51 protein-coding genes, 2 tRNA genes and 1 pseudogene are annotated in these 57322 nt (G+C 73.2%); 27 read left to right on the top strand and 27 right to left on the bottom strand.

The window, feature by feature from the left end:
• Positions 1-203: 203 nt before the first annotated feature.
• Both AC1C2V_RS10230 and def read right to left on the bottom strand, forming a co-directional pair.
• Positions 204-704 carry a DUF3145 domain-containing protein gene (locus AC1C2V_RS10230; protein ID WP_495389507.1) on the bottom strand — a complete coding sequence of 167 codons (501 nt, stop codon included), beginning with the start codon at positions 702-704 and terminating at the stop codon, positions 204-206.
• Between the two features lie 158 nt (positions 705-862).
• Positions 863-1348 carry a peptide deformylase gene (def, locus tag AC1C2V_RS10235; RefSeq protein WP_495389508.1) on the bottom strand — a complete coding sequence of 162 codons (486 nt, stop codon included), beginning with the start codon at positions 1346-1348 and terminating at the stop codon, positions 863-865.
• An 81-nt stretch (positions 1349-1429) separates the two neighbouring features.
• On the opposite strand from def, the gene AC1C2V_RS10240 reads away from it, so the two are divergent.
• Positions 1430-2611 carry an acyltransferase family protein gene (locus AC1C2V_RS10240; RefSeq protein ID WP_495389509.1) on the top strand — a complete coding sequence of 394 codons (1182 nt, stop codon included), beginning with the start codon at positions 1430-1432 and terminating at the stop codon, positions 2609-2611.
• On the opposite strand, the gene AC1C2V_RS10245 is transcribed toward AC1C2V_RS10240, so the two are convergent.
• Entirely contained in the window at positions 2575-2952 is a 378-nt protein-coding gene (locus tag AC1C2V_RS10245; protein WP_495389510.1) for a DUF488 domain-containing protein, read from the bottom strand. The two genes, AC1C2V_RS10240 and AC1C2V_RS10245, sit on opposite strands and share 37 nt — an antisense overlap.
• Positions 2953-3026: 74 nt before the next feature.
• Between AC1C2V_RS10245 and AC1C2V_RS10250 the strand changes: the two genes are divergently transcribed.
• The 4 genes from AC1C2V_RS10250 (at position 3027) to AC1C2V_RS10265 (ending at position 4554) form a co-directional block, all read left to right on the top strand.
• A tRNA-Ile gene (locus tag AC1C2V_RS10250) sits at positions 3027-3100 on the top strand.
• Between the two features lie 49 nt (positions 3101-3149).
• A complete protein-coding gene (locus AC1C2V_RS10255; RefSeq protein ID WP_495389511.1) occupies positions 3150-3572 on the top strand; it encodes a PLD nuclease N-terminal domain-containing protein in 423 nt (140 codons plus the stop codon).
• A gap of 271 nt (positions 3573-3843) precedes the next feature.
• A complete protein-coding gene (locus tag AC1C2V_RS10260; protein WP_495389512.1) occupies positions 3844-4428 on the top strand; it encodes a hypothetical protein in 585 nt (194 codons plus the stop codon).
• A 53-nt stretch (positions 4429-4481) separates the two neighbouring features.
• Positions 4482-4554: transfer RNA gene (locus tag AC1C2V_RS10265), tRNA-Asn, on the top strand.
• Positions 4555-4746: 192 nt separating this feature from the next.
• Here the strand turns inward: AC1C2V_RS10265 and AC1C2V_RS10270 are convergent.
• A complete protein-coding gene (locus AC1C2V_RS10270) occupies positions 4747-5211 on the bottom strand; it encodes an Ltp family lipoprotein (protein WP_495389513.1) in 465 nt (154 codons plus the stop codon).
• A gap of 382 nt (positions 5212-5593) precedes the next feature.
• On the opposite strand from AC1C2V_RS10270, the gene AC1C2V_RS10275 reads away from it, so the two are divergent.
• Complete coding sequence (locus AC1C2V_RS10275; protein ID WP_495389514.1) at positions 5594-6766, top strand: Fic family protein; 1173 nt, start codon at positions 5594-5596, stop codon at positions 6764-6766.
• 83 nt (positions 6767-6849) lie between these two features.
• On the opposite strand, the gene AC1C2V_RS10280 is transcribed toward AC1C2V_RS10275, so the two are convergent.
• Positions 6850-7827 (bottom strand): nucleoside hydrolase, encoded by a 978-nt coding sequence (locus AC1C2V_RS10280; protein ID WP_495389515.1) that lies wholly within the window; start codon positions 7825-7827, stop codon positions 6850-6852.
• Positions 7828-7910: 83 nt separating this feature from the next.
• Here AC1C2V_RS10280 and AC1C2V_RS10285 point away from each other — a divergent pair, with 83 nt between their 5' ends.
• Entirely contained in the window at positions 7911-9365 is a 1455-nt protein-coding gene (locus AC1C2V_RS10285) for an MDR family MFS transporter (RefSeq protein ID WP_495389516.1), read from the top strand.
• 11 nt (positions 9366-9376) lie between these two features.
• On the opposite strand, the gene AC1C2V_RS10290 is transcribed toward AC1C2V_RS10285, so the two are convergent.
• Positions 9377-10567, bottom strand: a complete 1191-nt coding sequence (locus AC1C2V_RS10290) for an FAD-dependent monooxygenase (RefSeq protein ID WP_495389517.1) — start codon at positions 10565-10567, stop codon at positions 9377-9379.
• A 76-nt stretch (positions 10568-10643) separates the two neighbouring features.
• Here AC1C2V_RS10290 and AC1C2V_RS10295 point away from each other — a divergent pair, with 76 nt between their 5' ends.
• A complete protein-coding gene (locus AC1C2V_RS10295) occupies positions 10644-11276 on the top strand; it encodes a TetR/AcrR family transcriptional regulator (RefSeq protein ID WP_495389518.1) in 633 nt (210 codons plus the stop codon).
• Between the two features lie 37 nt (positions 11277-11313).
• On the opposite strand, the gene dnaG is transcribed toward AC1C2V_RS10295, so the two are convergent.
• Both dnaG and AC1C2V_RS10305 read right to left on the bottom strand, forming a co-directional pair.
• Entirely contained in the window at positions 11314-13272 is a 1959-nt protein-coding gene (gene dnaG, locus AC1C2V_RS10300; protein ID WP_495389519.1) for a DNA primase, read from the bottom strand.
• 9 nt (positions 13273-13281) lie between these two features.
• Positions 13282-14241: an AraC family transcriptional regulator gene (locus tag AC1C2V_RS10305; protein ID WP_495389520.1), complete on the bottom strand. Its 960-nt coding sequence runs from the start codon at positions 14239-14241 to the stop codon at positions 13282-13284.
• 86 nt (positions 14242-14327) lie between these two features.
• Here AC1C2V_RS10305 and AC1C2V_RS10310 point away from each other — a divergent pair, with 86 nt between their 5' ends.
• A complete protein-coding gene (locus AC1C2V_RS10310; protein WP_495389521.1) occupies positions 14328-14792 on the top strand; it encodes a VOC family protein in 465 nt (154 codons plus the stop codon).
• A 1-nt stretch (position 14793) separates the two neighbouring features.
• On the opposite strand, the gene AC1C2V_RS10315 is transcribed toward AC1C2V_RS10310, so the two are convergent.
• The 6 genes from AC1C2V_RS10315 to AC1C2V_RS10340 form a co-directional block, all read right to left on the bottom strand.
• Positions 14794-16089, bottom strand: coding sequence for a deoxyguanosinetriphosphate triphosphohydrolase (locus tag AC1C2V_RS10315; RefSeq protein ID WP_495389824.1), 1296 nt, complete (start codon positions 16087-16089; stop codon positions 14794-14796).
• 120 nt (positions 16090-16209) lie between these two features.
• Entirely contained in the window at positions 16210-16968 is a 759-nt protein-coding gene (locus tag AC1C2V_RS10320; RefSeq protein ID WP_495389522.1) for a metallophosphoesterase family protein, read from the bottom strand.
• Positions 16969-17016: 48 nt separating this feature from the next.
• The gene (locus AC1C2V_RS10325; RefSeq protein WP_495389523.1) at positions 17017-17616 is read right to left on the bottom strand and encodes a hypothetical protein; all 600 of its coding nucleotides are present in this window, start codon (positions 17614-17616) and stop codon (positions 17017-17019) included.
• Between the two features lie 95 nt (positions 17617-17711).
• The gene (locus AC1C2V_RS10330) at positions 17712-18650 is read right to left on the bottom strand and encodes a sugar ABC transporter permease (protein ID WP_495389524.1); all 939 of its coding nucleotides are present in this window, start codon (positions 18648-18650) and stop codon (positions 17712-17714) included.
• On the bottom strand, positions 18650-20227 hold the full coding sequence (locus AC1C2V_RS10335; RefSeq protein WP_495389525.1) for an ABC transporter permease subunit: 1578 nt from the start codon (positions 20225-20227) through the stop codon (positions 18650-18652). Before AC1C2V_RS10335 ends, AC1C2V_RS10330 begins: the two co-directional genes overlap by 1 nt.
• On the bottom strand, positions 20227-21465 hold the full coding sequence (locus tag AC1C2V_RS10340; RefSeq protein WP_495389526.1) for a sugar ABC transporter substrate-binding protein: 1239 nt from the start codon (positions 21463-21465) through the stop codon (positions 20227-20229). The genes AC1C2V_RS10335 and AC1C2V_RS10340 overlap by 1 nt, the downstream gene beginning before the upstream one ends.
• Before the next feature lie 222 nt (positions 21466-21687).
• Here AC1C2V_RS10340 and AC1C2V_RS10345 point away from each other — a divergent pair, with 222 nt between their 5' ends.
• Positions 21688-22710, top strand: coding sequence for a LacI family DNA-binding transcriptional regulator (locus tag AC1C2V_RS10345; RefSeq protein WP_495389527.1), 1023 nt, complete (start codon positions 21688-21690; stop codon positions 22708-22710).
• A gap of 142 nt (positions 22711-22852) precedes the next feature.
• Positions 22853-24709, top strand: coding sequence for a glycoside hydrolase family 13 protein (locus AC1C2V_RS10350; RefSeq protein ID WP_495389528.1), 1857 nt, complete (start codon positions 22853-22855; stop codon positions 24707-24709).
• A 229-nt stretch (positions 24710-24938) separates the two neighbouring features.
• Here AC1C2V_RS10350 and dusB read toward each other — a convergent pair whose 3' ends face one another.
• From dusB to AC1C2V_RS10390, 8 genes and pseudogenes are all read right to left on the bottom strand, one after another.
• Positions 24939-26186, bottom strand: a complete 1248-nt coding sequence (gene dusB, locus AC1C2V_RS10355) for a tRNA dihydrouridine synthase DusB (protein ID WP_495389529.1) — start codon at positions 26184-26186, stop codon at positions 24939-24941.
• Between the two features lie 21 nt (positions 26187-26207).
• The gene (locus tag AC1C2V_RS10360; protein ID WP_495389530.1) at positions 26208-26813 is read right to left on the bottom strand and encodes a response regulator transcription factor; all 606 of its coding nucleotides are present in this window, start codon (positions 26811-26813) and stop codon (positions 26208-26210) included.
• Complete coding sequence (locus AC1C2V_RS10365; protein ID WP_495389531.1) at positions 26810-27976, bottom strand: sensor histidine kinase; 1167 nt, start codon at positions 27974-27976, stop codon at positions 26810-26812. Before AC1C2V_RS10365 ends, AC1C2V_RS10360 begins: the two co-directional genes overlap by 4 nt.
• 47 nt (positions 27977-28023) lie before the next feature.
• Positions 28024-28821 (bottom strand): ABC transporter permease, encoded by a 798-nt coding sequence (locus AC1C2V_RS10370; protein WP_495389532.1) that lies wholly within the window; start codon positions 28819-28821, stop codon positions 28024-28026.
• Positions 28818-29769: pseudogene (locus AC1C2V_RS10375) on the bottom strand (ABC transporter ATP-binding protein). The gene AC1C2V_RS10370 and the pseudogene AC1C2V_RS10375 overlap by 4 nt, the downstream one beginning before the upstream one ends.
• A gap of 163 nt (positions 29770-29932) precedes the next feature.
• Positions 29933-31585, bottom strand: a complete 1653-nt coding sequence (gene amaB, locus AC1C2V_RS10380; protein WP_495389533.1) for an L-piperidine-6-carboxylate dehydrogenase — start codon at positions 31583-31585, stop codon at positions 29933-29935.
• Entirely contained in the window at positions 31582-32964 is a 1383-nt protein-coding gene (hglS, locus tag AC1C2V_RS10385) for a 2-oxoadipate dioxygenase/decarboxylase (RefSeq protein ID WP_495389534.1), read from the bottom strand. The genes amaB and hglS overlap by 4 nt, the downstream gene beginning before the upstream one ends.
• Before the next feature lie 29 nt (positions 32965-32993).
• A complete protein-coding gene (locus AC1C2V_RS10390) occupies positions 32994-34214 on the bottom strand; it encodes an NAD(P)/FAD-dependent oxidoreductase (RefSeq protein WP_495389535.1) in 1221 nt (406 codons plus the stop codon).
• A 203-nt stretch (positions 34215-34417) separates the two neighbouring features.
• Between AC1C2V_RS10390 and AC1C2V_RS10395 the strand changes: the two genes are divergently transcribed.
• Entirely contained in the window at positions 34418-35368 is a 951-nt protein-coding gene (locus tag AC1C2V_RS10395) for a LysR family transcriptional regulator (protein WP_495389536.1), read from the top strand.
• 65 nt (positions 35369-35433) lie between these two features.
• Here the strand turns inward: AC1C2V_RS10395 and AC1C2V_RS10400 are convergent, their stop codons facing one another.
• The gene (locus tag AC1C2V_RS10400; protein ID WP_495389537.1) at positions 35434-36825 is read right to left on the bottom strand and encodes a glycine--tRNA ligase; all 1392 of its coding nucleotides are present in this window, start codon (positions 36823-36825) and stop codon (positions 35434-35436) included.
• A gap of 209 nt (positions 36826-37034) precedes the next feature.
• On the opposite strand from AC1C2V_RS10400, the gene AC1C2V_RS10405 reads away from it, so the two are divergent.
• From AC1C2V_RS10405 to AC1C2V_RS10475, 15 genes are all read left to right on the top strand, one after another.
• The gene (locus tag AC1C2V_RS10405) at positions 37035-37421 is read left to right on the top strand and encodes a YciI family protein (protein WP_495389538.1); all 387 of its coding nucleotides are present in this window, start codon (positions 37035-37037) and stop codon (positions 37419-37421) included.
• A 47-nt stretch (positions 37422-37468) separates the two neighbouring features.
• Entirely contained in the window at positions 37469-38725 is a 1257-nt protein-coding gene (locus tag AC1C2V_RS10410; protein ID WP_495389539.1) for an RNA polymerase sigma factor, read from the top strand.
• Positions 38726-39134: 409 nt separating this feature from the next.
• Positions 39135-40043, top strand: coding sequence for an ABC transporter ATP-binding protein (locus tag AC1C2V_RS10415; protein ID WP_495389540.1), 909 nt, complete (start codon positions 39135-39137; stop codon positions 40041-40043).
• 22 nt (positions 40044-40065) lie between these two features.
• Positions 40066-40806 carry an ABC transporter permease gene (locus AC1C2V_RS10420; RefSeq protein WP_495389541.1) on the top strand — a complete coding sequence of 247 codons (741 nt, stop codon included), beginning with the start codon at positions 40066-40068 and terminating at the stop codon, positions 40804-40806.
• A gap of 3 nt (positions 40807-40809) precedes the next feature.
• On the top strand, positions 40810-42093 hold the full coding sequence (locus AC1C2V_RS10425) for a sensor histidine kinase (protein ID WP_495389542.1): 1284 nt from the start codon (positions 40810-40812) through the stop codon (positions 42091-42093).
• Complete coding sequence (locus tag AC1C2V_RS10430) at positions 42090-42713, top strand: response regulator (RefSeq protein WP_495389543.1); 624 nt, start codon at positions 42090-42092, stop codon at positions 42711-42713. Before AC1C2V_RS10425 ends, AC1C2V_RS10430 begins: the two co-directional genes overlap by 4 nt.
• 79 nt (positions 42714-42792) lie before the next feature.
• The gene (locus tag AC1C2V_RS10435; protein ID WP_495389544.1) at positions 42793-43731 is read left to right on the top strand and encodes a metal ABC transporter substrate-binding protein; all 939 of its coding nucleotides are present in this window, start codon (positions 42793-42795) and stop codon (positions 43729-43731) included.
• On the top strand, positions 43728-44627 hold the full coding sequence (locus AC1C2V_RS10440; protein ID WP_495389545.1) for a metal ABC transporter ATP-binding protein: 900 nt from the start codon (positions 43728-43730) through the stop codon (positions 44625-44627). Before AC1C2V_RS10435 ends, AC1C2V_RS10440 begins: the two co-directional genes overlap by 4 nt.
• Positions 44628-44641: 14 nt before the next feature.
• On the top strand, positions 44642-45565 hold the full coding sequence (locus AC1C2V_RS10445) for a metal ABC transporter permease (protein ID WP_495389825.1): 924 nt from the start codon (positions 44642-44644) through the stop codon (positions 45563-45565).
• A gap of 47 nt (positions 45566-45612) precedes the next feature.
• Positions 45613-46017 (top strand): Fur family transcriptional regulator, encoded by a 405-nt coding sequence (locus AC1C2V_RS10450; protein ID WP_495389826.1) that lies wholly within the window; start codon positions 45613-45615, stop codon positions 46015-46017.
• 39 nt (positions 46018-46056) lie between these two features.
• Positions 46057-46608, top strand: a complete 552-nt coding sequence (locus AC1C2V_RS10455) for a DedA family protein (protein ID WP_495389827.1) — start codon at positions 46057-46059, stop codon at positions 46606-46608.
• 112 nt (positions 46609-46720) lie between these two features.
• Positions 46721-47764: a FecCD family ABC transporter permease gene (locus AC1C2V_RS10460; RefSeq protein ID WP_495389546.1), complete on the top strand. Its 1044-nt coding sequence runs from the start codon at positions 46721-46723 to the stop codon at positions 47762-47764.
• Position 47765: 1 nt separating this feature from the next.
• Positions 47766-48827, top strand: a complete 1062-nt coding sequence (locus AC1C2V_RS10465) for a FecCD family ABC transporter permease (RefSeq protein ID WP_495389547.1) — start codon at positions 47766-47768, stop codon at positions 48825-48827.
• Complete coding sequence (locus tag AC1C2V_RS10470) at positions 48824-49708, top strand: ABC transporter ATP-binding protein (RefSeq protein ID WP_495389548.1); 885 nt, start codon at positions 48824-48826, stop codon at positions 49706-49708. The genes AC1C2V_RS10465 and AC1C2V_RS10470 overlap by 4 nt, the downstream gene beginning before the upstream one ends.
• Positions 49709-49769: 61 nt before the next feature.
• Complete coding sequence (locus AC1C2V_RS10475; RefSeq protein WP_495389549.1) at positions 49770-50816, top strand: iron-siderophore ABC transporter substrate-binding protein; 1047 nt, start codon at positions 49770-49772, stop codon at positions 50814-50816.
• 225 nt (positions 50817-51041) lie between these two features.
• On the opposite strand, the gene AC1C2V_RS10480 is transcribed toward AC1C2V_RS10475, so the two are convergent.
• From AC1C2V_RS10480 to AC1C2V_RS10495, 4 genes are all read right to left on the bottom strand, one after another.
• Positions 51042-51851 (bottom strand): isoprenyl transferase, encoded by an 810-nt coding sequence (locus tag AC1C2V_RS10480; RefSeq protein WP_495389550.1) that lies wholly within the window; start codon positions 51849-51851, stop codon positions 51042-51044.
• On the bottom strand, positions 51851-52585 hold the full coding sequence (recO, locus tag AC1C2V_RS10485) for a DNA repair protein RecO (protein ID WP_495389551.1): 735 nt from the start codon (positions 52583-52585) through the stop codon (positions 51851-51853). Before recO ends, AC1C2V_RS10480 begins: the two co-directional genes overlap by 1 nt.
• A gap of 921 nt (positions 52586-53506) precedes the next feature.
• The gene (leuA, locus tag AC1C2V_RS10490) at positions 53507-55279 is read right to left on the bottom strand and encodes a 2-isopropylmalate synthase (protein ID WP_495389552.1); all 1773 of its coding nucleotides are present in this window, start codon (positions 55277-55279) and stop codon (positions 53507-53509) included.
• 235 nt (positions 55280-55514) lie between these two features.
• On the bottom strand, positions 55515-57278 hold the full coding sequence (locus AC1C2V_RS10495; RefSeq protein ID WP_495389553.1) for a DUF7937 domain-containing protein: 1764 nt from the start codon (positions 57276-57278) through the stop codon (positions 55515-55517).
• Between the last annotated feature and the right edge of the window lie 44 nt (positions 57279-57322).

The following is a 57322-nucleotide window of genomic DNA, read 5'->3' on the forward strand; positions in this document are numbered from 1 at the left end:
GGGTTTCGACAGGCTCAACCGGCGTGCTGGGTTTCGACAGGCTCAACCGGCGTGCTGGGTTTCGACAGGCTCAACCGGCGTGCTGGGTTTCGACAGGCTCAACCGGCGTGCTGGGTTTCGACAGGCTCAACCGGCGTGCTGGGTTTCGACAGGCTCAACCGGCGTGCTGGGTTTCGACAGGCTCAACCGGCATTGTCGTCGGGTCAGCCGACCCGGTGCAGCCAGCGCACGGGGGCGCCGGCCCCGGCGTACCGGAACGGTTCGAGCTCGTCGTCCCAGGCCGTGCCGAGGGCGAGATCGAGCGCGTCGCGGACGGCGCGCGGGTCGTGCGCGGACTCCAGCGCGGCGCGCACGCGGTCCTCGGGCACGACGACGTTCCCGTGCACGTCGGTCATGGCGTGGAAGATGCCGAGGTCAGGTGTGTGCGACCAGCGGGCGCCGTCGGCGCCGTGGCTCGCGTCCTCCGTCACCTCGAAGCGCAGGTGGTCCCAGCCCCGCAGGGCAGAAGCCAGCCGGGCACCCGTCCCCTGGGCGCCCTGCCACGAGTACTCCGCGCGGTAAAGACCGCGCGACGCCGGCTGGGGTGTCCAGTCCAGCGACACGCGGCTGTCGAGCACGTTGCCCGCCGCCCACTCGAGGTGAGGGCACAGTGCTCGGGGTGCCGAGTGCACGAACAGCACACCGCAGGTGATCGCGCCAGCCATGTTGTCCTCCCTGGTTCCGAGGTCCGTCTTCCCCTACGTCCTCGAACCGGTAGGCCTGCTGGTCGCTGCACTCCGACGGTGTGTCGTCTTGACACATCCTGCCCGATGACGGGCTGCCGTGCGAGAGGAAGCGCGGACTTGAGCAGCCCTTGAGGGACTCAGAGCCGCTCGCGCAGCTCGCGCATCGCCTTCTTGCGCGCGCCGCGCTCGAGGCGATCGAGATAGAGCTTGCCGTCCAGGTGGTCGCACTCGTGCTGGAGGCAGCGCGCCAGGAGCCCGGTGCCCTCCACGACCACCTCGGCGCCGTCGAGGTCCGTGCCGACCACGCGGGCGTACCAGGCGCGCGTCGTCGGGTACCACAACCCCGGGACGGAGAGGCAGCCCTCGTCGTCGTCCTGCGTCTCCTCGGAGAGCTCCACGATCCGCGGGTTGAGCACGTAGCCGATCTCGTCCTCGACGTTCCAGGAGAACGCGCGCAGGCTGACACCGATCTGGTTGGCCGCTAGCCCCGCCCGGCCGTCGGCGTCGACCGTCTCGACGAGGTCCTCCACGAGGGACCGGACGCGGTCGTCGACAGCAGTGATCTCGTCGCACGGTGTGCGCAGCACAGGGTCGGGCAGCACCCGGATCTCTCGCATCGCCATGCGGCGCATTCTCCCACGTCGCGGACGCCTGACAGCGCCGATTATCACGGTTTGATAACGTGCGGGGCGATGCTTCAACGGATGACTGAGTCAATCACACCACTCGCCCCCGGCACCGGGACGACGCCCGCACCCACGACGCCGCGGCCCCGGCTGGCCGCGCTCGACGGGCTCCGCTTCCTGGCCGCGATGGCGGTGCTCGCCTACCACTACGTCGCCGTCAACCACCACGCCTGGGGTCCGCGGACGGACGTGTCGTTCCCGAACCTGCAGCCGCTGGTGGCGTACGGGTCTTTCGGCGTGCAGCTGTTCTTCGTGATCAGCGGGTTCGTCATCCTGATGTCCGCCTGGGGGCGCGACGTGCGCTCGTTCACGGCGTCCCGCGTGGGAAGGCTGTTCCCCGCCTACTGGTTCTCCGTGGCCGCCGTCGTCGCGCTGCTCGTGCTGGTGAACCCCGGACGCAAGACCGTCGGGCTCGCCGAGACGGCCGCGAACCTCACGATGGTGCAGCGCGCCTTCGGGGTGCAGGACATCGAGCCCGTGTACTGGACCCTCTGGACCGAGCTCCGGTTCTACGTGCTCATGGCCGTGCTGCTCGCGGTCGGCATGACCCGCAATCGGCTCATCGCGTTCGCCGCGGTCTGGCCGGTCCTGGCGGCGATCGCCGTGCGGAGCGACAGCGACCTATGGTCCACCGTGCTGGTGGGCAGCGACGCCCCGCTGTTCGCCGGCGGGATGATGCTCTTCCTGCTCACCAAGGAGCGACGCTCCCTCGTCCTGTGGCTGGTGCTCGGGCTCAACGTCGCCCTTGCCGGCGTCGTCTCCGGCCGCTCCCAGTCGCTGCGGATCGCGAACAGCACCGACATCACCGTGGGGCCGGAGACGTACTGGGTCGCGATCGTCGTCTGCTTCGCCCTCGTCGCCGCCGTCGCACTCACCCGGCTCGACCGACTGTCGTGGAAGTGGCTGACCGTGGTCGGTGCGCTCACCTATCCCCTGTACCTGCTGCACTCGTCGTGGGGAGAGTGGCTCATCGGTGCGGCCAGCCCGCACCTGCCCGTCGCCGTGACGTTCGTGCTCGTCACCGCCGCGATGCTTGCCGTCGCCTACCTTGTGCACCGCTTCGTGGAGCGGCCGCTGGGGCCACGACTACGCCGGGCGGTGGCACGCGACCTGGAGCGCACGGGTCGCGTGCTCGGCCGTTCGAGTCGGGACGCCCTGCCGGCTCAGGCGCGCGAGCCCGAGTCCGTCTCCTCGAGGTAGTCCCGCAGGACGTCGCGCAGCACGAGCGCCTGGTTGTGCTCCGTGTCTCGCGCGGAGTACAGGAGGGTCAGCCGGGAGTCGCCCGCGCCCAGGGCGGCGACCTCCGCCACGGCCGGGTTGCCGTCCAGCTCCGCCCGGTACCGGCGCTCGAACTCGGCGAAGCGCTCCGGCTCGTGGTGGAACCAGGTCCGCAGGTCGGACGACGGCGCGAGGTCCTTGCGCCACGCGTCCAGGTGCGCGTCCTCCTTCGACACCCCCCGCGGCCACAGCCGATCCACGAGCACCCGCGCGCCGTCGTCGGGCCCGGGTGGTTCGTACACGCGCTTGACGTCGACGGTCACCACCCCATGACACCGCGCCGCCGGCCGGGATGCACGCGCTGCGCGGGGGCGTCGGGCCGATATGCTCGCCGCGCGCCCCGTTAGCTCAGCTGGTCAGAGCAGGAGACTCATAATCTCTCGGTCGTGGGTTCAAGTCCCACACGGGGCACCCGTGACGGCTGCGGCACGCGAGGCGGCCGAGCCGCTACGCTCCCGCCATGCTCCGCGTGCTGCCGATGCTGGCCTACCTCGCGCTCGTCGTCTACGCGCTCGTCGACGTCGTCCAGTCCGACGAGGAGGACGGCGGCGGCATCCAGAAGGGCTTCTGGATCCTGCTCATCGTGTTCCTGCCGTTCGCGGGCTCGATCGCGTGGCTCGTCGTGAGCCGGCGCGCCCGCGCGGGTCGCCGCGCATCGCCCCGGACCGGCTTCCCCGCCCAGTATCCCGGGCGCCGTCGCACGTGGGAGCAAGACGACGTCCCTGACCACCCGGACGACGATCCCGAGATGCGCTGGCTGCTGGAGCAGGCCCGACGCCAGCGCGAGAAGCAGAGCGGGTCGGGTTCGTCGACGGGCAGCGAAGCACCTCAGCCTCAGCCTCGGTCGACGACGGACAAGGACCAGGACCCGGCCACGTCCTGAACCCGGGCCTCACTGCTCGATGCCTGGCCGGAATCCCCGAACGTCAGCCACGCCAGCACCCCGAGACCGGTGAGGAGCAGAGCGCCGACCGGGCCACGACCAGGGCAGCACCAGGGCAGCGACGGCGGTGGCCGCCAGCCCCGCGCACAGGCCGGTCAGCACCGGGGACGCGGTCGTGCCCACGTCCGGGCTGAGCGCGGCGCCCCACGCCGCGGTGGCGAGGACCGGACCGATCGCGCCCCCTGTGCGCCACCTCGGGTGTCATGGACACATGATGACCGACACCGCCGCGTCCCGGCGCGCCGCGTCGATGTTGTGGGCATCTCGGTACGGTGACGCCATGTTGTTTCGCCGCTCTCCCCTGCCCGACGACGTGCGCCGCGCGCTTCCCCTCGCCCGCGGGGAGCGCGTGCTCGCGCCCGCCGAGCTCGCCGACGGCCGGTGGGCCGTGGCCACGACCGCCCGGCTCGTCGTCGTCGGGCCTGACCCGCAGGACGTCGTCGTGCGGCGCCCGTGGTGCGACGTGGACCGCGGCGTGTTCGACCCCGAGCGGTCCGAGCTCGTCGTCACGTGGGTGGACGCCGTGCCCGACACGGTGCTGCGCCTCGTGGACGCCGAGCGCACCCCGTTCCCCCTGACCCTGCGGGAGCGCGTGGAGTGGTCGGTGGTGCTCGCCGAGACGGTGAGCGTCCCCGGCGGCGGCGACGTCAAGGTCGCCGTGCGGCGCTCCGCCGACGGCGGCCTGTTCTCCCAGGCCCTGGCCGGACCGGGCGTCGACCTCGCCCGGCCGGACGTCGCCCGAGTGGTGGACGCCACGGAGTCCAGGGTGCGGGGAGCGTCCGGCCTACCCCTGTGAGCCTGGTAATGTTCCTTCCGATCCGAAAGCCGCACGGCCGGGTGATCATGCGATCCCGCGTAGCTCAGCTGGCAGAGCATCCGACTGTTAATCGGACGGTCGTTGGTTCAAGTCCAACCGCGGGAGCAGGTACAAGAAATGGCCCGCCACCTAGAAATCTAGGGGCGGGCCGTTTCTCTTTCCATAGGTCGATTCAGGGACCCCCGTAACCATTCGAGCAGCGACCGCTCAACGTGTTCGGCCTGGGGCAGACAGGCCCCGCCCCGAACGACGAGGACCCGCCTCCGCCGGGCCGGCTGACATGAGGACAGCGCCTAGTCAGAGACCGACCGAGTCGGCGCCGTGCTCGGCCTGCTTGGTCGTGAACCCGTCGAACTCGAGCTGCTCGATCAGCCCCGAACGGGAGAACGCCTGGGTGTCCATGTAGTTCTTCGCGCTGATCTCGGCCTGCTCGTTCCAGTCGGCGTCGACATGCCTGACGGCGTACTTCGCGTCCGCCTCGTCGAAGCCCTCACCCTGGACCAGCTGGTCGACGAGACCCTTCTTCGAGAACCCACCCATCTCAAGGTAGGTCTGTGCGCTCGCTACCGCGTTCGCCTGCGCGACGGTCCCGCCGTCCTCGCCTGGCGGCGACTCCTCCGCCGCAGGTTCCTCGGAGGTCGTCGCCTCGGCCGCCGGCGGCGCCTCCCCGCCGTCATCCGCCGCACCGCAGCCTGCGAACAGCACCGCTGCCGCGGAGAACGTGACCGCCGCCGTGCGCGGCCGCACCCGTGCCCGAACCATCACTCCACCCCCGTAGTCGCTGGATCAGTCCTTCGGATCGTGGCATTGACCCCGCGGCGCCGCCTCCTGGCGAACGTCGCAGGACCTCGCGTCAGCCACGCGCCGGGACGTACACCCGCAGCGCGGGACGGCGTAGACACCGAGGGCGCCGGGCACCAGCGCGGCGTTTCGCACGACGTTCTGCACCTGCTTGGACAGGACCGGCGCGAGCTGAAGATCAGCGGCTTGAACACCAGCTGTGTGGAGAGGGTGGCCCTCTCGCTCCGGAGCACAGTGAGACCCCCGCCTCACATGTGATCCCACTGGAAGCTTCCCCGTTCGAGCGCACAGTTAAGGCTAGGTTGCTAGTCTTCACTGTAGGAACCTCAGAGGAAGGCCTGACGTGGCTCGCTACTTCCCCGGTCAAGTCCCCGTCGGGCTGGACGAGCGGATGGCACCCCTCCTCGATGCCGACGCGATGGAGTCCATCACCGACATCTCGGTCGCCGTCGCCCGCATCGCCCAGAGACTGCGAGACCGACCGCAGCCGATCCTCTACTCCACGCTGGTGCGCTCAGAGTCGATCTCATCCTCCTGGGTCGAGGGCCTGCGCGAGACCCCACGCAACATCATGGTTGCCCAGTTGAAGGACCGTGATCCCGGACTGGAGGGCTACCAGTTCGAGCATATGGACACAGCCCAAGCCATCCTCGGCAACCTCGACTCCATTCGTCACGGCGTCGAGTCGCTGCGCGCACCGTGGGACGACCAGCCCATCCACGACATCCACCGCACCATCGCTCCGAACGTCCATGACGGCGGGTACCGCGACGTCGACGTGCAGATCGGCGGCTCATCAAAACTGACGGCCGCGTACGTCGCTCCCCCTGCCCACAAGGTGCCCGCGCTGATGGCCAACCTGGTGGACTACGCGAACCGCAGCCCCGACAGCCCGCTCATCAAGGCGGCGCTGATCCACGCCCAGTTCGAGACCATCCACCCGTACGAGGACGGTAACGGTCGCACCGGCCGCGTCCTGGTACACGGCTACCTCGCCCGCGCTGGAGCTCTCGACCAGGGCGTCCTGCCGCTGTCCGTGGTCCTGCGACGCGACACCGACGAGTACGTGCGGCGACTGACGGAGTTCCGGCACGGCGACCCTGCCACCAGGCCTGAGGCCGTCAGTCAGTTCGTCGCCTACTTCGCCGACGTCCTGGCCGGCTCCTGCGAGGAGACCGAGCGCGTGATGCAAGAGTCGGCCGAGGTGCAGGACGACTGGAACGAGCGCGTGTCCCGCTTCCGCTCCGACTCGAAGGTGCACGACGCCCTCCGCGTCCTGGCGGAACAGCCCGTCGTCACGGCCCGTTACCTTCAGCAGGCATTGGGCGTCTCCCGAGTCACGGCGCGGAAGGTCATCGACAATCTCGTCGAGGTCCAGGTGCTGGAGCCGTCGGGCGGACGGTTCCGGCGCTCCGAGGTGTATCAGGCCCCGCTACTGCTGCGAATGATGGACCGCCTGGTGCCGGGCATCCAGCCGACGACGCTGCCGAAGCCTCGACCCGCACGTCGGCCATGAGGTCCGGCGAGCGGCCCGCGCAGCGGACCGCAGCGACCTGACCGTGGTGCGTGCGCCCGCGGGGCAGGAGCCTCGTCGTCCGGTCAGAGCGTGAGCAGCCGCTCGACCAGGTGCGGAGCTAGCGGTGCGTCGGTCGCGAGGACGACGCGCGTGCGGGCGCCGGGCTGGTCGGGGTAGCCCGAGTACATGCCGCGCAGGTCGCAGAGCGTCTGCCCGCGGCCGGGGCCGCGCGAGTCGTCGACGGACACGTGCACGCGCGGCGCGAGCGTTGGCGCCACGCCGCCGACCGCGATCGCGGCGGCGAGCGGGTCGTGGAGCGCGGAGCAGCGGCGGCCGAAGGTCGGGACGTGGAAGTCGAAGTACAGGTCCAGGACCTCGCCGAGCCACGGCGCCACCGCGGTGCCCGCCTCGAGCAGCGTCTTGCGGTCGGTCTCCTCGAGCAGGTTCGCCATCGTCACGTCGAGCGGCACGAGGGTGACGTCCCAGTCGGCGGCGAGCACGAGGGCCGCCGCTTCGGGGTCGTTCGCGATGTTCGCCTCGGCGACGGGCGAGACGTTGCCGGGGTGCAGGGCGGCGCCGCCCATGATGGTCAGGTCGCGCACCCGGCCTGGCAGCGTCGGGTCCTCGCGGAGCGCGAGGGCCAGGTTGGTGAGCGGGCCGACGGCCACGACCCGCAGCGCCCCGGCGTGCTCGTGGGACAGCCGGAGCAGCAGCTCCACCGCCGGCTCCCCCACGGGCGCACGACCCGACGGCGGGAGCACGACGTCGCCGACGCCGTTGCGGCCGTGGACGCCCGGCGCCCCGCCGGCAAAGGCGCCCGCCAGCGGGTCGTGCGCGCCGACGGCGACCGGCACGTCGCCGCGGCCCGCGAGCGCCAGCAGGTCGAGGGTGTTGACGGCGCCCTGCCGGGCGTCGATGTTGCCGCTGACGCTGCCCGCGCCGACGAGGTCGACCTCCGGCGAGGCGAGCAGGTAGGCGAGGGCGAGCGAGTCGTCGACCCCGGTGTCGCAGTCGAGGTAGAGCGGGGCGGCGAACGGTACAGACGGAGCAGGCAGGGTCACGGAAAGTCCTTCGATGTCGTGGGAGCGAGGACAAGTCTCCCCCACCGGGAATACCTGCCTTGGGCGCCCGACTTGTTCCTCACGTGCCCACGACCGCTCGTGTCTCCGTCGGGCTGCGCTCCGAGCGCGGCCCGATCCTCCTGTCCCTCATGCTCGCGACGGCGCTCGTCGCGCTCGACGCGACGATCATCGCCACGGCGTCGGCGACCATCGCCAGCGAGCTCGGCGGCTTCGAGCAGCTGCCCTGGCTCTTCTCCACGTACCTGCTGGCCCAGGCGGTGAGCACCCCCGTCTTCGGGCGCCTGGCGGACGTGCTGGGCCGCAAGCGGCTGATGCTCGCCGGCGTGGGCCTGTTCTTCCTCGGTTCGATGCTCTGCGGCGTCGCCCCGACCATGGAGATCCTCATCGTGGGGCGCGTGCTGCAGGGCCTCGGCGCCGGCGCCGTGATGCCCGTGTCCATGACGATCGCCGCGGACATCTACACGCTCGAGGAGCGCGCGAAGACCCAGGGCTACCTGGCGTCCGTGTGGGCCATCTCGGCCGTCGTCGGCCCCACCCTGGGCGGCGTGTTCTCCGAGTTCACGAGCTGGCGGTGGATCTTCCTCGTGAACATCCCCCTGTGCGCAATCGCGGCCTGGATGCTGGCGCGCCGCTACCACGAGCCGGCGCGCAACGGCGCCCGCGAGCCGATCGACTACGTCGGGGCCGCGCTCCTCGCGGCGGGCAGCACCATGCTGCTGCTGGGCCTGCTCGAGGGCGGCACCCGGTGGGCGTGGGGGTCGCTCGCCTCCGTCGCGATCTTCGCGGTCGCGGTGCTCCTGCTCGTGGCCTTCGCCGTCCACGGGCGGCGCACGCGGCACCCCATCGTCGACCTCGCCATCCTGCGGCGCCGCGTCGTCGGGGTCTCCACCGCGGTCTCCCTGCTCGTGGGCGTGGTCGTGCTCAGCCTGTCCACCTACGTGCCGATCTACGCCCAGGGCGTGCTCGGCACGGGCCCGCTCGTGGCGGGCTTCGCCCTCGCCGCGATGACCGTGGGCTGGCCCCTGTCGGCGTCGAACGCCGGACACCTCTACCTGCGGATCGGCTTCCGGCTCACCGCCGTCATCGGCACCTCGCTCGTGGTGGTCGGCACCGCGCTCACGCTGCTGCTCGGCGACGCGACGCCCGTGCTCGCCGTCGCGGGCGCATGCTTCGTCATCGGGGCGGGCATGGGCCTCACCGCCGTCCCCACCCTCATCGCCGCGCAGTCCCAGGCGTCGTTCACCGAGCGCGGCGCCGTGACCGGCACCAACATGTTCGCACGCTCCCTCGGGTCGGCCGTCGGCGTGGCGGTGTGCGGCGCGATCGTCAACGCTCGCACCACCCTCGGCCCGGACGGCACCCCTACCGGTGCGGGCCTGATGCCGGCGCTGCACCTCGTCTTCATGCTGCTCGTCTGCGTCGCGGCGGTGCTGGTGGTGCTTGCCGCGCTGATGCCCGCCGACCGGCAGGCCGCGCAGGAGCGTCGCGCGAGCATGCAGGAGGCCGCGGAGTCCTGACCCGGCGCGCATCAGGGCAGCGCCGGCGGGGTCCAGCCCATCACGCCCTTCACTCCCCCGCTCACGGCCGCCGCGGGCAAGGCCCGCATCAGGGCGTTGCGCAGCCCCTGCCACCGCGGCCCCAGGTGCGAGCCGAAGCGGCCGCTGGCCACCGACGCGCGGGCGAGCGCACGGCACCGAGGGCGCCGCACGGAGTCGAAGGCGGCGAGCGCCTCGCCGAGCGACGAGCCCGCGGCCATGCCGCCCGCGACGATACGGCCCACGCACACGCCGTCCTCCAGGGCGGTCGCCGCCCCCTGACCCATCGTGGGCAGCGTGGCGTGCGCCGCGTCGCCCACCATGACCACGCGGCCGCGCGCGTAGCGCGACAGCCCGCCGGGCAGGTGGTGCACGTCGTGCCGCATCACGGCGCTCGGCGGGGTCTGCGCCAGCAGCTCCTGCACCGGGCCCGCCCAGCCGGCGAACCGCTCGCGCGCGGCGCCGAGCTCGTCGTCCAGGCGGGTGCGCTCCGGCATCCGGACGTAGCCGTACCAGTAGGTCTCCCGCGCGCCCACCGGCATGATGCCGAACTCGGCGTGCGCACCCCAGTACTGCACGAGCCCGGGGTCGGCCGCCTGCTGCGGCACGATCGCCCGCCAGCTCGAGTAGCCGCTGTACGCGATCTCGCGGCCGGGGAAGACCGCCACCCGGACGGCACTGCGCACCCCGTCGGCCCCGACGACGAGCTCCGCCGCACGCTCGTGAGCCCGGCCGTCCCGGCCCGCGTGGCGCACGACGGCGGGCGCGCCGTCTGGGTCGCCCGCGTCGAGGAACGTCACGCGGGCGTCGGTGACGACCTCGACCCCCAGGTCGCGGGCGCGGGCCAGCAGCGCAGCGTGCACGCGCGCACGGTGGACGCCGCGCAGCACGGTCATCGTGCGTTCGCCCGGGTCGTCCGGGAGCCGCATGATCGGGCGGCCGCTGGCGTCAAGCGTTCCGGTGGCCCACGTCTGCGGCCCGAGCGCGGCGACGGCGGCGCCGTCGATCCCCAGCCCGGCCAGGGACGCCACCGCGTTGGGGGTGAGCGCCACCCCGGCACCGACCTCGCCGAGCTCGTGCGCCCGCTCCAGCACCGCCGTCCGCCATCCCGCCTCCGCGAGGGAGACGGCCGACGCGAGACCTCCGATGCCGCCGCCGACCACGATCGCCGTGTGTGTCGCCATGCCGAACCTCCGCGAGCCGAGAGCCAACCCGATACCACTACGTGCGTAGTGATATTCATCTTGCCATACTGACCGCGTGCCCCGGACCAACCCCGAACGACGCCGCGACCTGACCGACGCCGCGATCACGCTGCTGGTGGACGAGGGCGTGCACGGGCTGACGCACCGGGCGGCCGAGCGCGCGGCGGGGCTCCCGGCGGGCACGGCCGCGAACTACTTCCGCAGCCGCGAGGAGCTGCTCGTCTCCGTCGCCACGAGGATCGTCGAGCTGCACCTCGCCGACGCACGGCAGGCGACCGAGGCATCCGTCGCGGCGTCGCCGGTGGGTCTCGACAGGCTCGACCGACGAACAGCGCGCGACCAAGCCCTCACGCTCGACCGCATGACCGACCTCATCGCCGCGTCGCTGCTCGACGCCGCCACGCGGCACCGCGACCGCTACCTCGCGATCGCGGAGCTCCAGCTCGAGGCGCGCCGCCGTCCCGCGCTCGCCGCCGCCCTCGCCGGGCTGGCGACGCAGGCCTCCGACCTCACGGCGGTGATGCACGCCGACACCGGGCTCGACGTCGACCCGGCGGCCGTGCCCACGCTCGTGCTCCTGTACGGCGGGGCGCTGCTCACGCTGGTCACGGGGCACGTCGACGTCGACGCGGAGACCACCCGGCGCCTGGCCCGCGCCATGGTGCACGGGACGCTCGGACCCCGCTGATCGCGGCCCTGCGGGCGCCGGCCACGGTCGTGGGTCGTCAGCCCTCGCGCAGGGCGCGGCGCTGCTGCTCGATGGCGAGCAGGTCCGTGAAGGCCTGCTGGAAGGCGGCCGGGTCCTTCTCCTGGTCCAGGCGCTGCAGCCGGCTCCTCGCATCCGCGATGCGCCGGGTGAGGCCCAGGTCCACCAGGGCCCGCACGACGTCCGCCACGTACGCCCCGATGGCATCCTCGCGGTCCTCCGGCACGGGCGCGACCGCCAGCTCGGTCACCAGCGGCGCCACCGTCTCGGGCGCCTGCTCCGCGACGGCCTCGACCCATCGGCCGCCGCCGAGCTCGCGGCCCGTCGCGACGCCGCCCGCGGCGCGCACGGCGTCGTGCACGGCCCGCCACGCCGGGACCCCGAACGCGACATCACCGAGCTCGTCGAACGACGCGGGCACGTGCTGCGGGTACTGCAGCACAACGACCAACGCCTGGCGCTCCAGGCGGGCGACCGGGTCCCGCGGGTCGGGGGTGGCCAGCACGGGCACCCCCGGCGCACCGGCGTCAGCGTCCGGTCGGGCGTCCGACCGGACGTCCCGCTGGCCCCTCCGCTGGTCACCACCCTGCGCGCGCGCCGGCGCCGTGGCGGCGCGCGCCACCTCCCGGCGCACGTCCTCGGTGTCGATCCCGATCCAACGGGCGAGCGAGCGCGCGTAGCCGAGCTGCATCGACCGGTCGCGGATGCCGGCGACGAGTGGAGCCGCGGCGCGCAGGGCGCCGACCCTGCCCTCGACGGTGTCGAGGTCGTAGGAGTCCAGCGTGGTGCGGATGACGAACTCGAACAGCGGCTGTCGGCCGTCCACCAGCGCGCGGACCGCCTCGGGGCCGCGGGCCATGCGCAGCTCGCACGGGTCCATGCCGCCGGGCTCGACGGCCACGAAGGTCTGGGCGTGAAAGCGCTGGTCCTCCCCGAAGGCGCGCACCGCCGCCTTCTGCCCGGCCGCGTCGCCGTCGAACGTGAAGATCACCTCACCGCCGAGGGACGCGCCCGAGGCGAGCTGCAGCCCGCCCCCGGCGGTCGTGTCGCCGAGCAGGCGGCGCACCACCTTGGCGTGGTCCGCGCCGAAGGCGGTGCCGCACGTCGCGACGGCCGACTCCTCGCCGGAGAGGTGCGCCGCCATGACGTCCGTGTACCCCTCGACGATGACGACCCGCTTGCCCTGCGCGATCGCCCGCTTGGCGAGGTCGATCCCGTAGAGCACCTGCGACTTCTTGTAGAGGGAGGTCTCCGGGGTGTTGAGGTACTTGGGCCCCTGGTCGTCGTCGTACAGACGCCGCGCGCCGAAGCCGATCACCGCGCCCGTGACGTCCCGGATGGGCCAGACCAGGCGCCCGCGGAACCGGTCGTAGATGCCGCGCTGCCCCTGACTGACCAGGCCCGACGCGACCAGCTCCGCCTGCGTGAACCCGCGGCCCTGCAGGTGGCGCAGCAGGGCGTCCCAGCCTGTGGGCGCGTAGCCGACACCGAAGTGCTCGGCGTCCGCGCGGTCGAAGCTGCGCTCCGCGAGGAACGCGCGACCTGCCTGGGCGCCGGGGCCGAAGAGCTGCTCGGCGTAGAACTCCGCCGCGACGCGGTGCGCCTCGATCAGCCGCTGCCGCTTTCCGGGCTCCTCACGCTTCCCGCGGTCGGCCGCGGCGCCCGTGCGCGAGTCCTCGTAGCGCAGCTGCACCCCGGCCCGGTCGGCCAGGTGCTCGACGGCATCGGTGAAGCTCATCCCGTCGATCTTCTGCACGAAGGAGATGACGTCGCCGCCCTCGCCGCAGCCGAAGCAGTGCCACCGGCCGACGCCGGGGCGCACGTGGAACGACGGGCTCCGCTCGTCGTGGAAGGGGCACAGGCCCTTGAGGGAGCCGACGCCGGCGGGCTTGAGCGTGACGTGCGCCGAGACGATCTCCTCGATCCGTGCGCGCTCGCGAACGGCCTCGACGTCCTCCCGCTTGATCAGCCCTGCCACGGGCCGAGTCTATGCGTGCCCGGCAGAGGTCAGGACGCCCGCCGACGCCGCGCCGCGCGACGTCGCACAACGCCGGGCGTAGGCAGCCGGCGGCATGCCGAGGGCCCGCGCGAAGTCGACGCTGAGGTGCGCCTGGTCGTAGTAGCCGACGGCGGCGGCGAGGTCCGCGAGCGGCCGACCCGGGTCGGCGGCGAGCAGGTCGGCCGCCAGGTGCACGCGGTGGCGCTGGAGCACCCACTTGGGGCTCACCCCGACCCAGCCGGCGAACAACCGCTGCAGCGAGCGCGGGGTCGTGCCGGCGAGCTCGGTGAGGTCGGAGACGCCGGCGTCGGGGCCGAGCTCGCCGCCGACGACGGCGCCGAGCACCCCCGCCACGCGGGCCAGCGCGTCGGCCGAGCGCGGGGTGCGGCCCCGGGCCGCCGCCGCCCGCAGGACGGGGGTGACGGCGGCGACCGCCGCGGCGTCGTCGCCCTGCTGCACGGCGCGCACCGCGCGGCGTCCCGCCTCCTCGATGTCAGCCGGTCCCGGCTCGTCGGCCGCGGCGCCGGCCAGCACGGTGACGGCCGGCACGACCAGCCCCGCCCGCACGATGTCGGGCCGGTCGCGCAGCACACGCAGCGCGCCGGGCCGGAGCTTGGTGCCCAGCACCGCGCCGGAGCCGCGCAGCGTCCGGGTGAACAGCCCGGCCGGGATGCCGTGCACGGCGAAGCCGCCCGCCTCGGCCACGACGTTCGCATGCGGGTGCGGGATGACGACCTGCGTGAACTCGGCGCCCGGCGCCAGGTCCCACCGCACCACCCAGTGCCGCTCGACGAGGTCCGCGAGGTCGGGCGCCGGGTCCAGCCGCACGAGGTCGAACCCGCCGCGGGCCGCGGCAGGGTCGACGATCCCACGGGTCGACGCGGTCGACGCGGTCGACGCGGTCGACGCGGTCGACGCGGTGGGTGCGGGCTCGAACACCTGTCGCATTCCTCCAAGACTGCCGCAGTGCACCGACACGAGCATGGTGAGCGCGCCCGGACGCACCGCGCCACACGACCCAGGAGGAGAGACCCATGGACCTGTCCGACATGTCCCCGCTGCACCCGAACCTCACCGTCACCGACCCGCGCGCCGCGATCGACTTCTACGTCGCGGGACTCGGGGCCGAGGTGATCGACACCATCACCGCGGGCGACGCGATCATCCACTCGGACCTGCGGATCGTCACCGACCGGGGGACGTCCACCTTCACGGTGGCCGCGTCCTTCCCTGCGGAGGGCGCCGTGGCCCCGGGGGCGGACGGCGCGACCACCGGCTCGTTCACCCTGTACGTGGACGACGCCGACGCCGCGCACGCCCGCGCGGTCGCGGCCGGCGCCAAGAGCACGCAGGAGCCCGGCGACTGGTTCCCGGGCTTCCGGCAGGCGGCCGTGCGCTGCCCGGCGGGGCACCGGTGGTTCTTCGCGCAAGTGGCCGACGACGTCACCCCGGCGGACGTCCAGCGCGCCAGCGACGCGTGGATGGCCCAGCAGGCCTGAGCTAGCGGGCCTTCCGCACCAGCCGTGCGTGGAGCTGCGTGGCGGACACGTCGGTGAGCGACGCCACCTGGTCGACGACGACGCGCAGCCGCGCGCCGTCGTCGGCCGCGTCGCGCCAGTCGGCCGCGAACGGCGCCTCGAGCGCGTCCGGGCCCCGGTCGAGCAGCGCCTCGACGAGCTCCGCGATGAGCTCGCGCTGCTCGCCGTACACCGGCTCCGCCTCGCGCGGCGCCATCACGTACGCAACCGCGACGCCCTTGAGCGCCAGGATCTCGTCGGCCGTCTCGGGCGGCACCACGAGCCGCGCCGCGTACCGGGTCAGGGGGCCGTCGCCGAAGACCTCGCGCGTCGCGGCCTGCGCCGACCCGCTGAACCGGCCGATGAGCTGGCTGGTGGCGTCCTTGAGCCGCGCGAGGGCGCGGCGCGAACCGTCGAAATCGGTGACGAGGTAGCCGGTGTCGCGCAGCCGCACCAGGGCGGCGTCCAGGGCGTCCGGGTCGTGCCAGTCGCCGTACCAGGAGCGCACGTGCCCGGCGACCCGCGCCCGCTCGTCCGGGTCGCCCAGCACCCGCAGGTCGAGGCGGCCGCCCACCACCGCGTCCTCGACGTCGTGCACCGAGTAGCTGATGTCGTCGGCGAGGTCCATGACCTGCGCCTCCATGCAGCGCATCCCCTGCGGCGCGCCCTCGCGCAGCCACCCGAAGACGGGTGCGTCGTCGGGGTAGACGCCGAACTTGGGCGTGGCGGCGCCGTCCGGGCGGGCCGGGCCCGCCCCGTGCGCCCACGGATACTTGACGCTCGCGTCGAGGCTCGCGCGCGTGAGGTTGAGCCCGCGCGGCGACCCATCTTCGGCGAAGATCTTGGGCTCCAGCCGCGTGAGCAGGCGCAGCGTCTGCGCGTTGCCCTCGAAGCCACCGATCGGCTCGGCGATCTCCGCGAGCGCGCGCTCCCCGTTGTGCCCGAACGGCGGGTGGCCGAGGTCGTGCGTGAGGCACGCGGTGTCCACGAGGTCGGGGTCGCAGCCGAGCGCGCGACCCATCTCGCGGCCCACCTGCGCCACCTCGAGCGAGTGGGTGAGGCGGGTGCGCACGAAGTCGTCGCTGCCGGGCCCGAGCACCTGCGTCTTGGCGCCGAGCCGGCGCAACCCGGAGGAGTGCACCACCCGAGCCCGGTCCCGCTCGAACGGCGTGCGGAATTTGGACTTGGGCGGCTCGGCGAACCAGCGCTGCACGTCGTGGTCGGTGTAGGAGGGCGTGCCCTCCTCGCCCGGCGCGGGGCGCGGGTACGTCCCGACCACGGTCGGGTCGAATGCGCCCTGCTCGAACGTCTGCACGGGGTGCAGCCTAGCGAGCGCCACCCATGCCCGACCGTGCACGACCGGCGACGGGCTGGATCACGGCATAGGTCACGGCATCGATCAGGGTGCGGGGACCACGCGCCCCCGGTAGACGGCGGTCCGCAGCTCCCGCTCCCACTCGGCGAAGCAGGGCATGCCGAGGTCCCTGGCTGCGGCGAGCTCGGCCTCCACGTCGTACGGCACGCGCACGTGCTGGATCGAGAACGGCGCCGGTTCCTCGCCGTCCGGAACGCCCTCGAGGATCGCGTAGGCCGGCGTCGGCTCGTCCAACGGGTTGCCGACGCTGCCGGTGTTGAACAGCGTGCGGCCCTGGTACGTCTCGACGTACGCGTCGTGCACGTCGCCGTACCCGACGACGGTCGGCTCCGGGCCCGACCCGGTGAGCTCCGTCGTCGCGAACATGCCCGCGAACTCCTCGGGCGTGTGGTGGAAGTGCACGCGCGTGTGCACGCTCGCCGCCGAGGCGTGGAACAGCCGGACCCGCCGACCCGAGAGCACCAGGTCGTAGCTGAGCGGCTTCGAGGCGAGCCACGCCAGCTGGTCGGGACGCAGCTCGTCGCGCCACCAGACCATCTCGGCCGAGCCGTCGTCGGGGATCTGCGCCAGGAAGTCGTCCCAGTTGCCCCGCACGTCCGCCTCGCACACCTCGGCGAGCCGGTCCACGACGGCGCTCCCCCGCGGCCCCTTGCCGGCGTCGTCGCCGAGGTTGATCACGCGCGCGATCCCCCGGGCCACGACGTCGGCGAGCACCGCCTCGAGCGCGCCGAGGTTACCGTGCACGTCGGAGAGCACGGCGATGCGTTCCAGGTTGCGAGCCACGACTCCGATGCTTCCACAGCCGAAGGTCGGCCAGGCCGACACGGCGGCTCAGCGGCGGCGGCGCCCGATCGCCCACCCGGCGGCGAGCGCGATCGCGATCCCGACGGCCTGTCCGCCGAGGATCACCTTGTTGAGGTCCAGCACGGGCTTCCAGAAGGTGCCCTCGGCCGAGACCACGAAGACGCCCAGCGGCTTGACGCGCAGGCCGTAGCCCCCGCCACCGCCGCCGCCCTCGCCCTGCCCCTCGCCGTGGGCCTCGCCCTGCGCCTCGCCCTTGGCGTCGCCCGTCGCATCGCCGTGCGCGGAGCCCGGGGCGCCCTTGTCGGCGGGAGCGTCCGCCCCGGCGTCGCCGGAGCCCTCGTCGGTCGCCGCGGTGCCGATCCGGAACGACCGACGCCACCCGGTCCCGTCCCCCGTGCCCCGCCCGGACCCGCTGCCCGTGCCGCTACCGGCGCCGTTGGCAGCACCGTTCCCGGCTCCGCCGGCCGCACCGGTACCGATCCCGCCCCACACCTTGGCGACGGGGACGATCAGCTGGCCTTGGTGCTCATAGGGCTCGCCGTACGCACGGCGCACGGAGAACGAGTCGTCGGCGGCGTCGGTGAGCCGCGCGAGGTCCGGGACGTAGGTGCGCGTGTCGTCGGTCATGACGCACAGGCTAGGACCCTGGTGTGACGGCCGCCACAAGGATCGCGGGTGGTCCTCGTGACGACCGTCTACCTGCCCGGGGATCGGCCCCGCGATCAGCCCTTGACGGACCCCGCGGTGAGCCCGCCCACGATGTACTTCTGCAGGAACAGGAAGAGCGCGAGCACCGGGATCGCGGACAGCACCGCCCCGGCGGCGAACAGGCCCCAGTTGGCCTCGAGAAGCGACGACACCCAGCCGTACAGCCCCACGGCCAGCGTCCAGTTCGACTCCGACTGCAGCACCACCCGCGCGACGATGAACTCGCCGAACGTGCTGATGAAGCTGAGCAGCCCCACGACGGCCAGGATCGGCGTCACCAGGCGCAGGATGATCGTCCAGTACACCTGGGCGTGCGAGGCGCCGTCGATCTTGGCCGCCTCGTCCAGCTCACGCGGGACGGTGTTGAAGAACCCGTACATGAGGAACGTGTTCACGCCCAGCGCCCCGCCCAGGTACACGCAGATCAGCGCCAGCTTCGAGTTCAGCCCGAGCGCCGGCACCACCTCGCCCAGCGAGATGAGCAGCAGGAAGATCGCGACGAACGCCAGCATCTGCGGGAACATCTGGATGATCAGCAGCGAGGTCAGCCCCAGCCGCCGGCCCGCGAACCGGAAGCGGGAGAACGCGTACGCCGCGGCCGCGCCCATGAGCACGGTGCCCACGGCCGTCGCGACGCCGATCACCAGGGTGTTGCCCATCCACGTCCAGAACTTCGTGTCCGCCAGGGCGGCGTAGTTGGCGCCGCTCACCTGCGCGAACAGGTCGTTCGACCCGGTCAATGTGCCCGACGGCGACAGCGACGCCGAGAGCACGTACACGATGGGGAAGACGGCGTAGAGCACCGCCAGCACCCCGACGACGTGCCGCCAGCCCAGCTCCCGTGCCCACCGGCCAGCGGGCATGCGATGGCGCAGCTGCTGCGGTGTGCGCGCGTCGGGGCGTGCGGTCTGCCCGGTCGGCTGTTCAGTCGGCCGTTCGGTCGGCGTCGTCATCAGCTCAGCTCCTCGAGCTTGCGGGTCTGCCGGAACGCGATCGCGGAGATGACTCCGACCACCACGAAGATCACGATGGACAGGGCGCTGGCCAGGCCGTAGTCGCGGGGCGCCGAGCCGTCCAGCCCGGAGACGTTGTAGACCATCGAGATGAGGATGTCGGTGTGCCCCAGCGGCACGGACGCGTCGTCGAACCGTGGGCCGCCGTTCGTCAACATCTTGATCAGCGTGAAGTTGTTGAAGTTGAAGGCGAAGCTCGAGATGAGCAGCGGCGCCGTGGCGACCAGCAGCAACGGCATCGTGATCGACTTCCAGGTGCGCCACTTGCCGGCGCCGTCGATCCGCGCGGCCTCGTACACGTCGCCCGGCAGCGACTGCAGGGCGCCCGTGCAGATGAGGAACATGTACGGGAAACCGAGCCACAGGTTGACGCCCAGCACCGACAGCTTGGCCAGCCAAGGGTCGGTGAGCCACGGGATAGCCGCCCCGCCCAGGAGCACCTGGTTGATCACGCCGAAGCTCTTGTTGAGCATGCCCGACCACAGCAGGGCCGCGAGGAAGCCGGGCATCGCGTACGGCAGGATCGTCAGGGTGCGGTAGACCTTGCGGCCGCGCAGGCGCGGGTCGTTGAAGACCATCGCGAGGAACATGCCCAGCGCGAAGGTCGTGACGACCGACAGCACGGCGAATGCGAACGTCCACGCGAGAATCTTGATGAACGGGCCGGCGTACCGGTCGTCGCCGAACGCCGTCGCGAAGTTCTCGAAGCCCACGGTGACGCGCCAGCCGACGGGCAGCGCCTCGCCGTCCGCAGACTCGAACTGGCCCTCGTCGTTCGGCGTGAAGACCACGCCGGTCGTCGTGTCGGTCATCGTGTCGGCGGCCTCGTCGTACTCCAGCACCGGCTGGAAGACGTAGCCCGTGCGGGCGTCCTGGGTGCGCACCGAGCCGTCGGCCGGGTCGTCCGAGACGGGCACCCGCAGCGTGGTGACCTCGTCCTGGCGCTGCAGCACCGTCGCGCGGTCCAACACCGTCCAGCCGGGCACCTCGGTGACGGCCCCGCCCGAGACCGTCGCGTCGGGCGCGGCGGCGAGCGGCTCCTCGGCGGTGCCGACCTCCACGCCCTCGTCGTCGACGACGGCGAACCCGAGGTCGCCGCCGTCCGACTCCACGACCGTCAGCGGCTCGGCGGGCGAGCCCTCGACGCGGCGCTCGTTCTGCACCAGGAGGGCGTCGATCGCCTGCTCCTTGGTGGAGTTGTGGCCGTCGCCGTAGTTGGTGAACGCGACGTAGCCGGTGTAGCCGATCACGTAGACCTGATAGACGAGCAGGAACGCCAGCCCGGGAAGGATGTACTTCAGCGGCAGGGCGCGCTTGGTGAAGTACACCCAGTTGGCGACCACGAGCAGCGCCACCATGGCCGCGAGGATCCCCCACGACCCGGCGCGCCACGCCGCGAGGACGCCGAACACCCCGAGGGCGTCCACGAGCGCGATGAGCACGAGCTTGACGGCGAAGCCGGCTCCGGAAAACGTCCCGGAGCCGGCGACGGCGCCCTTGTAGCGGGCACGCGACATCAGCCGAGCGCACCCTCGATGTCGGAGACCATCTTGTTCCAGGCCTTCACCGGGTCGTCGGCCTTGCCCGAGATGATGCTCGCCTCGGTGACGCCCCAGAAGGACCACACGGAGCCCATCTCCGGGATGGACGGCATCGGCACGGCCGACGCACCGACCTCACGGAAGCCCGCGACCAGCGGGTCCTCGGACGCCTTGTCCGCCGCCTCGAGCAGCGCCGGCGGGCGGCCGCCGGCCTCGAACAGCGCCGTCTGCGCCTCGGCGGTCGACAGGTAGTTGACGAGGAAGTCGTTGGCCACCAGCGCGTTCTCACTCTGCGCGCTGACGAAGAAGCCCTGCACCCCGACGAACGGCTGCGCGGGCTGGTCGCCCGGCGCGGGGATCGGGTCGACCGAGAGCTTCAGGTCCTTGAACTGCTCGAGCATCCACGGGCCACCGATGACGAACGGCGACTCGCCCTTGGCGAAGGCCTCGACGGCGATGTCGTAGGAGATGTCGGTGCTGAGGTTGCCCGCGTCGCCCTGCTCGCCGAGCCAGGTGGCGTAGGCCTCGCCGTTCTTGCCGCCGAGGGCGAGCTCGGGGCGGTACGAGCCGTCGTCGTTCTGCTCGAACACGGGGGCGCCGAACGACGTCTGGAACGGGTAGTACGTGTAGGGGTCGCCCTTGTCGCCGTCGGACTGGATGAGGAACGGGAACTTGGTGCCGGCCTTCTTCCCCGCGGCGACCATGTCGTCGTAGGTGGCGGGCGCCTCGGGGGCGAGCTCCGTGTTGCGGATGAGCGCGATGTTCTCGATGGCGTAGGGCAGGCCGTAGACCTGGCCGTCCTGCGTGAACGCCTGCACGGACACCGGGAGGAAGTCGTCGGCCTTGTCGCCCAGCTCGATGGGCTGCACCACGCCGTTCGCGGTGAACTCGCCGAGCCAGTCGTGCGCGCCGACGGTGATGTCGGGGCCCTCGCCCGTGGGGACCTGGGCCAGGAAGTCCGCGCGGATGTCCTCGAAGTTCTTCTGGACGATCTCGACGTCGACGCCCGACTCCTGCTCGTACGCCTCGGCGGCCGCCTGGACCGCCGCCTCGCGGGTCTCGTCGACCCACACGGTGAGCGAGCCGGACGCCGACGGCGCCGCGCTCCCCGTGTCGGAGTCGGCGGAGGATCCGCCGCTCGGCTCTCCGCTGCCGCACGCCGCCAGGGCCAGGGTGGTGGCCAGGGCCGAGGCGAGAAGGATGCTCCGTCGCATCGTGGTGTCTCCCAGCTGTCATCGGTGGACGGCCCCGCGACGGTCTTGCCGCCGGACCTTGAATGCCCACAACGTACGGACCGTTGCAGCGCGATGCAAGATCTTGCGATAACTTTTCAGCAACGCGTGGCAAACGGCCGCCACGCGCGCCGCCCGGGTGTCGACCACGCCCGGGCGACCCACTCAGGACGAGGAGGTCCCGTGTCCCCTACGATTCCTCGGGTGCGCACCCGACTGAGCGACCTGGCAGAGCAGGCAGGCGTGTCGACGGCCACCGTGTCACGCGTGCTCAACGGCAAGCCCGGGGTCGCGAGCTCCACCCGGCAGGCCGTGCTCGCGGCCCTCGACGTACTCGGGTACGAGCGCCCCTCCGCCCTGCGCGGCCGCTCCGCCGGCCTCGTGGGCCTCATCGTGCCCGAACTGACCAACCCGGTCTTCCCCGCGTTCGCGCAGGCCATCGAATCGATCCTCGCCCAGCGCGGATATACCCCGCTCCTGTGCACCCAGGCCCCCGGGGGCACCACCGAGGACGAGTACGTCAGCACGCTCGTGGACCACTCCGTCGACGGGATCGTCTTCGTCTCCGGCCTGCACGCCGACACCCGCGCGGACCACACCCGCTACGGGATGCTGCGGAGCCAGGGCGTGCCGATCGTCCTCGTGAACGGCTACGCGCCGGGGATCGACGCGCCCTTCGTCTCCCCCGACGACGCCGCGAGCGTCGACGTCGCGGTGCAGCACCTGGTCACGCTCGGCCACCGCCGCATCGGCCTCGCGATCGGCCCGGAGCGATACGTCCCGTCCCGCCGCAAGCTCGACGCCTTCGTCGCGGCCCTGGTGCGGTGCGGGCTCGCCGACGACGAGGCCGCCGCGCGCGAGCAGGTGCGCTCGAGCCTGTACACGCTCGAGGGCGGGCAGGCCGCGGCCGCCGAGCTCCTCGAGACCGGGCACACGGCGATCGTCTGCGCGTCGGACCTCATGGCGCTCGGCGCCGTGCGCGCGGCGCGGTCGCGGGGCCTGCGGGTGCCTGACGACGTGTCGATCGTGGGCTACGACGACGCGCCGCTGATCGCCTTCACGGACCCACCGCTGACCACGGTGCGCCAGCCGGTCGAGGCGATGGCCCGCGCCACCGTGAGCGCGCTGCTCACCGAGATCCAGGGCGAGCGCGCCCCGCGCACCGAGCTGCTCTTCGCCCCGGAGCTCGTCGTCCGCGGCTCGACGGGGGCCGTCCCGCGGGACTGATCCGCGTCCGGCGATCAGGTTTTTCTGTAACCGTTGCAGCAAGGCTTACACTCGATGGCCGTACCCACGTGGCACTCCTGCGCCTCGTGCCGACCGACCAGGGCCCGGACACGGTGTCCCCAGCAAGGTGAGGAAGCCAGCGATGACGTCCACCCAGCCGTACACCCCCGCCACGACCGCAGAGGGGGCGCCTGCAGGCGCCGATCCGCTGCGTGCGGGCGCCGTCGTGCACGCCGGGAGCGACACCGCCCGGCAGTGGTGGCGGGACGCCGTGATCTACCAGGTCTACCCGCGCTCTTTCGCCGACGGCAACGGCGACGGGATCGGCGACATCCCGGGCATCACGTCGAGGCTCGACCACCTCCGGACGCTCGGCGTCGACGCGGTGTGGCTCTCGCCCTTCTACCGCTCGCCGCAGAAGGACGCCGGCTACGACGTGGCCGACTACCGCGACGTCGACCCGCTGTTCGGCACCCTGGCCGACTTCGACGACATGCTCGCCGGCGCCCACGCGCGCGGCATGCGCGTCATCGTCGACCTCGTGCCCAACCACACGTCGGACCAACATGCGTGGTTCCAGGAGGCGCTCGCCGCCGCCCCCGGCTCGCCCGAGCGCGCCCGGTACGTCTTCCGCGACGGCCGCGGCCCCGCCGGCGACGAGGCGCCGAACAACTGGCAGTCCATCTTCGGCGGCCCGGCCTGGACGCGACTCACCGCGCCCGACGGCACCCCCGGCCAGTGGTACCTGCACCTCTTCGACTCCACCCAGCCCGACCTCGACTGGGAGAACCCCGAGGTGCGCGCCGAGTTCGAGCAGGTGCTGCGCTTCTGGCTCGACCGGGGCGTCGACGGGTTCCGCGTCGACGTCGCGCACGGGCTGATCAAGGCCGAGGGCCTGCCCGACTGGGACGGCCACGTCGAGATGGTCACGGGCAGCAGCGACGAGCAGGCGGACGGCGTGCCCGGTGATGTCGAGCCCGGTGATGTCGAGCCCGGTGATGTCGAGCCCGGTGCGCCCGAGGACGGCTCCACCGGCGCGGGCAACCAGGGCCCGATGTTCGACCAGGACGGCGTGCACGAGGTGTACCGCGCCTGGCACCGCGTGCTCGCGGAGTACGACGGCGACCGGGCCCTGGTCGCCGAGGCGTGGGTGGAGCCGCTGTCCCGGCTGGCGCGCTACGTGCGCCCCGACGAGATGCACCAGGCGTTCAACTTCTCGTTCCTCACCACGGGCTGGGACGCCCCCGCCCTGCGCACCGTCATCGCAGCGTCGTACCGGGCGAACGACGTGGTCGGCGCCCCGACCACCTGGGTGCTGTCTAACCACGACGTGGTGCGGCACGCCTCGCGGCTGGGCTCGGCGGACCCGTCGGTGCGGCCGAACGGCGTCTTCGCCACCGACCCGCAGCCCGACGAGGAGCTGGGCCTGCGCCGCGCTCGCGCCGCGAGCCTGCTGATGCTCGGGATGCCCGGGTCCGCGTACCTGTACCAGGGCGAGGAGCTCGGGCTGCCGGAGCACACGGCGCTGTCCGCCGACGTGCGACAGGATCCGGCGTTCTTCCGGACCGGGGGCGCCGAGGCGGGTCGCGACGGCTGCCGCGTGCCGCTGCCGTGGTCGGCCGGCGAGCCCGGCTTCGGCTTCGGGCCCGCGGGCGAGCCCTGGCTGCCGCAGCCCGACTCGTTCGCGCGCTACGCCGCGGACGTGCAGTACGGCGTCGCGGGGTCGACGTTCGAGACGTACCGCGCCGCGCTCGCGCTTCGCCGGGCCGAGGGCCTGGGCCACGGCGGGCTCGCCTGGATCGAGTCGTTCGCCGCCTCCGACGACGTCATCGCGCTGCGCAACCAGGACGTCGTCGTGCTGGCGAACCTGGGCACGCGGCCCGTCGTGCTGCCGCGGCGCGCCGAGGTGCTGCTCGCGTCCGGCCCGACCTTCAGCGACCGGTCGTCCGACCCGCAGGTGCGCGTCCCCGCGGACACGACGGTCTGGCTCCGCGCCTGACGACACCCTTCGCTGGTTGAGCCCGTCGAAACCGTTCGTTGGTTGAGCCCGTCGAAACCGTTCGTTGGTTGAGCCCGTCGAAACCGTTCGTTGGTTGAGCCTGTCGAAACCGTTCGTTGGTTGAGCCTGTCGAAACCGTTCGTTGGTTGAGCCTGTCGAAACCGTTCGTTGGTTGAGCTTGTCGAGACCCGGAACGTGGTTTCGACAAGCTCAACCAGCGATGTGGTGGTCAGCCGCCGCTGACGCTCAGCTCGGCCTCGCGCAGCTTCGCCTCGAACTCCGCATTGAGGTCGCGTGAGTCCAGCCACCCGTAGGGCAGGTGCGGCTGCTTGGGCGACCCGGCCCGGCCGCGCGGGCCCTCGGCGTCCTCGCCCGGGTAGCCCAGCGTCAGGTCGAGGGAGTCCAGGTGCTCGCGCAGCTCGGCGAGCGTCGAGACCATCGCCAGCGCGCGCCGCGAGTCTCCCCCGGCCGCATAGCCCTTGAGGTACCAGGCCATGTGCTTGCGCAGGTCGCGCATGCCCTTGCCCTCGTCGCCGTCGTAGTAGTCGATCATCAGCTGGCCGTGGCGGTAGATCATGTCGGTGACCTCGCGCAGCCCGGGGCGCACGCGCGCGTCGGAGCCGTGGAACGCGGCGGCGAGGTCGGCGAACAGCCACGGCCGACCCTGGCACCCGCGTCCGACGACGACGCCGTCCACCCCGGTCTCGCGGACCATGCGGAGCGCGTCCTCGGCCGACCAGATGTCGCCGTTGCCGAGCACCGGCACGCTGCGCACCTCCTCCTTGAGCCGCGCGATCGCGGTCCAGTCGGCGGTTCCCGAGTAGTAGTCGGCGGCGGTGCGCGCGTGCAGCGCGACGGCGGCCACGCCGAGGGACTCCGCGATGCGGCCCGCCTCGAGGTAGGTGAGGTGGTCGTCGTCGATGCCCTTGCGCATCTTGACGGTCACGGGCACGCCGTGCGGCTCGGCGGCCTCAACCGCGGCGCGCACGATGTCGGTGAAGAGCTGGCGCTTCCACGGCAGGGCCGAGCCGCCGCCCTTGCGCGTGACCTTGGGCACCGGGCAGCCGAAGTTGAGGTCGACGTGGTCGGCGCGGTCCTCCCCCGCGATGATCGACACCGCGGCGCCGACCGTGGCCGGGTCGACGCCGTACACCTGCGCGGACCGCGGGGTCTCGTCGTCGCCGAACGTCACGATGCGCAGCGACTCGACGTTGCGCTCCACGAGCGCGCGGCTCGTGACCATCTCGGCGACGTAGAGCCCGGGGTCGAAGCCCTGCGACGCGCCGGCCTCGCGGCACAGCGTGCGGAAGGCGCGGTTGGTGACGCCCGCCATCGGCGCCAGCACCACCGGGGTGTCCACGGTGATCGGCCCGATCTGCAGCGGCGGGAGCACGCGCGCAGCGGCATCGTCGCGAGGGCCGGGAGCGCCAGGCGCCGACGTGCTGACGGAATCGAGGGTGGAAGTCACGTCCCCCATTGTCGCAAACGTCGGGGACCGCTACAGCCAGCCGTTCTCCTGCGCGATGCGCACCGCCTCGGCGCGGGTCCGGGCGCCCGTCTTGCCGATCGCCGCCGACAGGTAGTTGCGCACCGTGCCCTCGGACAGGAACGCCTCGGCCGCGACCTGCGCGACCGTGCCGCCGGCCGCGGCGAGGGCCAGCACGTGCCGTTCGCGCTCGGTCAGCGGGCTCGCGCCCACGGTGAGCGACGCCACTGCCAGGTCGGGGTCGACGGCGCGCAGCCCGGCGTGCACGCGGCGCACTGCGTCGGCGAGCTGCTCGGCGGGGGTGTCCTTGACCACGAAGCCGCTCGCCCCGGCGTCCAGGGCCCGGCGCAGATAGCCCGGGCGCCCGAAGGTCGTGACGACCAGGGTGCGGCAGGAGGGCAGCGCCTCGCGCAGCGCCGCCGCGGCGGCGATGCCGTCCATGCCGGGCATCTCCACGTCGAGAAGGGCGACGTCGGCCGCGGACGCCCGGGCGGCGTCGAGCACCGCGTCCCCGCGGCCCACCTGGGCCACGACCTCCAGGTCGGGCTCGAGGTCGAGCAACGCGGCGAGCGCGCCGCGCACGAGGGCCTGGTCGTCGGCCAGCAGCAGTCGGATCACGCGTCGATCCTGGCACTCGCCGCGGGCCGGTCGGCATCCGGCCGCACGGTGACCGCGAGCCGGAAGCCCCCGAGCGGGCTCGGCCCGGTCTCCAGCACCGCGCCGGCGGCGCGGGCGCGGGCCGTCAGCCCGGTGAGCCCGTTGCCCCCGCTGCGCTCGCCGGGGTCCGCGCCGGACCCGTCGTCGTCCACGACGAGGCCGTCGGCCTCCACCGTCACCGCCACGCGCGAGGCGCCCGAGTGCCGCAGCACGTTGGTGGTGCCCTCGCGCAGCACCCAGGCGAACAGCTCGCGCCGGTCGGCCCGGACGACGTCCACGGCGCCCGGCAGGTCGGCCGCCATCCCCGCGGCGTCCAGCGCGGAGCGGGCGGCCGCCAGCTCGCCGGCCAGCGTCACCTGCCTGGACCCGGCCACCATGCCCCGCACGTCCGCGAGCGCCCCGCGGGCGAGGTCCTGGATGTCGCTGACCTCGGTGACCGCCCGTGCCCCCGGCGACCCCTCCGGCAGCGGGGCGGCGTCCGCCCGCAGCAGCTTGGCGGCCAGCTCCGCCTTGACGGAGATCACCGTGAGTGAGTGCCCGAGCACGTCGTGCATGTCGCGGGCGATGCGTTCGCGCTCCCGGGCAACGGCGAGGTCGGCGACCTCCTGCTGCGCCTCGCGCAGCCGCCGGTTGCGTTCGATGACCTGCGTGAACCCGTACACAGCGGCGCTGGCGAGCAGGGCGCCGACGACGTTGCCGTCCTCGGTCTGCCAGCCGGGCACGAGGCGCGGCAGCACGACCATCACGACGATGCTGCCCCCGACGAGCACCAGCGCGGCCCGCCCGCTCAGGAGGTAGATGCCCGTGACGCACACGAAGACGAGCCCCACGAGCCCGTGCTGGTGCGCGGCCAGGCAGGACAGCGCCACGCACGCGCACTGCGCGGTCAGGAGGAGCGCCGCAGTGCGCGGGCGCAACGCGGGGCGCCGCCGGAACCCCAGGAACGTCATGGCGAAGATCCCTGCGACCCCGAGCACGCCCAGGACACCGACCACGCGCAGCGTCGCGGTGGGCGCGTCGAGGGACGCCTGGAACGGCTCGACGAGGAAGACCACCCAGATGATCGCGAGGACCGGGCCGACGCGCGGGATCCCGCCGAGCGGGTCGGGGGACGTGGAGTTCACGTCCCCCACCGTGCCATGTGATCCGACGGGTGCCGGTACACCGACGCTCACGCCCGCGCCGTGTCCTTGCGGAACCGCCATGCCGCGCCGACCGAGAAGACGGCGGCCCACGCCACCACGTTCACCACGGCCGCGACGCCGAGGTCGCCGCCCAGGGGTGCGTGCACCAGCTCGGCCAGGCCGTACGTCGGGAAGAACTGCGCCACGCCTGCCCACCAGCCGTCGCCGAGGGGCATGAACAGCCCGCCGCCGAACGACAGGAGCGCGAGCACCGGCCCGAGGATCTGCATGACATTCTCGGCGGGCAGCAGGTAGCCCACGAACAGCCCGAACGCGGCGAAGACGAGGGAGCCCGCCCAGGCGAGCACCGCGCACAGGATCCAGGCGCTGGCCGGCATCTGCGCCCCGGCCACGGCGGCCACCATCAGCGTGACCGCCACCGAGACGGCGCCCAGCGCCATCGCGGCCGCGAGCTTCACGCCCACGTAGACGGCGGGCCGCAGCGGCGTCAGCCGCAGCTGCCGGGTCCAGCCCTGGCCGCGCTCCACCGACACGCTCGCCCCGCCGCCGGTCGCGGTGACCATCCCCCCGTAGAGCGCCATCGAGACGGCGATCCACGCGGTGACGTTGCCGTTGCCCGCGCTCTGGTTCGCGTAGTCGCCCTGCAGCCCGAAGATGAGGAAGAAGACGGGCGGCATCACCATCGAGAAGATGAGGGAGCGCCGGTTGCGCAGCGAGCGGCGCAGCTCGACCCCGAGGTAGATGCGCACCGCCGTCGCGGGCCGGATGCGGGGCCTGGGGCCCGCCGTGCGGGAGGGGGTGGGCGTCGTGGTCAGGGTGCTCATCGGAGAGCTCCGTCCGTGGTCGTCGGTGCGGCGGTGGTGAGGGCGACGAAGGCGTCCTCGAGGTTGTCGGAGGCGACCTCGAGGTCGCTCGCGGCGGTCTGCGTGAGCAGATAGCGGGCGACGAGGTCGGAGTCGGCCGTCCGTACGACGAGCCGCGAGCCCCGGTGGTCGATGGCGTCCACGGCCGGCATGTCGCGCAGGCGGGCCGCGACGTCGGCGCGCTCGTCGTCGTCGAGGCGCGCGCTGACGGTGCGCCCGGACGCGAGGCTCTTCACCTCGGCCGTGGAGCCGTCCGCGACGACGCGGCCCTGGCTGACCAGCACGACGCGGTCCGCGTACGCGTCGGCCTCCTCCAGGTAGTGGGTGGCGAAGACGACCGTGCGGCCGGCGGCGGCGTCCGCGCGGATGGCCGCCCAGAACTCGCGGCGGCCCTCGACGTCCATGCCCGTGGTGGGCTCGTCGAGCAGGAGCAGGTCGGGCTCGGAGACCAGCGCCATCGCGAACCGGAGCCGCTGCTGCTGGCCGCCGGAGCACTTGCCGACCATGCGGTCGGCGAGCTCGGCGATGCCCGCGCGCTCGAGGTAGGGCGCCGGGGAGCCGGTCTTGCCGAAGAGCGCCGCGGTGAGGGAGACGGTCTCGGCGACCGTGATGTCGCGCAGCAGCCCACCCGTCTGCCATGACGGCCGCGACCCGACCGGCGGCGATCGCGGCGGCGGGGTCGGTACCGAACACCTGCGCGCTCCCGGACGTCGGAGTGCTCAGGCCGAGCACCATGTCGATGGTGCTGGTCTTGCCGGCGCCGTTGGGGCCGAGGAAGGCGACCACCTCGCCGGGCGCGATCTCCAGGTCGATGCCGTCGACCGCGCGCACGGGGCCGGACGGCGAAGGGAACTCCTTGCGCAGCCCGCGCAGGCTCAGCGCGGGGGTGGGTGTGGTTGTCGAGGTCATGTCTCGATCCTGGCGGTCCAGGCCGCTGACCAGCAGGGCCGCCTGTCACGACCCTCGCATGACATCTGTCATGGCCACGTCGGTCGAGCCTGCGCCGTCCTGAGCCTGTCGAAGGGTCGAGACCAAGCCCGAGGGCCTCGACAGGCTCGACCGGCGACAACGCTCAGCCGAAGCTGACCCCCTGTGCGAGAGGCAGCTCGGTCGAGTAGTTCACCGTGTTGGTGGCGCGCCGCATGTACTGCTTCCACGCGTCGGAGCCGGACTCGCGACCACCGCCGGTGGACTTCTCGCCGCCGAACGCGCCGCCGATCTCGGCGCCCGAGGTGCCGATGTTGACGTTGACGATGCCGCAGTCGGACCCGACCTCCGACAGGAACGTCTCGGCCTCGCGCACGTCGAGCGTGAAGATGGCGCTGCTCAGGCCCTGCGGGACGTCGTTGTGCAGGGCGATCGCCTCGTCCAGCGTCTCGTAGGTGAGGACGTAGAGGATCGGGGCGAACGTCTCGCGCCGCACCACGTCGGTCTGGCCCGGCATCCGCACCAGCGCCGGCGACACGTACGCGGCGCCGGGCGCGCCGTCGACCTCGACCGCCTCTCCCCCGACGACGACGGTGCCGCCGTCCGCGCGTGCCTCGTCCAGCGCGGCGCGCATGCGCTCGCTCGCGGCGGCGTCGGTCAGCGGGCCGACGAGCGTGCCGCCGGCACGCGGGTCGCCGATCGGCAGCCCCGCGTAGGCCCGCTCAAGGCGGGCCACCACGTCGTCGACGATGGACGAGTGCACGATCAGCCGGCGCATGGACGTGCACCGCTGCCCGGCCGTGCCGACGGCCGCGAACACGATGCCGCGCACGGCGAGGTCCAGGTCCGCCGACGGCGCGACGATCGCGGCGTTGTTGCCGCCGAGCTCCAGCAGGTACCGCCCGCCCCGCGCGGCGACGGCCGGTGCCACCTGCTGCCCCATGCGCTCGGACCCGGTGGCCGAGAGCAGCGCCACGCGGCGGTCCGCGACGAGCGCCTCCCCCGCCTCGCGCCCGCCCACGACGACGGTGCTCACCGTCTCCGGGAAACCCGCCTCCATCAGCGCGCGGCGCAGCAGCGCGTTCGAGGCGAGCGCGCTCAGCGGCGTCTTCTCGCTCGGCTTCCACACCACGGTGTCCCCGCACACCAGGGCCACGGCCGTGTTCCAGGACCACACCGCGACGGGGAAGTTGAACGCGCTCACCACGCCGACCACGCCGATCGGGTGCCACTGCTCCATGAGCCGGTGGCCGGGCCGCTCGGACGGCATCGTGCGCCCGCCCAGGGACCGGGACAGCCCGACGGCGTAGTCGCAGACGTCGATCATCTCCTGCACCTCACCGAGCGCCTCGGAGGTGATCTTCCCGGCCTCGATCGTCACCAGCTCGGCCAGGTCCGCCTTGTGCTCGGTGAGCAGCTCGCCGAGGCGTCGCACGACGGCGCCGCGGACGGGCCCGGGGACGGACTTCCAGGTGCGGAACGCGGCGGCGGCCGCGGTGATCGCCGCGTCGACGTCGGCCGCGTCCGCCTCCGGCAGGGTGAGCAGCGCCTCCCCCGACAGCGGCGAGACGACATCGATGGTTGAGCTTGCGCCGTCCTGAGCCTGTCGAAGGGTCGAAACCCCGCTGGTCGAGCCTGTCGAGACCCGGGTTTCGACGGGCTCAACCAGCGAGATGGTTTCGACGGGCTCAACCAGCGAGATGGTTTCGGCAAGCTCAACCGGCGAGATCCGTCGCAGCGCGGCGAAGGCCGCGTCGCGCAGGTCGGTGGTGAGCGGGGTGGTGGTCTGGGTGGTCATGCCTGGGCTCCCTGGTCGGTCGAGGATCGCTCGAGGTGGTGGGGGTCGACGCCGAGGCGGCTCGCCGCGCGGTCGCGCGACGCCTCCACCTGGGCGGCGTACAGGTCGAAGGGGTCGAACAGCTCGCGCCCGACGGCGCCGGACATCCAGTCCGCGTCGCGCTCCGCGCCCGCCTGCGTGGCGTCCTTGGAGCCCTCCTCGGTGAGGTTGGACTGGAAGATGCCCGCCGCGGAGCGGGGCAGGAAGTCCTCGTAGACGATCGGCTCGCGGCGCACGGTAGGGGTCCGGCCGGACGTGGTCTCGACAGGCTCGACCGACGGGTCGACGTCGTAGGTGAAGTAGCCCAGCCCCTGCTCGACAAGGCCCGCCTCCGTGGCGGGGAACGTCTCGCGCCAGACCTCCGGAGTTGTGCCCGCCGCGATGGCGGCGTCGTAACGCGCCCGGCCCTGGGGGGTGAGCGCGATGCCGCGCGCCTCGACCTCGCCGAAGCGCACGCGCAACGCGTCCTGCACCACCTGGCCGTCCGGGGTGCGGAACGTGCGGGGCTCGGCGAGGGCCCGGAACGACGTCTGCCGCAGCAGCACGTCCGGCCCCTCCCACCGCGGCGGGCCCTGGATGGCGTCGATCATCGTGATGCCGCGCGCCTCCATCCGGGCGTACAGGTCGTCGATGTCGAGCACGCGCGGCGTGAGGTGGTTGATGTGCGTGGACGCGACGCCGCCGATGTCGGCCGCCACGGCCGAGACGGCCTCCAGCTCGCGGTACCACGCCTGGTCGACGGGCTCGTGCGACAGCTCGAACGCCTCGGTGGCCAGTCGCAGGAACGTCGCGGCGTCGTCGTCGGCCAGGCCTCCGTCCGCCTCCGCGCGGTCCGCGAGCGCCAGCAGCTCGGGCCCGAAGAGGGACCTCCTCTGGAGGAAGGTCTCGAGTCGCGCCTGCAGGTCCGCGCTGAAGAACCGCCGGTCCCCGGGCACGAGCATCGACGTGAAGACGCGGAACGGGTTGCGGGCCAGCTCGGCGCGGTCCACGGGCCGGAATGCCGTGGAGATCACCGGCACGGACGACGTCGACGCGTCGCGCAGGTCGTAGAAGCCCACGGGGTGCATCCCCATCGCGCCGAAGATCCGGGCCACCTGCTGGATCTCCGCGGGCGTGCCCACCCGGATGGCGCCGTGCCGCTCCGCCGTGACGCGGTCGATCGAGCCCAGCCGCTCGGCGTCGGCGCCGCGGGCGCGCACGACGTCGGCGTTGACCTCGTGGGACACCTCGAGCAGCGTCGTGTACGCAGGCACCTCCCGGCCGTACATGTCGGACAGCGAGCGCGCGAACGCCGCCCGCAGCCGCCACGGTTCGTGGAATGAATCGAATGCGTCACTCACGGTCTTTCCTTCCTCAGATGATGTTGGCCTCAGATGATGTTGGCCTCGGTGCGCGCCCGCCGTGCCCCGAACCGGCCGGCGTCGAACGCCGACACGTCCACGCCCCGCGCGGCGGGCGTGCCGGCGTGGCCCAGGTAGAGGTCGGCGACGGCCTCGCCCACAGCGGGCGCCTGCAGGAACCCGTGGCCTGAGAACCCGCAGGCGTACAGCACGCGGGCGTCTCCCGCGCCGCCGCCGGGGGCTTCGCCGATCAGGGCGTCGTGGTCCGGGGTCATCTCGTACAGCCCGGCCCAGCCGCCCATGAACGGGGCCTCGGCGAGCGCGGGGGTGGCCTGCGCCACGAGGGACCGCAGGTACGGCTCCCAGCCGGGGTCGTACGCGGTGTCGAACCCGACCGGCGTACCCGGCTCGGACGCGCCGAGCAGCAGCGTGCCGCGCGCGTCCGCGTTGTGCAGGTAGTACGTGGTACCGAAGTCGATGGTGAACGGGATCGTGGGCGGCACCCGCTCCAGCGGCGCGGTGAGCGCGATCTGCCGCCGCACCGGGTCCACCGGCAGGTCCACGCCCGCCATCGCGCCGACGGCGCGCGACCAGGCGCCGGCGCACACCACGAGCGTGGGAGTCGTGACCCGGCCTCGGGAGGTGACGACGGTCAGTCGCCTGTCGGGCTCGTGCGCAGCGCGAGATTCGACGGCGGTCACGGCGGCGCGGGTGACGACCGTGGCGCCCCGCCGGCGCGCGCCGTCGACGTACCCGGCCACCACGGCGGCCGGGTGCGCCCACCCGTCCCGCGGCGCGTACGCGGCCCCCGCGTACGCCGTCGCCGACAGGTACGGGTTGAGACGACGCGCTTCGCGGACGGTCAGCAGCCGGCTGCCGACGCCGTGCGCGTTCTGCATCGCGACCGACCGGCCGAACAGCTCGACGTCGTCGTCCGTCGGGAGCGCGAAGAGGTAGCCGGCCTGCCGGAGCCCGATGTCGGCGCCCGGCCGACGCCGGAAGTCCTCGTACAGCTCGAGGCTGCGGCGCCCGAGGTCCACGTTGGCCGGGTCCGAGAACTGCGCGCGCACGCCCCCGATGGGCTTGCCCGAGCTCCCCCGGCCCAGCTCACCCGACTCCACGAGGAGCACGTCGGCGCCGGACTCGGCCAGATGGAACGCGACCGACGCCCCCATGACCCCGCCCCCGACCACCACGACGTCCGCCGACCCCGGCAAAGACCCCGGCAATGGCTCCGCGCGTCCCGGCACCCGACCTCCCTCGCTCGGCTGACCTTGCTGATCCCGGACGGCCGCCCCGCCGCCCGCTCTCATCGTGCCGAGCGTGAGCGTCCAGGACCATCGAAGATTGGTCCCATCGATCATGCAGAGGTTCTATACGGTCAGGCGGGCGGGCGGCGTCGCAGCCGGCACGCCCGCGGTGGAGAGTCGAAGGGAAGGATTGAGGTACCGAGATGGAGACGTCCTCGCGCGACCTGCCGTGGCCCGCGCTGCGCGCGCTGCAGGCCCTGGCCGAGCACGGCACGATGACGGCGGCCGCGGCCGCCCTGGGCTACACGACCGGGGCGGTGTCCCAGCAGCTCGCCCTCCTGGCGCGCCACCTCGGCACCGAGGTGGTGCGCCCGCACGGCCGCGGGGTGGCCCTCACCGAGGCCGGCGCGGTGCTCGCCGCGCGGGCGGAGGAGCTGCTGGTCGCCCAGCGCGACGCTGTCGACGCCGCGCGCGCGGCCACCCGCGACGCGGTCGGCACCGTGCGCGTGGGAGCGTTCGCCACCGTCGCGGCGAGCATGCTGCCCCGCCTGGTCACGGCCCTGGCCGCCGCACACCCCCGGGTGAGCCTCGAGGGGTACGAGCTGACGGTCGACGACGTCGCCGCCGCGGTGCGCCGCGGGGACGTCGACCTCGGCCTCGGCCTCGACTACCCCGGCGCCCCGATCCCGCGCGTGCCGGGCACCACCCTGCGCCCGCTGCGCACGGAGCGGTTCGCCGTCGTCTCCGCGCCGACGTCGGACCTGGCCGACCGGCTCGGTCTCGCCGACCTCGCCGACGTGCCGTGGATCCTGCCGCCCATGCCCACCCACTACGGGGCCGCGGTCCGCCGCGCGTGCCGCTCCGCCGGGTTCGAGCCGCGCGCGGCACACGAGGTCAACGACACGTCCACCACCCTCGCGCTGGTCGCCCAGGGGCTGGGCGTGGCGCTCGCCACCCCGATGATGCGCACCCTGCGCCCGGCGGGCGACCTGCACCCGAGCACGCTGCGCGACCTCGTCGAGCGCGAGATCGTGCTGCTCGAGCCGAGCGCCGTGCCGCGCCGCCCGGCCGTCGACGCGCTCATCGCGGTGGTCGAGGCCGTGGTGCACGGCAGGCTCACGGGAGACGACGGCGTGCCGCGCCCGGTGTGGTGACCCGTGTGGTGACACGTGTGGTGACCGCCGTCGCTCCCGCGGAGACCTGCGTCCGAAGATCTGCGTCAGAACGCGGCGAGGTGCTCCGCGAGGTATCCGGTGACCTTGTCGAGGGCGACCCGCTCCTGCGCCATCGTGTCGCGGTGGCGGATGGTGACGGCGTCGTCGTCGAGCGTGTCGAAGTCGACCGTGACGCAGAACGGCGTGCCGATCTCGTCCTGACGGCGGTAGCGACGGCCGATCGCGCCGGCGTCGTCGAAGTCGACGTTCCACGACAGGCGGAGCTCCGCCGCGAGGTCCCGCGCCTTGGGCGACAGGGCCTCGTTGCGGCTCAGCGGCAGGACGGCGGCCTTGACGGGCGCGAGGCGCGGGTCGAGGCGCAGGACCGTGCGCTTGTCGACGCCGCCCTTCGTGTTGGGCGCCTCGTCCTCGGCGTACGCCTCGACGAGGAACGCCATGAGCGAGCGGGTCAGGCCCGCGGCCGGCTCGATGACGTACGGGAGCCAGCGCTCGTTCGTGGCCTGGTCGAAGAACGACAGGTCCTTGCCCGAGTGCTCCGAGTGCGTCTTGAGGTCGAAGTCCGTGCGGTTCGCGACGCCCTCGAGCTCGCCCCACTCGCTGCCGGTGAAGCCGAAGCGGTACTCGATGTCCACCGTGCGGGTGGAGTAGTGCGAGAGCTTGTCCGCCGGGTGCTCGTACAAGCGCAGGTTGTCCGCGTCGATGCCGAGGTCCGTGTACCAGGCCATGCGGGTGTCGATCCAGTACTGGTGCCACTCGGCGTCGGTACCGGGCTGGACGAAGAACTCCATCTCCATCTGCTCGAACTCGCGGGTGCGGAAGATGAAGTTGCCCGGCGTGATCTCGTTGCGGAACGACTTACCGATCTGCGCGATGCCGAAGGGCGGCTTCTTGCGCGCGGCGGTCGCCACGTTGGAGAAGTTCACGAAGATGCCCTGCGCCGTCTCCGGCCGCAGGTAGTGCAGGCCGGACTCGTCCTCGACCGGGCCGAGGTACGTCTTGAGCATCATGTTGAAGTCGCGCGGCTCCGTCCACTGGCCGCGGGTGCCGCAGTGGGGGCAGGCGATCTCGGCGAGGCCACCCTCAGGGGCGCGGCCCTTCTTCTCCTCGAACTCCTCGATCATGTGGTCCTCGCGGAACCGCTTGTGACAGCTGAGGCACTCCGTCAGCGGGTCGTTGAACGCGCCGAGGTGGCCCGACGCCTTCCACACGGGTGTCGGCAGGATGACGGCGGAGTCGAGGCCCACGACGTCGTCGCGTCGCGTCATCGCGCGCCACCACTGCTGCTTGATGTTCTCCTTGAGCTCCACGCCGAGGGGCCCGTAGTCCCACGCGGAGCGCGTACCGCCGTAGATCTCGCCGGACTGGAACACGAAGCCTCGCCGCTTGGCGAGGGAGACGACGGCGTCGAGCTTGGCGCTGGGGGACGGTGCTGCCACGGGATCACTCCTGGGTGTCGGGCCGCCACGTGGCTCGTGGGGCCGGGTGGGAACGGCGCAGCCGGGCGGCACGTCGGGACCCGACGAGGACCGGCTGCGGTGGCCCCAGCCTACCGGGCGGCACCTCAGGGTCGAGGTGACGATTCGGGAGCCGTTCGATCGTCACAGGGGTACACGATCGACGACCTTGAGAGATGAGGAGAGGGACCATGCGCTACGCACTGCTGCTGCACAACCCCGAGCCCGGCCCGGGCGAGATCCCGGCCGAGGGCATCGCGGAGATGGAACGGCTGTTCGGCGAGTACGCCGACGCGCTCGTGAGCGCGGGCGTGCTCGTCGCGGCCGAGATCCTGCAGTTCTCGCACGCGACCACCACCGTCACGCGCCGCACGGGGGCCACCCAGATCCAGGACGGCCCGTTCGCCGAGACCAAGGAGGCGCTGGCGGGCGTCTTCGTCATCGACGTCCCGGACGCCGACGCCGCCATCGCCTGGGCGGAGAAGTGCCCCGGCGCCTCCTACGGCTCTGTCGAGGTCCGGCCGGTCGCCACGTCCGTCGTCGACGGCGCGTGGACCGCACCCGGCCCGGCGGAGTAGGCCACCGGTCGAGCCGACACCGCCGGTCGATCCTGCCGAGACCCGACGTGAACGACGACACACCTGACGCCGCGTACGACGCGGCGGCCGCAGCCGCACGAGACGGCTACGGCCGCCTCGTCGCGCTGCTGGCCGCCGGCGACGGCGACCTGCAGTCCGCCGAGGACGCCCTGGGCGACGCCCTCGAGCGCGCCCTGCGCACCTGGCCGGCGTCGGGGGTGCCGGACAACCCCGCCGGGTGGCTGCTCGCGGTGGCCCGGAACCGGCTGCGCGACCGGCACCGCTCGGCCGAGGTGCGGCGGACCACGTCGCTGGAGCCGGAGCGGCACGCGCCCGCCCGGCTCGAGGACGTCGACCCCGATTCGGTCGGCGACCGGCGCCTCGAGCTGCTGCTCGCCTGCGCGCACCCCGCCGTCGCGCCCCCGGCGCGCACGCCGCTGATGCTCACCACGGTGCTGGGGTTCACCGCCGCGCAGATCGCGCCCGCGTTCTCGGTGCCCACCGCCACGATGGCCACCCGGCTGGTGCGGGCCAAGCGCCGCATCAAGGACGCCGGGATCCCGTTCGACCTGCCCGACCGCTCCGCCCTGCCCGGCCGCACGGCCGACGTGCTCGAGGCCGTCTACGGCGCGTACGTCGTCGAGTGGTCCACCGCCGCGCCCGAGCCGCGCGGGCTACCGCCCGAGGCGCTGCAGCTCGCGGAGATCCTCGCCCGCCTCGTCCCCCGCGACCCGGAGGCCCGCGGCCTGGCCGCGCTGGTGCTCCTGTCGTCGGCGCGCGCCCCCGCCCGCACCGACGACGACGGACGGTTCGTGCCGCTCGCCGAGCAGGACCCGGCCCGCTGGGACCGCACCCTCGTCTCCCGGGCGCACGAGCACCTGCGCGCCGCCCACGCGCAGGGCACGGTGGGCCGGTTCCAGCTCGAGGCCGCCATCCAGGCCGTGCACTGCGCCCGCCGCGTCGGCGCTCCACCCGACCAGGCCACCCAGGCCGCCCTGCGCCGGCTGCACGAGGCGCTGCAGCGGGTGGCTCCGTCGCTCGGCGGGGCGGTGGCGCTCGCGGCGGTGGTCGCCGAGGCCGACGGCCCCGTCGCCGGCCTCGCCCGCCTCGACGACCTCGACCACGGGGCCGCCGCGGCGGCCCGCTTCCAGCCCGCCTGGGCCACCCGCGCCGACCTGCTCGCCCGGCTCGGCCGCGCGGACGACGCCGTGGCCGCCTACGACCGGGCGATCGCCCTGACCCAGGACCCGGCCCCGCGCGAGTACCTGGAGTCCCGCCGCGACGCGGTCCGCACGAGCGGGTGAAGGTCGTCCCTCCGGACCAGGCAGCGTGGGCGGCGAATGCGGCGAGGAGGACGTCACGTCCGCGAGCCGCTGCGGGGCCTCCTGCGCGACGTAGTGGAGCCGCGTGCCGTTCACCGCTGCGGTGCCGTGCCGGACGCCCGCGACGGTGGCGTGGTCGGAGCTCATAGGCCTCCCGGCACGACGATAAGACAACCAGCCGCCCATGACTTCGCGCTGCGCGCCGTCGCGGAGGGGGCCGGGTCCGTCTCCGAGGTCGGGCGGCGCACGTCGGTCTCCAAACAGGCGGCGGCGAGGCTCGCGGGACCGGGACCCCTCCACCGATCGGTTGATGCGCGCATCCCCCGGACCCTCGTCAGGTGCAGCCGCGTAGTCGATCCGGCGCGCGGGGCCGGCCGGCGAGGCTGCAGGCATGGCAATCATCGAGGTAGAAGATCTCGTCAAGAGGTACGGCGACCACACCGTCGTGAACGGCGTCGGGTTCACGGTCGACGAGGGCGAGATCTTCGGCATCCTGGGCCCGAACGGGGCCGGCAAGACCACGACCGTCGAGTGCATCGAGGGGCTGCGCACCCCGGACGGCGGCACCATCCGCGTCTGCGGCCTCGACCCGCACGCGCACGACGGCGAGCTTCGGCAGCTGCTCGGCGCACAGCTGCAGGAGAGCGAGCTGCCCGACAAGCTCACGGTGGGCGAGGCCCTTGAGCTTTACAGCTCCTTCTACCGCGCACCGGCCGACTGGCGCGAGCTGGCCGAGATCCTGGGCCTCGCCGGCAAGCACCGCACGCAGTTCCGGCGGCTGTCGGGCGGCCAGAAGCAGCGGCTGTCGATCGCGCTCGCGCTGATCGGCAGCCCGAGGGTGGCCGTGCTCGACGAGCTCTCCACGGGCCTGGACCCCCAGGCCCGCCGTGACGTGTGGGACCTGATGGAGTGCATCCGGGACCGGGGCGTGACGATCCTGCTGGTCACGCACTTCATGGCGGAGGCCGAGCGCCTCTGCGACCGGGTCGCCGTGATCGACGCCGGACGCGTCATCGCCGTGGACACCCCCGCCGGGCTGGTCTCCGCGGTCGACGGCCGACAGCGGATCCGCTTCCGGCCCTCCGGACCGTTGGACGACGCCGTGCTCACCGTCCTGCCGGAGGTCACGGCCGTCGAGCGGGCCGCGAACCAGGTCGTCGTGACCGGCACGGGAGACCTGTTGCTCGCCGTGACCGGTGCGCTCGGCCGCACCGGGATCAGCGCGACGGAGCTGAGGGTCGAGCAGGCCACGCTCGACGACGCGTTCGTCGCGCTCACCGGCCACCCCGTCGAGTCCTGAGTCGAGACCTGAGGAGACCACGATGTCCGTCCTGTACCGGCTCACCGCCACCGAGACCAGACTGTTCTTCCGCGAACCGGCCGTCGTGTTCTTCACGATCGCGTTCGCCCCCGCCCTGCTCGTCGTCGTCGGCCTGATGCCCGGGATGCTCGACGGCAACGTCGGTGCCGAGCACCTCCGACCCATCGACCTGTTCCTGCCGATCGTCATCGCCATGGGCATCGCGCTCTTCGCGCTCACCGGACTTCCCCCGCTGTTCGCCTCCTACCGGGAGAAGGGCGTGCTGCGACGCATGCGGACCACCCCGGTCGAGCCGGGGCTCCTCATCGGGGCGCAGCTGGTGATGGCCACGATCCTGTCCGTGGTGACGACGCTGGCCATCCTCGCCATCGGCCGGCTGGCGTTCGGCGTACGCCTGCCTCCGCAGCTCCCGGCGTTCGTGATCAGCTACCTGCTGCTGGCGCTGGCGATGTTCGCCGTCGGCCTGCTCGTCGCGTCGATCGCGCCGAGCGCCCGGAGCGCCACCGCGGTCGGGACCCTGGCGTTCTTCCCGCTGGTGTTCTTCGCCGGCCTCTGGGTACCGCGCCGCGACATGTCCGACGTCCTGCGGACGATCAGCGACCTCACGCCGCTGGGCGCCGGCGTACAGTCGCTCCAGAACGCGGCCGCCGGGGCCTGGCCGGCACCGCTCCAGATCGCCGTCATGCTGGCCTGGGCGATCGTGGCCGGGGGGCTGGCCGCGCGATACTTCCGCTGGGAGTGAGTGATGAGCACCGAGCGTCCGCGGGGTGCGGAGGGCGCCCTGTTCGAGGGCGACGATCCCCTGGCCTTCAAGGTCTTCCCCTACTTCCTGCTGGCCGTCAGCGTCGTGGTCACCGTGGTCCAGCTGATCTCGGCACCGTCCGCACGCCTGCTGGTGGCGCTCGCGCTCTCGGTCGTGGCAGCACTGTGGCTTCTCTGGTTCTCCACGCTGCACCCGCAGTGGCAGGCCGGCCGCAGGCGGATGGGCCTGTACTACGCGGGGCTGATGGTGCTGACCGCCGCACTGGTGGCGCTCGCCCCCTGGTACGGCTTCTTCGCCTTCTTCGGCTACCCGCAGGCCTTCGCGGCGTTGCACGGGCGATGGCGGTACATCGGCGCCGTCGCGACCGGGATCATCCAGGCGGCGGCCTTCCTCGGCGGCGCGATCGGCATCGCGGCCGACGACCTCTGGTGGGAGTGGCTGGGCGTCAGCGTGGTCTCCGCGGTGATCTCCGTCGGGTTCTTCTTCTTCGCCGAGCAGCTCGTGCGACACACCGGTCAGCAGAAGCGAGCCCTGGCCGAGGTGCACGAGGCCAACGTGCGACTCGAGCGCGCGCTGGCCCAGAACGCCGACCTGCAGGCCCAGTTGCTGACCCAGGCGCGGGAGGCGGGGGTGCTGGACGAGCGCCAGCGGATGGCGAGGGAGATCCACGACACCCTCGCCCAGGGCCTGGCCGGCATCCTCACCCAGCTGCAGGCCGCCGACCAGAGGGTGGACGACGAGCGTTCGCTGCGCCGGCACCTCTCGACCGCGACCGAGCTGGCTCGCGAGAGTCTCGCCGAGGCGCGCCGCACCGTGCACGCGGTGGAGCCGACCGTGCTCGAGCGAGCCGCCCTCCCGGACGCGATCCGGGACCTGACCAGGCGGTGGTCCGACGATGCCCACATCGACGTCGCCCTCACGACGACCGGCGACCCCCGGCCGATGCACACCGACATCGAGGTCGCCCTGCTGCGCACCACGCAGGAGGCGCTCGCCAACGTGGCCAAGCACGCGCGAGCCCGTCGGGTCGGCCTGACCCTGTCGTACATGGACGACATCGTGACCCTCGACGTACGGGACGACGGCGTCGGCTTCGAGCCGGACGCCCCGCGCGCCGCCGGTTCGACGGTCGGCGGGTTCGGCCTGATCGGGATGCGGCAACGGGTGCAACGGCTCGCGGGACGGCTGGAGATCGAGTCGGAGCCCGGTGCCGGGACGGCGATCTCGGCGGCGGTGCCGGCGATCCCCGCGACGGCCGCCTCGTGATCTCGCTGCTGGTCGTCGACGACCACCCCGTCGTGCGTGACGGGCTCCGTGGCATGTTCAGCGCCGACCCCCGTTTCGAGGTCGTCGGCGAGGCCGCCGACGGTGCCCAGGCCGTCGCCGCCGGCGAACGGCTGCGCCCGGACGTGATCCTGATGGATCTGCGGATGCCCGGCGGCGACGGCGTCACGGCGATCAAAGAGCTCGCCGAGCGCGGCGTCACGGCCCGGATCCTGGTGCTGACCACCTACGACACCGACCGCGACGTGCTCCCCGCCATCGAGGCCGGCGCCACCGGCTACCTGCTGAAGGACGCCCCGCGCGAGGAGCTGTTCCGCGCGGTCCAGGCGGCGCACGAGGGGCAGGCCGTGCTCTCGCCGACGGTCGCCACCCGGCTCATGGGGCAGGTGCGCCGGCCGAGCCCGGGATCGCTGTCCCAGCGCGAGCTGGAGGTGCTGCAGCTGACGGCGCGCGGCGCGAACAACCGCGAGGCCGCCAGACAGCTGTTCATCAGCGAGGCGACCGTCAAGACGCACCTGCTGCACGTCTACGCGAAGCTCGGCGTGAACGACCGGGCCGCCGCCGTCGCCACCGCGTTCGCCCGCGGGTACCTGTCGTCCTGACGCCCGATACTCGCCCCGGCCCCGTTCACCGACCTGAGCCGAGTTGACAACCGTTCTCAATCTAATGAGAATCGTTCTCATGCTTCGCCGACGCGCGGCCCTCGCCGCCCTGCCCGCCCTCGCCCTGCCCGCGATCCTCGTCGGGTGTTCCAGCGGCGACGGCGGCTCCGACGGCACGCTCGAGGTGCTCGCGTCGTACTACCCGCTGCAGTACGTGGCCGAGCAGGTGGGCGGCGACCTGGTCTCCGTCTCGAACCTCACCCCGCCCGCCGCCGAGCCGCACGACCTCGAGCTCTCGCCGGCGCAGGTCCGCGAGATCGGCACGGCCGACCTGGTGGTGTACTCCTCCGGGTTCCAGGAGGCCGTCGACGAGGCGGTCGAGGCGCGCGCGCCGGAGCACGTCGTGGACACGAGCGACGTCGTGACGCTGGAGGAGCACCCGGGGACGCCGGGGGGCGCCTCGGAGGACGAGGACGGGCACGATCACGGCACCCTCGACCCGCACTTCTGGCTCGACCCCACGCTCATGATCCCCGTGGGGCACGCCGTCGCCGCCGCGCTCGGCGAGGCGGACCCGGAGCACGCCGCCGCATACACGGAGAACGCCCGCGAGCTCGAGCAGAAGCTGAAGGACCTCGACGCCGACTACTCAGCCGGCCTCGAGGAGTGCGCGTCGCGCACCCTCGTCACCTCGCACGAGGCGTTCGGCTACCTCGCGCAGCGGTACGGCCTGGAGCAGGTCGGCGTCGTCGGGCTCGACCCGGAGGCCGAGCCGTCCCCCGCGCGGCTGCGCGAGGTCGGTGCGATCGTCGACGAGAACGGCGTCGGCACGATCTTCACGGAGACCCTCACCAGCCCCAAGGTGGCCCAGACCCTCGCGACCGACCTCGGCGTGACCACCGCCGTCCTCGACCCGCTGGAGGGCCTGTCCGAGGACGCCGTCGAGGCGGGCGGCGACTATGTCTCCGTCATGCAGGACAACCTCGCCGCACTCACCGAAGGGCTGCAGTGCTCATGACCACGCTCACCACCGACTCCCAGGGCGGGGTCGCGGCACCGCCCGCGGAGGACGGCACTCCCGCGATCGAGGCCCGCGACGTGCACGTCCGCCTCGGCTCCAGCCCCGTGCTGCGCGGCGTGGACCTCACCGTGCGGCAGGGCGAGGTCGTCGCGCTCCTCGGCGCCAACGGCTCGGGCAAGTCCACGCTGGTGCGCACCCTCGTGGGGGTGCTGCCCGCGACGACCGGCAGCGTGCGGCTCCTCGGCCGCCCGCTCCGCGACGGCGTGCCCTGGGCGCGTGTGGGCTACGTGCCCCAGCGCGTGAGCGCCGCGGCCGGCGTCCCGTCCACGGCCGAGGAGGTCGTCGCGTCCGGGCTGCTGCACGGTCGCACGCTGCGCCTGCCCCGCGGCTGGCGCGCCCGTGCCCGCGAGGCGCTCGAGCTCGTCGGCCTGGCCGACCGCGCCCGGCGCGCCACCCACGAGCTCTCCGGCGGCCAGCAGCAGCGGGTGCTCATCGCCCGCGCCCTGGTGCGCCGCCCCGACCTGCTCGTGCTCGACGAGCCCGTCGCCGGCGTCGACCGGCCCAGCCAGGCGGCCTTCGCCGCGACGATGACGCGGCTCGTGGCCGACGGCACGACGGTGCTCGTCGTGCTGCACGAGCTCGGCGAGCTGGCCCCGCTGGTGCAGCGCTGCGTCGTGCTGCGGCACGGCCGCGTGGTGCACGACGGCGCCCCGCCCACCCCGCAGCCGGGCCACGGCGGCGAGGCGCACGAGCACCTGCACCCGCACGCGCATTCCCGCACGCTGCAGCGCGCGCAGGACGTGCGGCTGGCGGAGGGACCGTTCGAGTCGCCCCGCGACGACGGGTTCAACCGGGGTTCCGACAGCAACGACAACGACGAGGTGGCACCGTGACCGGCCTGTGGGAGATGGTCACCGACCCGTTCATGCAGCGCGCCCTGATCGCAGCGCTGCTGGTGGGCGTGAGCGCGCCCGTCGTGGGCACCTACCTGGTGCAGCGCCGGCTCGCCCTGCTGGGCGACGGCATCGGACACGTGGCGCTGACCGGCGTGGCGCTGGGCTGGCTCGTGGGCGCGGCGATGGGCCTCGTGCCCGACGACGTCCTCGCAGTGCCGGGCGCGGTGGTCGCCGCGGTGGCCGGCTCGGTCCTCATCGAGGTGGTGCGCCGCCGCGGCCGGACGTCGGGCGACCTGGCCCTGGCCATCCTGTTCTACGGCGGCATCGCGGGCGGCGTGCTGCTCATCGGCCTCGCGGGCGGGTCGTCCGGCAGCCTCATGTCCTACCTGTTCGGCTCCATCTCCAGCGTGTCGACCTCCGACGTGTGGGTCACCGTCGCCCTGTGCGGGCTGATCCTGCTGGTGGGCCTGGGCCTGCGTGCGGCGCTGTTCTCGGTGAGCCACGACGAGGAGTTCGCCATCGCCTCGGGCCTGCCGGTCTGGGCCCTGAACATGGCCGTGGCCGTGCTGGCCGCGCTGACCGTGACCGTCGCGATGCGCGTCGTGGGCCTGATCCTGGTCTCGGCCCTGATGATCGTGCCCGTCGCGATCGGCCAGCTCGTGACCCACTCGTTCCGGCGCACCATGCTGGTGGCGTCGGTGGTCGGAGTGGTCGTGTGCGTCACGGGCCTGACGATCACCTACTGGCACAACGTGTCGCCCGGCGCGCTCATCGTGGTGCTCGCGATCGGCCTGTACGCCGTCGTCGCGGCCCTGCACCCCCTGCTCGCGCGCCGGCGCTCGCCGGCCGACCCGCATCCCGACATCCCCGACGACGTCGCGGTGGCCCCCGCCGGCGCCGACCGGGGCACCCCGCAGGAGGAGTGCACCCCGTGAACGCGACACGCCATGACAGCGACACCGCCCAGCGGACCGCGCCGCGCATGACCCGCCAGCGCGCGGCCGTGGCGGACGCGCTCGGCGACAGCGAGGAGTTCCGCAGCGCGCAGCAGCTGCACGAGCGGCTGCGCTCGCGCGGCGACGCCGTCGGGCTCGCCACCGTGTACCGCACCCTGCAGGCGCTGGCCGACGGCGGCGACGTCGACGTGCTGCGCGGCGAGGACGGCGAGAGCCTGTACCGCCGCTGCGAGCGCCGCGAGCACCACCACCACCTGGTGTGCCGCGCGTGCGGCCGCGCGGTCGAGATCGACGGCCCCACGGTCGAGACCTGGGCCGCCGCCGTCGGCGCGGCCCACGGCTTCGCGGACATCGACCACACCGTCGAGCTCTGGGGCACCTGCGCCGCCTGCCGCGCCGGGGCCGACCGAGGTAGGTCAGCCACGAGTTAGGACAGCCATACCTCGACGGGGCAGAATGAGGCCGTGCCCATGGCCCCTGCGCTCGCCGCTGCGCTCGCCAACGTGTCCGCCGACGTGTCCCAGGGCGCCGAGCCGACGGGCGTCTTCACCGTCGCGGGCGTGCCGTTCTGGGTCGTCGACGCCGCGGCGTTCGGCATCGTGCTCGTGCGCGCGCAGGCCACGTACTGGGCGGGCCGCGGCGTGGCCCGCGGCACCGCGGGCGGCCGGTTCGCCGACGTCCTGGCCCGGCCCCGCGCCGCGGCGGTCATCGGACGGGTGCACCGCTGGGGCCCGCCCGCGGTCACGCTGTCGTTCTTCACCGTGGGCGTGCAGACCCTCGTCAACCTCTCCGCCGGGTACCTGCGCATGCCGTTCGGCCGCTACCTGGTGGCGCTGCTGGCCGGGTGCGCCGTGTGGGCCGGCATCTGGACGACGATCGGCACGGCGGCGGTGAACGGCGCGATCGCGATCGGCCTGCGCCATCCCGTCACGCTGGTCGTGGTCGGCGTGGGCGCCGTGGCGCTGGTCGCCTGGGTCGTCTACCGGCTGACCCGTCGCGTGAGTGCCGGTCCGGACGCCTGATCCGAGGCCCGGGGCGGCCCCACCCACCGGCGGGCCTGTGCCAGACTTAGGCAATGCTTACCTCTCGCCCGGGGGTCCGCCCGGGCCGCCCCAGCCGTCCGGGCGCCGCCCGGTGACCGCGGCCGCCGCCCTCGCCCCCGCCCCGCGCCCCGCCGTCGACCTCGTCGCACGGCGCACCCGCGGCCGGCTGCTCGTGTGCGCGCTGGCCCTCGTCGTCCTGGCGCTCGTCGTCGTCGCCAGCCTGACGCTCGGGGTGCGCGACCTCGACCTCGGCACCGTCTGGCAGGCGCTGACCCATCCCGTGGCGGGGAACGTGGACCACGACGTGGTGCGCGACCAGCGCGTGCCGCGCACGCTCATCGGTCTCGCGGCGGGGGCGGCCCTCGGCATCGCGGGCACCCTCATCCAGGGCGTCACGCGCAACCCCATCGCCGACCCCGGCCTCCTCGGCCTCAACGCAGGCGCGTCGCTCGCGGTCGTGGTCGCCGTCTCGCTGCTCGGCATCACCGCGCCGCTCGGCTTCGTGTGGTTCGCGTTCGCGGGCGCCGCGGCCGCTTCCCTGCTCGTCTTCTCGATCGGCGCCGGGCAGCCCGTCCGACTGGCCCTCGTGGGCGCCACCGTGGCCGCCCTCATCACCCCGCTGATCACGCTGGTGCTGTTGCGCGACCCGACGGCGTTCAACCTCTACCGGTTCTGGGCCGTCGGCTCGCTCACAGGCCGCGGCATGGAGACCCTCGAGCGACTGTGGCCCTTCGTCGCCGTCGGGATCGTGCTCGCGCTGCTGCTGGCCCACCGGCTGTCGATGCTGGCGCTCGGCGACGACGTCGCCAGGGCGCTGGGCCAGCGCATCGGCCTCACCCGCGGGCTCACCGCGGCCGCCGTCGTGCTGCTGGCCGGCGCGGCGACGGCCCTCGCCGGCCCGATCGCGCTCGTCGGGCTCGCGGTGCCGCACGCGGCCCGTCGCCTGGTGGGCACCGACTACCGCTGGATCGTGCCCCTCACCGCCCTGCTCGGGCCCGTGATGCTGCTCGGGTCCGACGTGCTCGGCCGCCTCGTGCTGCCGCACTCCGAGCTCGAGGCGGGCGTCGTGGCCGCCGCGATCGGCGCGCCGGTGCTCGTGGCCGTCGCCCGCGGCAAGTCCGTGGCGGGGGTGTGACGTGAGCACCTTCTCTCCCGCCGCCGCCCCGGCCGACGCACCCGTCACCACTGTCATCGGGCTGCGCAGCCGGCGCCGGCGCCGGCTCGCGGTCGTGCTGGCAGCCCTCGTCGTCCTCATGGTCGCCGTCGCGACCCTCGCCCTCACCCTCGGAGAGGCGTCGCTGCCGCCGGGGCGCGCGCTCGCCGCGCTCTTCGGCTCCGGCTCGGACGCCGACGTGTTCGTGGTGCACCGTCTGCGCCTGCCCCGCATCGAGACGGCCGTGCTCGCGGGCGCGGCATTCGGGCTCGCCGGGGCGCTCTTCCAGACGACGCTGCGCAACCCCCTGGCCAGCCCGGACATCCTCGGCATCGCGAGCGGCGCCAGCCTCGGCGCCGTGACGGCCATGCTCGTCGCGGGACTCACCGGGCTCGCCATCTCGGGCGCGGCCTTCGCCGGTGCGTTCGCCGTCGCGCTGGCGATCTGGCTCTTCGCCTGGCGGCGAGGCCTGCACTCGATCCGCTTTGTGCTGGTCGGCGTCGGGTTCGCCTACCTCTGCTCGTCCCTGCTGGCGTGGCTGCTCGCGAGCGCCGAGGTGCGCGAGGCGCAGGCGGCCCTCGTGTGGACCGTGGGCAGCGTGGCCGACGTGCGGGGCGCCGAGCTCCTCACGCTGGCCGTCACGGTGCTCGTCCTCGGCGCCGCCGTCGCTGTCGCCTCGCGCTGGCAGGGCCCGCTCGCGCTCGGCGACGACAACGCGCGCGCCCTCGGGGTGCCGGTGGACGCCGCTCGCGTCGTCTCCCTGCTGCTCGCGGTCGGGCTGGTGGCCGTCGCGACGTCGTTCGTCGGGCCGCTCACGTTCGTCGCGCTCGTCGCCCCCGCGATCGCGCGCCGGCTCGTGGACGACGGCGGCCCAGCGCTCACCGCCTCGGTCCTGACGGGCGCGCTCCTCGTGCTCACGGCCGACGTCGTGGGCCAGCACCTGCTCTTCGGCATCCAGGCGCCCACGGGCATCGTGACCGGCCTGGTCGGCGCCCCGTACCTGCTGTGGCTCCTCGCCACCGACGGAAGGAAGTCCCTGGCATGACCGACGTCCACCGCCCCGCCCCGGCGGAGGCCGGTGCCGGCGGGCCGGATCCCGCCGACCCGGCGTTCGCGCCGGCCACCGACGTCACCCTGCGCGCCCACGGCGTGTGCCTCGGCTACGACGGGCGGCGCGTGATCGACGGGCTCGACCTGGAGCTCCCCGCGGGCAGCGTGACGGCGATCGTGGGGCCCAACGCGTGCGGCAAGTCCACGCTGCTGCGCGGCCTGGCCCGCCTGCACCCGCTCGACGGCGGCGTGGTCACCCTCGGCGGCGAGGACGTGGCCGCCCTGTCCCGCAAGGAGCTGGCCCGGCGCGTCGCCGTGCTGCCGCAGACCTCGATCGCCCCCGACGGCGTGCGGGTCGCGGAGCTCGTGGGCCGCGGCCGGTACCCGCACCAGGGCTGGTTCGGGCGCCACAGCTCCACCGACGACGCGGCGGTGCTGCGCGCCCTCGACGCGACCGGCACCGCGGATCTCGCCGACCGGCCGGTGGCCGAGCTCTCCGGCGGGCAGCGGCAGCGCGTCTGGATCGCGATGGTCCTGGCCCAGGAGACGGACCTGGTGCTCCTCGACGAGCCCACGACGTTCCTCGACGTCGCCCACCAGGTCGACCTGCTGGACCTGCTCGCCGAGCTGAACCGCACCCGCGGCACCACCGTCGTGATGGTGCTGCACGAGCTGAACCTCGCCGCGCGGTACGCCGACCACCTGGTGGTGATGAGCGCCGGGCAGGTCGTGGCGGAGGGCCGACCGGGCGACGTGCTCACCGAGGCGACGGTGCACGCCGCGTTCGGCCTGCGGTCCCGGGTGGTCCCCGACCCGGTGTCGGGAACGCCACTCGTCGTACCCCTGGATCGACGGCACGGCACGCCCGACGCATAGGTTAGGCTTGCCTCACTCAATATCCCCCCGCGCCTCCGCGCGAACCCACCGAGGAGTACCCGTGCGTCTTCGCCGTCCGCTCACCGCCGGCGCCGCCCTTGCCGCCGCCGCCGCCCTCACCCTCGCCGGCTGCGCGTCCGACGACGCCCCCGAGGACGAGGGCTCCGGCGGTCAGGCGTCCGGCGCCACCGACGAGTTCCCGATCACGATCGAGCACGCCCTCGGCGAGACGGTCGTCGAGGAGGCGCCCGAGCGGGTCGCGACCTGGGGCTGGGGCTCCACCGAGGCCGCCATCGCCGTGGGCGTCTACCCCGTCGCGGTCGGCGAGCAGGTCTTCACCGTGGGCGAGGACGCGCTGCTGCCGTGGGTCAAGGACGCCTACGACAAGGCCGGCGCCGAGAAGCCGACGATCCTGTCCGACCCGGAGCAGGGTTCCTCCGTGCCCTACGAGGAGTTCGTCGAGGCCGACCCCGACCTCATCGTGGCCCCCTACTCCGGGATCACGCAGGAGCAGTACGACGTGCTGAGCGACATCGCCCCCGTCGTCGCCTACCCGGACGCCGCCTGGACCACGTCCTGGGACGACACGATCCAGCTCACCGCGAACGCGCTCGGGCGCTCCGACGCGGGCGAGCAGGTGCTCGCCGACATCGGCGACTTCGTCGCCCAGAAGGCCGCCGAGCACCCCGAGTTCGTGGGCAAGACGTTCGCCGCGGTCGTGGACTCGCCGACGGAGGGCCAGGTGTACGTGTACCCGGCGCTCGACCCGCGGGCCGGGTTCCTCGAGGGCCTCGGGGTCGAGGTCGCGCCGTCGGTGGCCGAGCTCGACACCTCGAACGGGGGCTTCTTCTACGCCCTGTCCTACGAGGAGCTCGACCAGCTCGACGCCGACTTCATCGTGGACTACGCCTACACGCCCGAGGACGCCGAGGCGTTCCTCACCAAGAAGGAGCTGCAGGCCATCCCGGCCGTCAAGGCGGGCAACGTCGCGCAGGTCGTCGGCACCGTCGAGACCTCGTCCGTGTCGCCGCCCACCGCGCTGTCCGTGTACTGGGAGGACGGCTTCCCCGCCCTCGTCGACTCCATGTCCGAGGTCCTCGCGGACTGAGCGTCGCTGGACGAGCCTGTCGAAACCACGCCACGCGCTTGAGCCTGTCGAAACCACGCCACGCGCTGGTTGAGCCTGTCGAAACCACGCCACGCGCTGGTTGAGCCTGTCGAAACCACGCCACGCGCTGGTTGAGCCTGTCGAAACCACGCCACGCGCTGGTTGAGCCTGTCGAAACCACGCCACGCGCTGGTTGAGCCTGTCGAAACCTGGATTTCGACAGGCTCAACCAGCGGTCTCGACGCTGTCGACCGCTCCCCCGTAGCGCCGATCGCGCCGCGCGAACTCCTCGACCGCGCGCCACAGGTGGCGCCGGTCGACGTCCGGCCACGGCTCCGGGAGGAAGATCATCTCCGCGTAGGCCGCCTGCCAGATCATGAAGTTCGAGGTGCGCTGCTCGCCGGACGAGCGCAGGAACAGGTCGACGTCCGGCAGGTCGGGCTCGTCGAGGTAGCGCTGCACCGTCTTCTCGGTGACCCGCGCAGGGTTGAGCTTGCCCGCTGCGGCGTCGCGCGCGATCGCGGCGGCGGCGTCCGCGATCTCGGCGCGGCCGCCGTAGTTGACGCACATCGTCAGGGTGCACCGGTCGTTGTCCCTGGTCATCTCCTCGGCGACCTGGAGCTCCCTGATCACCGAGCCCCACAGGCGCGGCCGGCGGCCCGCCCAGCGGATCCGCACCCCCCAGGAGGACATCTCGTCGCGACGGCGGCGGATCACGTCCCGGTTGAAGTTCATGAGGAACTTCACCTCGTCCGGCGACCGCTTCCAGTTCTCGGTGCTGAACGCGTAGGCGGAGACGTGCTTGACGCCCACCTGCACGGCGCCGGCCACGACGTCGAGCAGGGACTTCTCCCCCTGCTTGTGACCCTCCACGCGCGGCAGGCCCCGCGCGTTGGCCCAGCGGCCGTTGCCGTCCATGACGATCGCCACGTGGTTCGGCACGAACTGCACGGGGATCGCCGGCGGCGTGGCCCCCGACGGGTGCGGGTAGGGCTCGGCGTACCGGGGGTCCCGGGAAGCGGGAGTGGGGGACATCAGGCCTCTCTCTCGATCATGCGCAACGAGCGCAGCGTGCGCTCCAGGTAGTACTGCGCATAGGCCGCGACCAGGCCCGACGCCTCCGTGCGGTGCCGGGGCAGCGCGGCGTCCGCCGTCTCCCAGTCCCCGCCGAGCAGGGCGCCGAGCAGGGCGAACGTCTCCGGCGCGGGGGCGGTGGAGCCCGGCGGGCGGCAGCGCGAGCACACCGCGCCGCCCTGCCCCACGGAGAAGGCGTGGTGCGGCCCCGGCTCACCGCACCGGGCGCACTCCGTGAACGACGGCGCCCAGCCGGCGACGGCGAGCGCTCGCAGCAGGTAGGAGTCGAGCACGAGGCCCGGCGCGTGCGTGCGCTCCGACATCGCGCGCAGCGCCCCGGCGAGCAGCCAGTACTGCTGCACGGCGGGCTCGTGCTCGGCGGCGACCAGGCGGTCCGCGGCCTCGAGCATCGCGGCGCCGGAGGTGTACAGCGCGTAGTCCTCGCAGATGGCGCGGGCGTACGGCCCCACCGTCTCGACCTGCGTCACGGTGTCGAGGTTGCGCCCGGTGTGCAGCTGCACGTCCACCACCATGAACGGCTCCAGCCGCGCACCGAAGCGCGACGACGTGCGGCGCACGCCCCGCCCCACCGCACGCACCTTGCCGTGCTCGCGGGTGAGGAGCGTGACGATGCGGTCGGCCTCACCCAGCTTGTGGGTGCGCAGCACGATCGCGTCGTCTCGGTACAAGGGCACGGCCCTATTGTCCCAGGTGCTCCCGACAGACACGGCCCCCGCGCGGGGCATTTCCCGCGGCGGACGACAACCCGTCCGGGCGGGGTCGACCGCGTAGCTGAGCGCCGCCTCACCGGCCCCGACCACCGCCCAGGACCGCCGTACGACCAAGAGCTATGCCTTGTCCTTCCGCACGCAGGACGACGACACCTTGCCCACCGGCACCTCCCTCCTGGAGCCGGACGACCCACGCGAGCTGGGCGGCCCAGCGGCCCGCTCCCGAGCACGAAGTCGAGCACCGAACCGAGCCCGTCCACCACGCTCACCGACGACGCCGCCGACGGGGCCGGAGCCGGCGACCTCGACCCCTGCCTCGTAGGTCGGTGGGAGCAGGCGTCCATGACGGACGCGTGGAACCTGCCCGGGGAGTCGGTCGACGTCACGGGGTGGGACGGCCGGGTCCTCGAGATCGCCAGGACGGCACCGAGGTGATCCGCTACGACGGCGCGGAGCCGGTGCGCGGCACGATGCCCGCGGGCGAGATCGTGGACACGTGGAGCGGCACGTCCACCGAGACGGTCGCGACGGGCGACGGCGGCCTGCACTTCGCGGACGTCGGCCGCTCGGACGCGTCGGTCGACCGCGGGCTCCTGGGCCTGACCGAGACCTCTACCCCGGCGGCCGACCCGGGCCCGACCTGGACCACACCTGCGACGAGACGACCCACACCCAGCGCGAGCCCCGGGGTCGTACGAGGCGACGCTCACGCGGCTCGCTGGTTGAGCCTGTCGAAACCGGGTTTCGACAGGCTCAACCAGCGAGGCCGGGTTTCGACAGGCTCAACCAGCGAGGCCGGGTTTCGACAGGCTCAACCAGCGAGACCGGGTCTCGACAGGCTCAACCAGCGAGGCCGGGTCTCGACAGGCTCAACCGCGACCTTCGTCAGACCCGCGCGGCCCGGTTCACGGCCGAGACGATCGCCTTGAGGGAGGACGTGGTGATCGACGGATCGACACCGACGCCCCACAGCACGTCGTCGCCCACCTGGCACTCTACGTACGAGGCCGCGAGGGCGTCGCCGCCCTCGGACAGGGCGTGCTCGGCGTAGTCGAGCACGCGCACGTCCACGCCGACCTTCGCGATCGCGTCGACGAACGCGGCGAGCGGGCCGTTGCCGGTGCCCTCGAGCGTCAGCTCGACGCCGTGGTCCACGACGTCCACCGACAGGGTGGTCGCGCCGCCCTCGGACGCGGCGGTCCGCGTCTCACGCAGGCGCAGCCGGCCCCACGGCTCGAGGCCGCGCGCGTCGTGCTCCTCGACCGGCAGGTACTCGTCGCTGAACATCCGCCAGATGTCGGCCCCGGTGACCTCGCTGCCCCGGGCGTCGGTGTGCCGCTGCACGACGCCGGAGAACTCGATCTGCAGGCGACGGGGCAGGTCCAGCGAGTGCTCCGTGGACAGCAGGTAGGCGATGCCGCCCTTGCCGGACTGCGAGTTGACCCGGATCACGGCCTCGTACGAGCGGCCGACGTCCTTGGGGTCGATGGGCAGGTACGGCACGCCCCAGGTGAGCGCGTCGACCGGCTTGCCCTCGGTCTCGGCGCGGACGGCCATGTGTTCGAGGCCCTTCTTGATGGCGTCCTGGTGCGAGCCGGAGAACGCCGTGAAGACGAGGTCGCCCACGTACGGGTGCCGCTCGTGCACCGGCAGCTGGTTGCAGTGCTCCACGGTGCGGCGGATGGCGTCGATGTCGGAGAAGTCGATCTGCGGGTCGATGCCCTGGCCGAACAGGTTCATGCCCAGGGTCACCAGGTCGACGTTGCCGGTGCGCTCGCCGTTGCCGAACAGGCAGCCCTCGATGCGGTCCGCGCCGGCCTGGTAGCCGAGCTCGGCGGCGGCGACGGCCGTGCCGCGGTCGTTGTGCGGGTGCAGCGACAGCACCACGTTCTCGCGGAACGCCAGGTGGCGGTTCATCCACTCGATGGAGTCCGCGTACACGTTGGGCGTGGCCATCTCGACCGTCGCCGGCAGGTTGACGATCACGGGTCGCTCGGCGGTGGGCTCCAGCACCTCCAGCACCTCGTTGCAGATGCGGGCGGCGAACTCGAGCTCGGTGCCCGTGTACGACTCGGGCGAGTACTCGTAGTAGACCGTCGTCTCGGGGACGGTCTCCTCGAGCTTTCGGCACAGCCGCGCACCCTGCAGGGCGATGTCGACGATGCCGTCCATGTCGCTGCGGAACACGACCTCGCGCTGCAGGATCGACGTCGAGTTGTAGATGTGCACGATGGCCTGCTTGGCGCCGCGGATCGCGTCGTAGGTGCGCTCGATCAGGTGGTCGCGGCACTGGGTCAGCACCTGGATGACGACGTCGTCCGGGATGCGGTCGGTGTCGATGAGCCGGCGCACGAAGTCGAAGTCCGTCTGGGACGCGGACGGGAAGCCGACCTCGATCTCCTTGTAGCCCATCTGCACGAGCAGGTCGAACATGAGCAGCTTGCGCTCGGCGTCCATCGGCTCGATAAGCGCCTGGTTGCCGTCACGCAGGTCGACGGCGCACCAGCGCGGCGCCTGGGAGATCCGCTTGTCCGGCCACGTGCGGTCGGGCAGGTCTACCTTGATCTGCTCGTGGAACGGGACGTAACGCGTGTACGGCATCCCGGAGGGGCGCTGCGGGTTGGCGCCGGCGATGCCGTGGGGGTGGGGGTTCTGCATGGTGTGCGTCCTTCGTGGGGGCTCGGTGGCCGCGTCCCCGGGTCGGGTCCGACGGTCATGACCAGTCGGCCGGCGCGCCAGAACCTCCGCGACGGGGATCCGGCCTAGTAGGCCCCGCCGCGGCACCGAAGAAGGAGCCTCACCGTGCGATGCACGCTGTCACCGTACACCTTCGCGCGGCGCGGCCCAGGCCGGTCCGGAGCGGTCCCGTCCGGGCCCGTCCGGGCCCCGTGGATCAGCGGCGCGACCGCAACGCGGCGTCGACCGCCGGGTCGCCCAGGGCGCCCAGCCAGTCCAGCAGGGCGGGGTACGTGGCCGGGTTCGCGGCGACGTGCGCGCGCAGGTGCGGCGCCTCCGCCGCGATGCGGGCGAGGTCGGCGAGGGGCGTGGTCGGGTCGATCGCCTGGGCCGCCGACCACCCCGGCGCCTGCGCCTGCACCGGCGGCGGGCCCTGGACCGGCGGCAGCACCTGCGTGGAGTCCGGAGCCCGGGAGGCGGGCGCCGGATGCTCCCGCACCGGCGCCATCTGCTGGGTCGCGTCGACCGCGGGGCGCGCCGCCGGCGCGGGCGAGGCGGACGGCGAGGGCGTGAGGGCCGGCGAGTGCGACGCCGGTGCCGTCCTCGGCGTCGACGGCGCGGCGGCCGTCCAGGTCCGCCGCGGCGCGGCCGCCGGGAGGGGCTCCGACGCGACCGGCACCGTGGCGGCGGGCTCGACGGTGTCCTCCACGGGCTGCCCGTCGTGCGGCGCGGCGTACTCGGTGGGTGCGTTCCCGGCGGGTGCGTGTTCCGCCGGTCCGGCCTCCGCCTCGGCGGGCTCCGGCACGCTCTGGACGAGCTCGCGCACGGACGGCGGCACGAGCAGGACGGCGAGGGCGATCGCCGGCAGTCCGAAGGCCACGAGCAGCTCCTCCACGTTGGACTGCGTGCCCAGGCCCGCCCGCGCGACGACGATCACCAGGCCCAGCACCACGAGCACGCAGGCGGCACCGACGGCGGTGACGTGACCGCCACGCGGGTCGCGGGCCAGCGCACGACGCGCGGCGATCGCGACGCCCGTCATGAGCACGCCGACGATCAGCCGGAGCACGAGGCTCACCGCGACGCCGTCGCTCACGATCCGCACCAGCGCCACCAGGGCCACGAACGCGGCGACGAGCGCCACGAGCCAGAACGCGCGCACCGCCACCGCGATCCAGCGCTCCGCCCGCACCGGGTCGGGGTCGTCGACGGTGGCGGCCGCGTCGTCGACCACGCGGTGAGCCGTGACGGCGGCGACCACCGGGAGCAGCAGCAGGCCCAGGCGCTGTTCGTGCACGCTCTCGAACCACGGCCTCAGGTTGCCCCCGGCGAACAGCACCAGCTCGAGCGCCACGGCGCCGCCGAGGCCGAGCAGCACGTAGCCGGCGGCGAGGTCCCCGGACCGCAGGTAGTCGCCGACGGTGAACCACAGGACGCCGAGTACGACGAGCGCGTTGAGGGCGCCCACGACGGTGGTGGCCCACGCGCCCCCCTGCACGAGGGACGCCACGGGGGTGGCGAGGGTGCCGAGCGCCACCACTCCCGCGACGACGGCCGGCGCGTGCACCCAGCGGGGCGCCACTGCCAGGGCGGCGCCCGCGAGGCCGACCGCGAGACCCGCCCCCACGCCGCCCGAGGCGTCCGCGGGGCCCGCAACGTCCAGCGCGAGGTAGACGATCGCGACCACCGCGTAGGGAATGCAGCCCAGGGCGACGGTCCGGCGCGACGTCAGACCGTCCCACGACGCCGGGCCCACGCCGGCGCGACGCAGGTACGGCGCGGCCAGGGCGAGGAGCGCGATGACTGTGACGAGCACCACCTCGAGCCGGTCGCTGCCGCGGTGCGCGTGGTCCCACGGCAGCGGGAGCGCCACGAGGAGCGCGAATGCTGCGACGACGTCGCGCACGAGGTCGCGAACCGGCACGCCCGCGAACGGCGAGCGTCGCTCCGCGGGTGCGTCGAGGGCGTCGGGATCGGTCATGCGTGCGTCTCCATGCTGGTGCTCCAAGTACGGGGCGAACGTGC

The sequence above is a fragment of the Isoptericola sp. Y541 genome, from assembly GCF_059445465.1.

Coding starts and splice junctions, on each gene's coding strand:
- AC1C2V_RS10440 (WP_495389545.1), top strand. CDS start 43,728: ATGACCACGCTCACCACCGACTCCCAGGGCGGGGTCGCGGCACCGCCC.
- AC1C2V_RS10305 (WP_495389520.1), bottom strand. CDS start 14,241: ATGCGACAGGTGTTCGAGCCCGCACCCACCGCGTCGACCGCGTCGACC.
- AC1C2V_RS10480 (WP_495389550.1), bottom strand. CDS start 51,851: ATGTCCCCCACTCCCGCTTCCCGGGACCCCCGGTACGCCGAGCCCTAC.
- AC1C2V_RS10455 (WP_495389827.1), top strand. CDS start 46,057: ATGGCCCCTGCGCTCGCCGCTGCGCTCGCCAACGTGTCCGCCGACGTG.
- AC1C2V_RS10255 (WP_495389511.1), top strand. CDS start 3,150: ATGCTCCGCGTGCTGCCGATGCTGGCCTACCTCGCGCTCGTCGTCTAC.
- amaB (WP_495389533.1), bottom strand. CDS start 31,585: ATGACCACCCAGACCACCACCCCGCTCACCACCGACCTGCGCGACGCG.
- AC1C2V_RS10270 (WP_495389513.1), bottom strand. CDS start 5,211: ATGGTTCGGGCACGGGTGCGGCCGCGCACGGCGGCGGTCACGTTCTCC.
- AC1C2V_RS10420 (WP_495389541.1), top strand. CDS start 40,066: ATGTCCGTCCTGTACCGGCTCACCGCCACCGAGACCAGACTGTTCTTC.
- AC1C2V_RS10330 (WP_495389524.1), bottom strand. CDS start 18,650: ATGACGACGCCGACCGAACGGCCGACTGAACAGCCGACCGGGCAGACC.
- AC1C2V_RS10350 (WP_495389528.1), top strand. CDS start 22,853: ATGACGTCCACCCAGCCGTACACCCCCGCCACGACCGCAGAGGGGGCG.
- AC1C2V_RS10340 (WP_495389526.1), bottom strand. CDS start 21,465: ATGCGACGGAGCATCCTTCTCGCCTCGGCCCTGGCCACCACCCTGGCC.
- AC1C2V_RS10290 (WP_495389517.1), bottom strand. CDS start 10,567: ATGGCGACACACACGGCGATCGTGGTCGGCGGCGGCATCGGAGGTCTC.
- AC1C2V_RS10335 (WP_495389525.1), bottom strand. CDS start 20,227: ATGTCGCGTGCCCGCTACAAGGGCGCCGTCGCCGGCTCCGGGACGTTT.
- leuA (WP_495389552.1), bottom strand. CDS start 55,279: ATGCAGAACCCCCACCCCCACGGCATCGCCGGCGCCAACCCGCAGCGC.
- AC1C2V_RS10240 (WP_495389509.1), top strand. CDS start 1,430: ATGACTGAGTCAATCACACCACTCGCCCCCGGCACCGGGACGACGCCC.
- AC1C2V_RS10450 (WP_495389826.1), top strand. CDS start 45,613: ATGACCCGCCAGCGCGCGGCCGTGGCGGACGCGCTCGGCGACAGCGAG.
- dusB (WP_495389529.1), bottom strand. CDS start 26,186: ATGGGGGACGTGACTTCCACCCTCGATTCCGTCAGCACGTCGGCGCCT.
- def (WP_495389508.1), bottom strand. CDS start 1,348: ATGGCGATGCGAGAGATCCGGGTGCTGCCCGACCCTGTGCTGCGCACA.
- AC1C2V_RS10310 (WP_495389521.1), top strand. CDS start 14,328: ATGGACCTGTCCGACATGTCCCCGCTGCACCCGAACCTCACCGTCACC.
- AC1C2V_RS10395 (WP_495389536.1), top strand. CDS start 34,418: ATGGAGACGTCCTCGCGCGACCTGCCGTGGCCCGCGCTGCGCGCGCTG.
- AC1C2V_RS10425 (WP_495389542.1), top strand. CDS start 40,810: ATGAGCACCGAGCGTCCGCGGGGTGCGGAGGGCGCCCTGTTCGAGGGC.
- AC1C2V_RS10435 (WP_495389544.1), top strand. CDS start 42,793: ATGCTTCGCCGACGCGCGGCCCTCGCCGCCCTGCCCGCCCTCGCCCTG.
- AC1C2V_RS10495 (WP_495389553.1), bottom strand. CDS start 57,278: ATGACCGATCCCGACGCCCTCGACGCACCCGCGGAGCGACGCTCGCCG.
- AC1C2V_RS10470 (WP_495389548.1), top strand. CDS start 48,824: ATGACCGACGTCCACCGCCCCGCCCCGGCGGAGGCCGGTGCCGGCGGG.
- AC1C2V_RS10260 (WP_495389512.1), top strand. CDS start 3,844: ATGATGACCGACACCGCCGCGTCCCGGCGCGCCGCGTCGATGTTGTGG.
- AC1C2V_RS10415 (WP_495389540.1), top strand. CDS start 39,135: ATGGCAATCATCGAGGTAGAAGATCTCGTCAAGAGGTACGGCGACCAC.
- AC1C2V_RS10445 (WP_495389825.1), top strand. CDS start 44,642: ATGGTCACCGACCCGTTCATGCAGCGCGCCCTGATCGCAGCGCTGCTG.
- AC1C2V_RS10370 (WP_495389532.1), bottom strand. CDS start 28,821: ATGAGCACCCTGACCACGACGCCCACCCCCTCCCGCACGGCGGGCCCC.
- AC1C2V_RS10325 (WP_495389523.1), bottom strand. CDS start 17,616: ATGACCGACGACACGCGCACCTACGTCCCGGACCTCGCGCGGCTCACC.
- AC1C2V_RS10405 (WP_495389538.1), top strand. CDS start 37,035: ATGCGCTACGCACTGCTGCTGCACAACCCCGAGCCCGGCCCGGGCGAG.
- AC1C2V_RS10230 (WP_495389507.1), bottom strand. CDS start 704: ATGGCTGGCGCGATCACCTGCGGTGTGCTGTTCGTGCACTCGGCACCC.